The following is a 57,671-nucleotide window of genomic DNA, read 5'->3' on the forward strand; positions in this document are numbered from 1 at the left end:
CTCAACGTAGGCGTCCCGCGTCACCTTCATGCGTTGAGGACCGACGTGATGTTGTCGCTCGCCGACTTCGCCGCCTGCCGAACGCTCAGCTTGCCGGTGAGGATCTGGTCGAGCATGTTGCGGAGGATGTTGCCGTTCTCGACGTTGACCCAGTTCTTCGCGGTCGGCACGAACCAACTGCGACGGGCCGCGCGCTCGAAGACGGTGTTTCCGAGCAGGCTCGTCGTGTTGGGGATGTTGCCGATCGCGCGCAGTCCCTGCATCGATGCGTTGCTCGTGTAGGCCTTGATCCAGTCGACCGCGAGGCTCTTGTTGGCGCCCACCGGCACCGCGAGGAGCGACCCGCCGAGGAAGCCCGGCATCGGCTGGCCCTTGGTGCGGCTCGGCATCACGAACTGCCCCGTCGTCGCCTTGTACTTGTCTCCGACGCAACAGCTGAACCAGCCCGGCCCGACCATCGACGCCGCGCGACCCTGGGCGTAGACGTCGTACGGGTTGGGATGCGTCTCGTCGGTCGTCTTGCTCGCGCGCGACGCCGCGAGGAAGAAGTTCCGGTACGCCGTCAGCCCCGCGATCGACCTCGGGGAAGCGAGCGTGCCCTTCCACTTGCCGCTGACCTGCTTGGCGATCGCACCGCCGTGGTCGTAGACGAAGCCCATCGCGACGTACCAGTCGGTGCCGGCGACGTAGACGGGCGAGAACCCGCGCGTGTCGTTCCGGGCTCCGAGCTTCTTCGCCGCCACGGTGAACTCCGCGAGGCTGGTCGGGACCTTGAGCTTCGCCGCGCGGAACAGGTCGGTCCGGTAGGTGACGACCCTGGACCCGGCGTAGTACGGCACGCCGTACAGCTTCCCGCCGAAGCGGCCGGCGGCCGCGAGGCCGTCGAGCCAGGTGCTGGAGTTCGCGAACGAGCCGCGGTCGGACGTGATGTCCTGGAACGCGCCGGCCGCCATGTACTTCGTCATCTCCGTGTTGCCCATCTCGATCACGTCGGGGGCGTTCCCGCCCGCGAGCGTCGCGTCGAACTTCTGGAGATGGTTCCCCCACGTCTGGAACTGCACGTCGACGGCGACACCGGGATGGTCGCGCTGGAACTGTGTGGTGGCGGCCCGGATGATCGCCTTCCAGTTGTCCTTGTCGGCGTCCGTCTGCAGCCAGACGGTGATGCTGTTCGTCGCGGCCGTCCCGCCCGAGGCGGTCGACGCCACGACGGCGAGGGCTGCGCCGACGAGAACTGCGGCGCAGATGATTCGTGCTCTCATGGGCTTGTCCCCCAAGCGCATCGAGAGGCGGCGTCCGTCGTCAGGATGCCCCGGTGGCCGGCGGGGTGAACGACGCCCGAACCGCCTACTGGCTCATACCAATTGGCCACGGTTCGGAACACTGGCACAACGATCAAATGATGTCAAGACCACTTTGCCGACGACATCGGTTGTTTCGACCAGGATTGTCGCGTTCATGCCCTTGCGCTGCGATCGGGTTACCCGTGCGGAAGACTGGACGGTCTCGATCTGGTATTGACCACACGGGTTGCGCGTCAGCCGTGGGGTCCGTTGCGCCGGGACGGCGAGCGGCTGAGCTCGGTGACGAGCTTGTAGCGGTCGCCGCGGTAGATGGAGCGGACGTACTCCACGATCTCCCCCGCTGCCGAGCGCGTCGTGCGCTCGAAGAGGAACGCCGGTGAATGGAGCGGCACGCCGAGCGCATCGGACTCGGTTTCGTTGGTGACGGTCGGCTCGATGGTCTGGAGCCCACCCACGATGTCGATGCCGTACCTCTCGGAGAGGATCTCGTAGAACGACTGCCGCTCGAGATCCGCGGCCGACAGGTCGGGCACGAGTGACTCGCGGACATGGAGCGTCTCGATCGCCATCGTCTCGCGGTCGGCCAGCCGGAGCCTCTGGATGATCACCACGGGCTCGGAGGGCGACACGTGCAGCAGCCGCCCGAGGTGCGCCCCTGCCGGCGTGACGCGCAGATCGAGCGTCCGGCTCCCCGGCACCATCCCGCGACGCTGCATGTCCTCGGTGAACGACGTCATCGTGAGCTCCTGCGCGATCTTGGGCTCGCTGACGAATGTCCCGCTCCCGTGGCGCCTGACGAGAAGCCCCTCGCGCACGAGGTCGTCGAGGGCCGCGCGCACTGTCAGCCGGGAGACGCCGAGCTCGCTCGACAGCTGGCGCTCGGAGGGGATCGCCTCTCCCACCCCCAGCTGCTCGATCAGATCCAGGACTTTGCTGCGCGTCTCGCTCTGCTTCGTCTCGGTCCGCTTCATGCCGCTCCTGTCGGTGCTCGCCCGCACGGCGCGTTGCCCCGTGGACAGCGCTCCGCTCTGCTTCTTCGTGGTCAAGACCACTCCTCCGCCGCCGCGACGGGCAGCCGCTCGCCCATGGGCAGCTCGACCGGCTCCGCGACGAGCGCGCCGCCGTCGTCCACGTCGAAGAAGTGGAACTGCGCCGGGTCGACGGCGAGCTCGTGGCCCGAGCCCTGACGCGCTGATGTGCGGGGATCGATGCGCGCCGTGAAGAGGGTCGTCTCGTCCGGAAGCAGCGACGCGTCCTCGTGGTCGGCGTCGAGACCCACCTGTGGCCGCCTCGCGTCGACCCGGAAGAACGCGTGCGTGTCGGCGCCCAGCTCCTCGAGCACGTCGACCGTGACGGTCAGGCGCGGGAGGTGCGCTGCGGCGTGCGCGCCGTCCGCGAACGCCTCCGGGCGGATGCCGAGGACGACGGGGCCGGTCGCGCCGGGGCGCCGGCCCGGTTCGAGCGGCACCGCGTGCCCGCCGAAGCGAATCTCGTCCTTCTCCACGATCGCCTCGACGAGGTTCATCGACGGCGATCCGATGAAGGCGGCGACGAAGACGTCCCGCGGCCTCGAGTAGAGCGCCTGGGGCGTGTCCACCTGGACGATCCTCCCCTCGCGCATCACGGCCACGCGCTGCCCGAGGGTCATCGCCTCCGTCTGGTCGTGGGTCACGTAGACGGTGGTCACCCCGAGGCGCGCATGCAGCTCCGCGAGCGAGGCGCGCATCCCGACCCGGAGCTTGGCGTCGAGGTTGGAGAGCGGCTCGTCCATCAGGAAGGCTCGCGGCTCGCGGACGATTGCGCGGCCCATCGCGACGCGCTGCCGCTGACCGCCCGAGAGCTGGGCGGGCCGGCGGTCGAGGAGCTGGGTCAGCCCGAGGAGCGAGGCGACCTCCTCCACGCGCCGGCGGGCCTCGGCCTTGGGCGCCTTCCGCACCCTGAGGCCGTAGCCGAGGTTCTCCCGGACGGTCATGTGGGGGTAGAGGGCATAGCTCTGGAAGACCATCGCGATGTCGCGGTGCCGTGGGGCCAGGTCGGTGACGTCGGCCTGGTCGATGCGCACCGTGCCGACCGTGACCTCCTCCAGTCCCGCGATCATGCGCAGCAGCGTCGACTTGCCGCACCCGGACGGGCCGACGAGGACGATGAACTCCCGGTCGGCGATCGAGAGGCTCACGTCGTCGACGGCGACGAAGCCGTTTCCGTAGACCTTGGTGACGTGTTCGAGCTCGATCGTCGCCATCTATCGCTCCCCGCGCGCGGTCGCCCGAGAGTCGCAGGGAGGTAGACCACTTGGGGCCACCCTCCTCCACACTGGTCTTGACCACTCTACCACGGCGTGCATAGACTGGCACACGTGGAGACGGTTCGCAACGATCCCGGCCTCGGTGAGCTCGTGACGGAGGCCTGGGACCCCGCCCACGCCGACCTCGACCTCCGCTCGACGTCCGAGCTCGTCGCGCTCATGAACGAGGCCGACGCAACCGTGGCGGCCGCCGTCGCCCGGGCCCACGACGCGCTGGTGAGCGCGATCGACGCGATCGCCCACCGGTTCGAGGCCGGCGGCCGGATCGTCTACGTCGGAGCCGGGACGTCGGGACGGCTCGCGCTCGTCGACGCAGTCGAGTGCCAGTCGACGTTCGCGATCTCGCCTGGTCGGGTGGTCACCCTTCTTGCCGGCGGAACCGGAAGCCCGGCAGCCGCCCAGGAGCATGCCGAGGACGACGCGGAGGCGGGCGCCCGAGAGGTGCGGGAGCTCACCGTCGGCTCCGGCGACGTGGTGGTCGGGATCAGCGCGAGCGGGCGCACCCCGTACGTCATGGGCGCGCTCGAGGAGGCGGGTCGTGCGGGAGCCCTGACCGTCGCGGTCGTATGCGTGGCGGGGTCCGAGCTCGCGAGGCTCGCCGACCACGACGTGGCGGTCGTCGTCGGCGGCGAGCTCATCGCCGGATCGACGCGGCTCAAGGCCGGCACCGCCCAGAAGCTCGTCCTGAACACGATCTCGACCGTCACGATGGTCAGGGTCGGGAAGACGTTCGGCAACCTGATGGTGGACGTCGTCGCGACGAACGAGAAGCTCCGCGGTCGCGTCCGCCGGATCGTCGGGCTCGCCACCGGGGAGGCGGACGATCGCGTCGACGAGGCGCTCCGGGCCGCCGGCGGCGACGCCAAGGTCGCGATCGTCTCGCTCCTCGAGGGCATCGACGCGGACTCCGCGCGCGAGCGGCTCGCCCGCGCGCAGGGCGTCGTGCGGAAGGCGCTCGAGTCGTGAGGCTGGGAGTCGAAGCCGCGCTCGTCGAGGGCCGCCTCGTCCCCGGAGACGTCGCCGTCGACGACGGACGCGTCACCGCCGTGGGGCTGGGCGGCGCGGGTCGCGGCATCGCCGCGCCGGGGTTCATCGACCTCCAGGTCAACGGCTTCGCCGGGGTCGACTTCCTCGGCGCCGACGCGGCGGGGTACGCGACCGCCGGCGAGGCGCTGGTCGAGACTGGCGTGACCGCCTACCTGCCGACGCTGATCACCTCGGCGGAAGCAGAGCTCGTGGCGGCGCTCGAGGCCGTGCCGGACTCGGCGCCGGGCGCGCGCATCCTCGGAGCCCACCTGGAGGGGCCCTTCCTGGCTGCGACCCGTCTCGGCACGCACCGCATGGCTGCGCGTCGCGATCCCGACCCCGCCTTGATGGAGCGACTGCTCGCAGCCGGGCCCGTCACCCTCGTCACGCTCGCCCCGGAGCTGCCCGGGGCGCTCGAGCTGATCGACCTGCTGCACGCCCGCGGGATCACGGTCTCCCTGGGCCACACCGACGCGACGGCGGTCGAGGCACATGCCGCCTTCGACCGCGGCGTGCGGACGGTGACGCACGTCTTCAATGCGATGCGACCGATGCTGCACCGGGATCCCGGCGTCGTCGGGGCAGCGCTCGTGCGGCCCGAGGTCGTCGTCCAGGCGATCGTCGACGGCATCCACCTCGACCCGGACGTCGTGCGACTGCTCTGGCGGGTCGCGGCCGGACGCATGTCCCTCGTCACGGACGCGATCGCGGGCGCCGGGCTGGGCGACGGGACGTACGCGCTCGGGGAGATCGAGATCGTGGTCTCCGACGACGTCGTCCGCCGCGAGGACGGCGTGCTCGCCGGGAGCGCGCTGACGATGGTCGAGGCGGTGAGGAACCTCGTGGCGATGGGAGCGCCGCTCGAGCAGGCGCTCGAGGCCGCGAGCACGGTGCCCGCGCGCATCCTGGGGCTGCCCCAGCACGGACGACTTGCCCCCGGTGGGCCGGCGGACGTCGTCGTCCTCGACGACTCCCTCGAGGTCGTCCGCACCCTCGTCGGCGAGGAGGCCCGTGTCCCAGGCTGAGAACGGGACCGAGGCCGGAACGCGCTTCCTCTCGGAGATCCGCGAGCAGCCCGCCGCGCTCCGCCGCCTGCTCGAGCACGACGGCGAGATCGCCCGCATCGCGACGATCCTCCGGGAGCGCGACCTGCGGCTCGTGAGGATCGTCGGTCACGGCTCGTCGGACAACGCCGCCTCGTACGGGGTCTACGCATTCGGGCTCCTGCCGAGATGGACGGCGATGCGGGACTCGATCACGCTCACCGTCCACTACGGCACGCCGCTCGACATGGGCGGCTCGACGGTGATCGGCCTCTCGCAATCCGGCCGCACCCCGGACGTGGTCGAGTACGTGCGCGGTGCGAGGGCGGCCGGCGCGTTCACGATCGCGGTGACGAACGACCCCGGCTCGGAGCTCGCCGACGCGGCCGACGCCACGATTCCACTCGCGACCGAGCCCGAGCTCGCGGTCGCCGCCACGAAGACCTACGTCAACACCCTCGCCGTGCTCGCGCTTCTGGCCGGCCACGTCGCCGGCCGCGGCCCGGAGCTGGCCGCCGGGATCCGGGAGGCGGGTGAGCTCCTGGAGGACGCGCTCCCGGGCCTCGAGCGCACGACGGCGGCGCTCGCGCTGCCGTTCGCCTACACGGGCCGGATGTTCGTGATCGGGCGGGGGGTCGAGTTCGCCACCGCGCGGGAGATCGCCCTCAAGCTGCTCGAGACGTGCAGGATCGCCGCCGAGCCGCTCACCGCGACCGACCTCGCCCACGGGCCCGTCGCGGCGCTCGACCCGCTCTTCCCCGTCTGGGCGATCGCGTCGGGTGACCCCACGCTCGCTCCCGTGCAGGAGGCGGCCGCCCGCGCGCGAGAGATGGGGGCCACGCTCGTCGCGAGCGGGGTCGCAGCCGATCGGATCGAAGGCGCGGCCTACCGGGTGCCCGTACCCGCGCCGACGCCTGCGCTTCTCTCCCCCCTGCTCTCCGTGGTGCCCGGCCAGCTCTTCGCCTGGGCGCTCGCTCGGGCGCGCGGGCTCGACCCCGACGCGCCGCACGGCCTGGCGAAGGTCACGCTCGCTCGATAGCCCGCCGGCGGCTCTACACCTTCGGCCGGGCGGTTCGAGCGGCCTGCTGCGCCTTCCTGACACGGTCGAGGAACGACTCGATCGGAAAGCCTGGCCCGGGGTCCCAGTGGTCGCTCCGCCGAAACGCCTTGCTGACCTCGACGTGGCCGGTGATGCCTCTGCGGGCGGCGATCAGGTCGTCGGCGAGGAGCCACCGCACTGGGATCCGCTTGCGTCGGCAGATGTCGGCGACGAGGGTCGCGGCGCGCGCGAGCACGGCCCGCGAGTAGGCGTCCTCCCAGTCACGTGTCGTCTGACGCGCAAACCCGGCCAGCTCGACGCCGATCGAGCGCGTGTTCCCGCCGCGCGCGTGCCAGGCGATGTCCTTCTCGCGCACGCACTGGATCACGCCGTTCGCGTCGACGCAGTAGTGCGCGGAGACCCGGGACGCGGGGGTCCGAAACCAGCGCGCGCAGATCTCGGCGGCGTCCGGCCGCTCGGCGATCTCCATCGTGTGCATCACGACGACGTCGATTGCCCGCCCCCTCGCGACGGTCTTGTTCGGGCTCTCGACGAAGGGGTACGCCACGGCGCCATCCTCTCGGATCGCGGCGCCGGCGCGAGCAGGGCTCGGCCGGGGCTCACCGGCACCGGCGTGCGAGGATCCTATTCGTGGAGACGCCGTCCCGGACGCCTCGCCTGACCGCCGTTCGGCGTGAAGGCTCCCGGGTCACGGCGCTCGAGCTCTTCTTCGACCTCGTCTTCGTCCTCGCATTGACGCAGTGCACCGCGCTGATGGCCGCCGACCCCACGTGGCAGGGGCTCGCCCGCGGGCTGCTCGTGCTTGCCGTCCTCTGGTGGTCGTGGGTCGGCTACGCGTGGGTGACGAGCGTCCTCGACCCCGAGGAGGGCGCAGTGCGGATCGCGATCTTCGCCGCCATGACCGCGTTCCTCGTCGCCGCGCTCTGCGTCCCGGACGCGTTCGGGGACGACGCGTTCGCGTTCGCGTGCGCGTACGCCATCGTCCGGATCGCTCACATCTGGCTGTTCATGATGGCCAGCCGTGACGAGCCGGAGCTGAGGAGATCCGTCACGGGGCTCGCGGCGAGCACGACGACCGGCATCACGCTGCTGGCCTGCGCGTCGTTCGCGGACGGTCGGCTCCAGGGCGCAATCTGGGCCCTCGCGCTCGTCCTCGACGTGGGCGCGCCGCTCCTGTTCTGGTCGGAGGGCTGGCAGCTCGTGCCCGCCCACTTCGCCGAGCGCCACGGGCTGATCGTGATCATCGCCCTCGGCGAGTCCATCGTCGCGATCGGCGTGGGCTCGAACGCAGTCGTCGATGCGGGCGTCGTCGCAGCCGCGGCCCTTGGCTCCGCCATCGCGGCCGCCCTCTGGTGGCTCTACTTCGACGTGATCGCCTGGCTCGCCGAGCGCCGGCTCTCGGAGGCGACGCCGGGACGCGAGCAGAACGAGCTGGCGCGCGACGCCTACTCGCTGCTCCATTTCCCGATGGTCGCGGGGATCGTGCTCGCCGCTCTCGGCCTGAAGAAGACGCTCGAGCACGTTGACGACCCGCTCGCAACCGTCCCGGCCGCTGCCCTCGTCGGCGGCCTGGCCCTGTACCTCCTCGGCCACGTCGGGTTCCGCCGGCGACTCGTCGGGTCGCTCAGCATGCAGCGGCTGACCGGAGCGGTCGTGTTGCTCGCGCTCTTTCCTCTCGCGAGGGAGCTTCCCGCCGTCTGGACTCTCGCCCTCGCGCTCCTCGTGCTCGTGGCGGTGGTGGTGTACGAGGTGACGCAGTTCGCGGAGACACGCGAGCGCATCCGTCACGAGCTGGTTCACGGGCGTGCGCGCGAGTAGAGGAGCGCCTGCGAGGATGCGCGCGTGACCAGACCGATCTGGGCGCCCTGGCGCCTCGAGTACATCAGCGAGGCGGGCGCGCAGGAGGGCTGCGTCTTCTGCGCGGAGGCGCGAGGCGACCTCGGCGTCGAGAGCCTCGTCGTCGAGCGCGGCGAGCGCGCGTTCGTGCTGCTCAACAAGTTCCCGTACTCCTCGGGCCACGTGATGGTCGCCACGCTGCGACATGTCGGCGAGCTCGCCGGCCTCGAGGCCGCCGAGGCAGCGGAGATCCACGAGCTCACGACCCGGGCGATCGACGCCCTCCGGCGCGTCTACTCGCCGGATGCGTTCAACGTGGGCTGGAACCTCGGCGAGGTCGCGGGCGGCTCGATCTCCGGCCATCTGCACGAGCACGTCGTCCCGCGCTGGGCCGGGGACACGAACTTCATGCCCGTGCTGGCGGACATCAAGGTCGTGCCCGAGCACCTCCATGCGACGCGGGAGCGGCTGCGCGCGGCGTGGGGCTAGCCGAGCGTCTCGGACAAACGGGCCATCGCCGTCCAGCCTGCGGGCGTCATCGTCTGCAGGTCGTACAGGCTCCAGCCGCTGATCTTCCCGTCGTCGAGCAGGGCGTCGTTGAACGCCTTCAGCTCCTCGGCGCTCATCCGGTTCGCGACGCCACCGGCGGCATGGACGGCGATGCCGTCCCCGACCGCCGCGCGCAGCAGGCGGAGCGACCGTGAGACGTACCCGTAGGTCGCGTCGTAGCCCTTGAACCCGCCGCCCGTGTAGAGCATCGGCACGAGCGCGTCCACCTGGGCCGCGATCTGCGCCCACGGGAAGCCGGGCCACCAGCTCAGGTGCCGTTCGAAGGCACGGGGCGGGTAGGTGATCGCCGCGATCGGAGTCGTCCCGGCCTCCGCGCGCATCCGGCCGAGCAGGGCGAGCATCCGCGCGGTCCGCTGCCCCACGTTCTTGTGCCTGAGAGACTCGATGTCGAGCGCCACACCGTCGAAGCCGCCGCCCTGCGACGTCCTGAACGAGAGCATCGCCCTGGCGCGACGCAGGTCGCGCGCGTGCCTGTCGTGCCCCGGGAGATACCAGGCGACGACGCGGATGCCGCGCTCGTGCAGGGCGTCGACGATCCGCCCGAGACCGGCCGGCTCGACGACGTCCGTCGCCGAGCGGTCGTTCGCCGTCTCGATCCACACGGTCCGGACGCCGCGGGCGGCGATCCGCGACGCGGTCACGTTCGGCGTCTTGTAGAGCTTCGTGTCGTAGATGTCGATCCAGGTGCCGAGTCCCTGGAACACGTCCGCAGCCGTGCGCTGGTCGGGTGCCGCCCGCCCTTGTGTCGATCCGACACACGCGATACCGACGGTCAGCGTTGTGGCGAAGGCGGCGAGAGCGAGCAGGCGCATCGGCGGAGCGCAGCCTAAGACGCGTGTGTGAGGGTTCCGTGAGCCGCCCGTCTCGTCCTCCGCACGCGGGCCGCGCTCGGTTGGCAGAGCATCAGCTTTCCAGGGAGCATGCGGCGACAGTTTCGAGTGGTAGGTGTGTGCGCGGTCTCGAGCCGTTCTCGAGCCGTGCCCTGGCGTCATTGGGCGGGGAAGCACGAGGCGCAGAAGTGAGATGCCCTTGACGCCGAGATGCTGATCGGTGAGACGATCAGGCGATGCAGCTGCTCGAGGCGAAGCTGTCGGTGCTGATCGTCGACGATCATCCGTCGTTCAGGGCCGTCGCGCAGATGCTGCTCGAGACGGACGGGTTCTCCGTCGTCGGAACCGCGAGCGACGGCGAGTCCGGGGTCGCCGCGACGCTCCTGCTCGCCCCGGACGTGGTGCTCCTCGACGTCGAGTTGCCGGACATCGACGGGTTCGAGGTCGCCGCGCGGCTGCGCCGGGCCGGCTCGGACGCCGCAATCGTGCTCGCGTCGAGCAGGGACGGCGCGGACTTCGGCACGCTCGTGGCCGAATCCGGGGCACGCGGCTTCGTCAGCAAGGCGGAGCTCACGGGCGACGCCATCCGCGCCCTCCTCGCATGATCCTCGACGCGGCTATTCTCGGACGTCCGTGACGGATCTCGTCGTTGCCACGCCCGTCTTTCTCGACCTCACGTTCGTGGGCCTCGAGTCGCCGCCCATGCTGGGTGAGGAGCGATTCGCGGCCGAGCTCCTGCGCTCACCGGGCGGAGGAGCGATCACGGCCGTTGCGGCCGCACGTCTGGGTATGTCGGCCGCGGTCGCGGCGCCGCTCGGCGACGACGTCGCGGGTGACATCGTCCGCTCGATGCTCGCCGAGGACGGGGTCGAGTGGATCGCGACCAGGCCGTCGCCGCGGACGCCGACGACGGTGGTCATGCCGTTCGGCGGCGACCGCGCGATGGTGACCATCGATCCGGGCGCACGCGCCTCGGCCTCCGACGTGGCGGCTCGCGAGCCGCGCGCGGTCGCGGCGAGCCTCGACCAGCTCTACGTCGTCCCCAACGGCGCCACGGCATACGTCACGTGCGGCGACGACGACCTTCGTGCATACGCGGGCCGGCCGCCCGCCGGGCTCGGCGGCGCCCGCGCGCTGTTCGTCAACCAACGGGAGGCGCTCGGGTTGAGCGGCAAGGATACGGCGGCCGATGCCGCCGCGAGCCTCGCGGAGCTGGCCGAGACCGTGGTCGTCACGCTCGCCGCGGAAGGGGCAATGGCGTTCGGCAACGGCGAGGCGTTGGCGGCTCCCGGCGAAGCGGTCGCGAACCCTGCCGACACGACGGGCGCCGGCGACCTTCTCACCGCGGCCTACATCTGGGCCGATCTCCACGGTGCGGACCCCGAGGCTCGGCTTCACTGGGCCGTGCTGTACGCCGGCCTCGCCGTAACGACGCCGACGGGGGTCGGCGGCGCGGTCGACCGGGCGACGCTGCTCCGCGAGGGCGCCGCGCGGGGGCTCACGCCCCCGCCCCTGACCCGCGACTGATCGCGTCCCCGGTGGCGGGGTCGAAGAAGTGCAGCTGCCGATGGTCGACGGCGAGCTCGAGCTCCTCCCCCGGCACGACGCGACGCCTGCCGTCGATCGACGCGCAGAACCGGGCGCGGCGATCGTCGGCGAGCAGAGTTGCGTCATCGTCGGACGCGGCCTCGATCGCGGCACGCGTCGCGTCTGTCTGCACCCGCGGCGCGTCGATCGGAAAGAGCAGGTTCGTGACACCCCCGAGCTCCTCGACCAGGTCGGGACGCACACTGATCCGCGGCTCGCTCGGAGGTGCGTCCGCCGCGTGCCGGAGGTCGGTGGGGCGAATCCCGAGGATGACGTCTCGCGCCCCGTCGTCCACGGGCGACCCCGCCGGCAGCGGCAAGCTGAACCCGGCGAACTCGACGCGGCCATCGCTCACCCGGGCCTCGACCACGTTCATCGACGGCGACCCGATGAAAGCCGCGACGAAGAGGTTCGTGGGGTCGTGGAACAGCCTCTGCGGCGTGTCGCACTGCTGCAGGACGCCGTCGCGTAGCACCGCGACCCGCTGGCCGAGAGTCATCGCCTCGACCTGGTCGTGCGTGACGTACACCGTCGTCACGCCGAGCCGGTCGTGCAGGCGCGCCAACTCCGCGCGCATCGAGACCCGCAACTTCGCGTCGAGGTTGGAGAGCGGCTCGTCCATCAAGAATGCCGTCGGCTCGCGCACCATCGCCCGGCCCATGGCAACGCGCTGTCGCTGGCCACCGGACAGGAGCCCGGGACGCCGCTCCATCAGCGTCTCGAGCCCGAGGGTCGCCGCAACGCCGCGGACACGCCTCGCGCGCTCCGGCTTGGGGACGCGGCGAAGCTTGAGGCCGAAGCCCAGATTGTCCTCCACCGTCATCTGTGGGTAGAGCGCGTAGTTCTGGAACACCATCGCGATGTCGCGGTCGCGGGGGCGCAATCGCGTCACGTCGCGGTCGCCGATCACGATGCTGCCCTCCGTCACCTCCTCGAGACCGGCGATCATCCGCAGCAGCGTCGACTTCCCGCAGCCGGACGGTCCGACGAGAACCATGAACTCGCCGTCACGGATGTCGAGTGTGACGGCGTCGAGGGCAGTGACCCCGTTGGGGTAGATCTTCGTCGCCTTCTCGAGCCGGATCCCGCCCACGTCAGCCCTGGTGCTCCGTCGAGCCTGCGAGCGCCGACTGCAAACGCCTGACGTCGGGGCGTGCACCGACGAGATCCGCGGCGATCAGCACTGCGCCCGCGACGGGCTCGACGTCCGGGTAGACCGGCCGGCCCTCCGGGATGCGCGAGTGGAGGGCTGCGCGGAGTAGCGTCGACGGGTGCCGGAGAACGCCTCCGCAGAGCACGAGCGGGAACGGTGCACCGAGCAGGCCGGTGCGGGCGGCACACACGCGTGCGTAGTCGCCCATGCGGCCGGCGACCGTCTCGACGATCGTGCGCGCCACCGGATCGCCCGCCTCTGCTTCGTCGAGCACAGCGTCCGCGAAACGTCCCGGCTCCGAATCCTCCAGGCCGCCGATCCGCGTGAACGCGTGGAGGAGCTCTTCTGCGTCCGCGCAGCGCCAGCGAGCGAGCGCACGCTCGAGGAGCGACGTACGCGGGCCGAGCTCGAGCATGTGCCGCCACACGGCAGCGAGCGCCTTGGAGCCGAGCGCGAACGCGCCCGTCGAATCTGGCCAGAACCCGAGATGGAAGAGCTGCCCGTCGGCGTTGCGCGCCGTGACCGCTGCATACGTCCCGATCACCACCGCCACGCCCACCATGTCCTCGGTGCCGCAGCGCAGGCCGCCGAGCGCGTCGTTGACCACCTCGGGCTCGTCGCGCAGCCCGAGACGCCCCTGGAGCTCGCTGCGCAGGAATACGAAGTCCTCCGGCCAGTCGGCGCCCGCGAGGCTGAAGGCAGCCGCCGCGAGATCCGCCGCCGTGGCGCGCGCGCCGTCGAGCGCTGCCGTCGTCGCGCGTCCGATCTCGACGAGCGCCGGCTCCGGCCCGCCGGCGTTGTGGATGTCGCCGCATCCCCCGCTGCCGCTGCCCACGATCGTGCCGTCCGCCGCAACCACCAACGCGACGGTCTTCGTGTTGCCCCCGTCGACACCGAGCACGAGTGAGCTCACACCACGCTCCTAGACCGGCAGCAGACGGGCGGGTAGGTGGTGGCGATGCGCAGCCGCGAGCGCGTCGTAGACACGTTCCGCGACCTCCACCTGGCGGACGAGCGGGTTGGCGCTGAGGGCCCGTACACCATCGTCGCGCGTCCCACTCCAACCGGTCTCCGCGGCAAGGGCCTGATACTCCCCGAGCATCTCCACGAGCCCGCGGACGTGTCGTGGAAGCCTCTTCGCGGGAACGACGTCGATGCCCCCCCGGTGACAGCGACCGAGCACCTCGACCACGAGGTCGTCAGGGAAGCCCGGAAGCGCAGCGCCCACGTTCGGCATGTTGACCGGGTGCGTCTCGTCCTTGTCGTTGAAGATCGCGTCCATGACGTCGATCGCGAGCTCCAGCTCGTGAATGCCCCCGCGTGACAGCGACGGGTCGAGCCGAGGGTCGTCGCTCTGCGCCTGCTCCTCGTAATGGCGCCAGTAGTCCGGAGACCAGCGAAGGATGTCCTCGGCGCGCGTGGTGGGCTTCGCCCGGAGCTCCGCCAGGACATCGTCGGTGAAGTAGTAGAACTCGAAGTAGTCGGCGGGGACGGCACCCATCGCCACGGCGAGCTCGAGCTGCCGCCGCCTGCGCGGCTCGAGCGTCGGATCGTCCCGGCGTCGCTCCCACGCCTCCGCGAGCAGCGGCAGGGGGTCCTGACCGTCGTAGTCGTGCTCCACGCCCCAGCAGCCGTGGTTCAGGCCGACCATCGTGACGCGGAGGCGTGCCGGGTCGAGCCCCGCCGTTTCCGCGATCTCGCGGGCGAAGTAGATCGGCCCTTCGCACAGCGAGACGATCTTGACGGGCGAGTGATGCGTGACCGCCTCGGCGACGATGTTCACCGGGTTCGTGTAGTTGAAGATCCACGCGTCCGGGCAGATCTCCTCGATCTCGGCGCAGACGTCCTTCAGCACGTTGATCGCGCGCAGAGCCATGAAGAAGCCGCCGGCACCCTGCGTCTCCTGGCCGATCACGCCGTGATCGAGCGGGATGCGCTCGTCGAAGACCCGAGCCTCGAACCCTCCCGGGCGGAAGGAGGAGAGCACGGCATCGCAGTCGACGAGTGCTGCGCGTCGATCGGTGGTCGCCGTGACGGTGACGTCGAGGCCCCGGGCCTGCGCCATCTTCTCGGCCAGGGTTCGGATCAGCGCGAGCCGGTCCTCGTCGAGGTCGACGAGGACGACCTCCGAGCCGTCGAAGTCGGCGCCGTTCGCCATCAGCGAGGCCATGGTCCCGGCTGCCCTGGTCGAGCCCCCGCCGAGGTAGGCGAGCTTGATCCGTGCCATTCCTATGTCACTCCTTGATCGCCCCGGCGAGCATTCCGCGCACGAAATGCCGTTGAAGGAACAGATACACGAGCACGATCGGCAGGGCGACGAGCACCGCCGCCGCCGCCACCTTGGTCGGATCGCTCGCACGCGCCGCGCCGGCGAAGAAGCTGAGGCCGAGCGGCGCCGTCTGGTGCGACTCGCTGCCCGAGACGAGCACGAGCGCGAGCAGGAACTCGTTCCACGTGTACGTGAAGACGAGCACCGACATCGTCAGCACCGCCGGCATCGCCTGCGGAAGGAGAACGCGCCAGAGAACTCCGAAGCTGGTGGCGCCGTCGATCCGCGCCGCCTCGATCAACGAGCGCGGCGTCGAGCGGAAGAAGGCGCGCATCCAGAAGGTGCCGAACGCGACCGACTGCCCGATCTGGGGGAGGATCAGGGCCCAGTACGTGTTCAGCAGGTTCCAGTGGAGGAGCGGGACGTCCTGGAAGTCGTAGTACAGCGGGATCACCGTCGCCTCGTATGGGAAGATGATCCCGAGCAGGATGATCGGGAACACGATCCGGTCGCCGGCGAAGCGCATCGTGCCGAAGGCGTAGCCCGTGCCGATCGAGAGCACAGCCGAAGCCGCGGTGACGGCCGCGGCGACGATGAAGCTGGACTTGAAGCCGGTAGCGAAGTTGCCCTCCGTCCAGGCGGCCTCGAAGCTCGACAGATCGAGTCGCGTCGGCAACGCGAAGCCGGTGACCAAATCGGTCTTGCGGTGCAGCGCCAGGAACAGGATCGAGAGCACGGGGTAGACCGCGAGCAACGTGAACGTGCCGAGCACGAGGTAGGTGCCGACCCGGTCGAGGCGCCCGGCGGTCAGGTCCGCTCACTCCGGTCGCCGACCCGCAGCACGATTCCGGCCAGCACGAATATGGCCACTGCGAGCACCGTGGCGATGGCGGCTGCGTACCCGACCCGGTTGTACAGGAAGGCGTTCTGGTACATGTACATCGACGGGACGATGGTCTCCCCGCCCGGGCCTCCCGCCGTCGTGTTGTAGACGATGTCGAAGCTGCGCAGGGCGTTGATCGTCGTCAGCACGAAGGCGACGAGGATCTCGTTGCGCAACCCCGGCAGCGTCACGACGAAGAACTCGCGAACCGCCCCGGCGCCGTCGACGCGGGCGGCGTCGTAGAGCGACGTCGGGATCTTCTGCACCCCCGCGATGAAGAGCACCATGCACAGCCCGAACGTGACCCAGCTGCCGATCGCGCCGATCGACGGCAGGGCCCACGTGAAGTCACCCAGCCAGGGCCGCGCGAGCGACCCGAGCCCGACGAGCTCGAGCGCGCGATTGAGGGGCCCCTCGCTTGCGTAGATCCACGTCCAGGCCTGGGCGACGACGACGCCGGCGATCAGCTGCGGCAGGAACAGCGTCGTACGGAAGAATCGAAACCCTCGGATCGCCGTGCGGGTGAGCGCCGCAGTGAGCCCGAGGCCGATGATCACCGGCAGTACTGCGTAGTAGACGATCAGGACGGCGGAGTGCACGAACGAGTCGAGGAGGACGTCGTCCCGCAGCGCCTCGCTGTAGTTCGCGAGCCCCACCCACGTCTTCTCCGTCAGGCCGTCCCAGGAGAAGAACGAGTAGTAGACGGTGTGGAGAAGGGGGGCGAGCGTGAAGAGGACGTAGAAGAGGAGCCCGGGCAGGACGTAGAGCCAGCCGATGTTGCGTGGGTCACCGGGGGCTCGGCCGCCGCCGACACGACGGCGTCTGCGCGGCGCGCCCGCCCCTACGGGGTCCGAGCGCGCCGCGTGTGCTCGCTCTCCATCCGCCACGCGCGGTGGATCAGCGGAGTGTCTTGTCGAACTTCGCCCAGTCGTCCTGGACGGCCTTGGCCATGCCGGCCGGGGTCTGGCGGCCGGCGAGCAGGAGCTGGAACTGGTTCTGGAGCGTCGTGTACATGGACGGCGAGGCCCAGTCGGTGTAGAGCAGCAGCCCGTCGTCGTCGGCGACGAGCTTGAACGCCTTGTGGACGGACGCCAGGTACGGGTCGCCCTTGGGCGGCGTCGCGCGACGGTCGGACGGGATCTGCTGCTGCGAGAACATCAGCGTCTGGGCCCGCTTCGAGGTGATCACGTAGTTGAGCCACTCGGCGCCGAGATCCGGGTACTTCGTCTTCGCGGAGATGTGCCAGGGCCCGGAGAGGCCGCCGATCGAGGTCCAGACGCCGCTCGGCCCCGGCGGGATGGGCATCACGCCGACGTTCGCGGCCCCGAGGCCCGCCTTGATGATCGTCGAGTCCCAGTCGCCGCCGATCCAGAAGACCCCCTTGCCCTTGGCGAACTCGGTTGCCGACGCGTCGTAGCCGAGCGCGTTGTAGTCGTCGTTGAAGTACCCGGCCTTCGCCCACTGCTGGAGCTTGGCGAGCGCCCTGATCGTCCCGGGCGTGTCGTAGCGCGAGCCGGGGACGTGGTAGATCCAGTTCCGCACCGACGCGGCCTTCACGTTCGCGCCCCAGATGCCGCCGAAGAGGTGGATGAAGCCGTACCCCTCCTTGTTGCCCTCCTGGATCACCGGTTCGCCGTCGGGCAGCTTCGCGCGCAGCTGGGCGAGCAGCCGATCGAACCCCGCAAAGGTCGTGGGCATCTTGTTCGGGTTGAAGCCGAGCTGGCGGAGCTTCCTCTTGTTGTAGAACGCGGCGACGTTCTGGCCGGTCTGCGCGATGCCCCAGACGGGGCCTTTGCCGAACGACTTGCCGTCGGGCGTCCAGCGGAACATCCCCCAGGTCGACGGGGCGTAGAGTCGGTCCCACCGGTACTTCTTGATGTACTTGGTGAGCGGCAGGATCAGCTTCGCCTTCACCAGCTGCGCGTCGGTCTGGTAGCCCTGGTTCCCCTCGGTCACGTCGGGCCCGTTACCGGACGCGAGAGCGCGCGGGACCGTGCCGACGAGGCTGTTGAAGTCCTTGAAGACGAGGTTGATCTTCACGCCCGGGTGGGACTTCTCGAACTCCCTGCTCAGCTGTTGGAGCACGGGTTGGAGGCCCGGGTCCTGGTTGTCGTACGACCACATGGTCAAGGTGACGTTCTCTTGCTCGACGCCGTAGGTCGCTCCGGCGGTGACCGCGAGCAGTGTGACGGCGGCAAGGACTCCCAGCAGGCGCCTGTTCACATTCCCTCCCTCGGCTTTGGGGTCGCCGCCCGGGCGGCGGAATACGAGACTATAGAGCGATGGGAGCGGCGGACCGACACCCGCGGACCGCTCTCCGGCGTGGTGAGAGGGTGAGCGTCGCGCTCGGGATAGATGTGGGCGGGACGAAGATCGCCGCCGGCATCGTCGATCTGGGAACCGGCACCGTCCTGGAGCGGCGTCAGACGCCGACCCGCCCCGAGCGCGGGGGAGCCGCCGTCCTGGGCGACTGTGCCGACCTCGTCGGCGAGCTAGGCCACGGACGAATCCCGGTGGGTATCGGGCTGTGCGAGCTGGTCGACCTCGCCGGCCGGCCGACCAGCGCCGACACGATCGACTGGCGTGACCTCGATCCCGCTGCCGCCATCGACGCACCGAGCGTGATCATCGAGTCAGACCTGCGTGCGGCCGCGCTGGCGGAGGCGCGCTTCGGCGCGGGCGCCGGGGTCTCGTCGTTCCTCTTCGCCATCGTCGGGACGGGCGCGAGCGCCTGTCTCGTCCTCGACGGACGCCCGTACGCGGGCGGGCGCGGCGAGGCGATCGTGCTCGGTGCGCCGCCGGTCGAGCTGGTCGCGAGCGGCTCTGCGCTCACCCGGGCGGCCGGGCTCGAGCGCGCCGAGGACGTTCTCGCGGATCCGGCGCACACGGCGCTCGTCGACGCGGCCGCGAGTGCACTCGGCGGCGTGCTGGCGGTGCTCGCCAACGCGCTCGACCCCTCCCTGGTCGTCCTCGGGGGTGGCCTCGGGACCGAGCCGGTCTTCCGGGAGCGCGTCGCAAGGGCGTGCCAGTCACTGCTCGCATACCCCCGCACGCCCCCACTTCCGGTCGTCAGCTCGCGGCTGGCGCCGGACGGAGGAGTGGTCGGAGCGGCTCTCGTGGCTCTCGCAGAGGAGGGCTAGGCTACGCGTCGTGCTCGACGAGACCGGCCTCTGGCGCGATGTGACAGAGCTGCCCTCGTCTCTCGAGGCAACGTTCGAGGACGCCACCGGCGTCGCGGACGTTGCGGCTCTGCTCGGAGCGGAAGGGGTTCGGCGTGTCGTCGCAAGCGGCAACGGCGCCGCGTACTACGTTGCCGTTGCGTTGTGGCTGGCGTCGCTCGAGGGGCCTGCGGGCCCAGACGTCGTCGCGGTGCCGAGCGGCCTGCTCGCACGCGGAGGGTTCGCCTGGCGGCGGGGCGACGTCCTGCTCGCCGTCTCCTCCTCCGGCGAATTTCGTGACCTGGTCGAGGCGGTCGACACCGGCGCGCCGCGGCCGTACGCGGCGGTGACGGCCAACCCACGCTCGACGCTCGGCTTGCGGGCCGAGGCCCGCGCGCTCGTCTCCGTGCCGAACCAGCGTGCCGTCACGCACACGCAGGCATTCTGCGGCGCGGTCGTAGCAGCGCTCGGCATCTGGGCCCAGGTCACTTGTGACTCGGCCCTGGACGATGCACTCCGTCGGCTGCCGGATGAGCTAGAGCGCACCATCGCCGGCGCACGCGCGTGGGTCGACGAGCTCGGCGCGGTCGACGCCGACACGGCGATCGTCTTCGGAAGCGGACCGGCGTGGGCAGGTGCGCTCGAAGCCGCGCTGCTCCTCAAGGAGGTTTCCGGCATCCCGGCCGAAGGGGTCGAGACCCGGGAGGGCGCGACCTCCGCAATGATGTCGCTGCGTCCCGGAGCACTCGCGGTCAGCCTGCCGGCAGGCGCCGAGGATCCGCTGCTGACCGAAGCCGAGGCAATCTGCGCGGGCCAGGGGGCGAGGGTGCTCCGAGCCCCTGGCGGCGAGCACGCCGACCGCCGGCTCGCCGCGGTGTCGACTTTCCCCCCCGCGGCCGCCCTGGCCGTACGGCTGGGGATCGAACGTGGGCTCGACGTCGACCGGCCCGCCTGGACGGAGGCCTACTACCGGGTCGCGAGACGCTCTGCATGAGCCTCGGGCTCGGCGTGATCGGCTGTGGGAGCGTCTTCGCCGGGCCGTATCGAGGAATGATCGAGAGCCTGCGAGTCGCGGGTCGCGTGCACGTCGCCGCCGTCTACGACGTCGACGACGCGAAGCGGCGAGGGGCCGCGGCGCACTTCGACGTCCACCCCGACCTGCTCGGGCCCGACCAGGTCGTCGCCGCAAGCGACGTCGACGTCGTGCTCGTGCTGACGAGCATGAACGAGCACGGACCGCTTGCGAAGGCGGCGCTCGAGGCGGGCAGGCACGTGCTCGTCGAGAAGCCGATGGCGACCTCGTTGGCCGACGCAGCCGAGCTGGTCGAGTTGTCCCGGGCCTCGGAGGGCCTGCTCGTCTGTGCACCGCACATCCTTCTGAGCCCGACCTTCCGCGCCGTCCACGCCGCCGTGCGCGACGGGCAGGTCGGCGATCTCCTCACTGCCCGCGCACGCTACGGCTGGGCCGGCCCGTGGTGGGCCGAGTGGTTCTACGAACAGGGCGGCGGTTCGCTCTTCGACCTCGGCGTCTACAACATCACGAGCCTCTGCGCGCTGTTCGGGCCGGCGAAGCGCGTGACCGCGATGGTCGGGGTGGCGGTTCCCGAGCGCGACGTGAACGGCCGCCGCATCGAAGTCGAGGCCGACGACAACGCCCACGTGCTGCTCGACTTCGGCGACGCGCGCTTCGCGGTAGTCACCACGGGGTTCACGATGCAGCGCTACCGGTCACCCGCGATCGAGGTGTACGGAAGCGAAGGCACCGTCCAGCTCCTCGGCGACGACTGGGCCCCGGAGGGCTGGGAGCTCTGGCGAAATGCCGACGGGGCGTGGCGTGTCTTCCCGGAGCCGGATCCGCACTGGCAGTGGACCGAGGGGCTGCGTCATCTCGTCGACTGCGTCGAGACCGGCCGGCCGACCGTGACCTGCCCGGAGCACGCCTACCACGCGCTCGAGATCGTGCTCGCCGCGCAGGCGGCCGGCCGCGACGGCGTCGCGCGCCCGATCGCGAGCGGTTTCCCCGATCCGATCTACGGCTCCGAGCTCGTCGAGCCCGACGCCGGACGGCTCGCCCACGACCACCGCAGCCACGATGGGCTATAGGGCCTCGCCACGACCGTCCTTCGATGGCCCGACCGCGATCCGCGCCACGGACGCGGTGCGGCACACCTGGGGCGATGAGGGTGCGGGCTTCGTCGAGGACTGGATCTACGTCTCCTCCGAGCTGCTCCACGCGATCGTGTTCGGCCTCCCGCCGGGCGGCGCGTTCCGTCACTCGGAGAGCTTTCGAACGGTGTTCGCCGCCGACGAGCTGCTCCATGTGCTCCAGGGGACGCTCGTGCTCGCCAACCCGGAGACCGGTGAGGTCGTGCGCGCCGAGCGGGGCGACAGCGTCTTCTTCAGACGCGACACCTGGCACCACGGCTTCTCCTACGGCGACGACGCGCTGCGAGTGCTCGAGTTCTTCGCGCCGCCCCCGGCGACGGGTACGTCCGGCGCGTACGCGCAGACGAGGCCGTACCTCGAGGAGAGCAGCTACGCCCGCGCCGGCGTGGTCGGCAACCTCATGGGCGGAGGCCCGGCCGCGCGCTCGTTGCGTGTGGTGCGCCGCGGGGACGCCGTCTGGCAGCTCGACCGCAACGTACTCGTCGGCCTCGTCGTCAGCACCGAGCACCTGACGGTCGGAACCGTGACGGTTCCCGCCGGGCACACGAGCCTGGCAGAGACCCACGGCGGCGAGGAGCTTCTCTACGTCACGCGCGGCGAGCTCCGCGTCGAGGCAGGCGGCGTAGACGCCACTCTTTCGCCGGGCGACGCCTTCTTCGTTCCGTCCGGCACGCCGCATTGCTACGCATCGGACGACGGGAGCATCGCCGAGGGGATCTTCGGCGTGGCGCCGAGCTTCGGGCCGCCCGCGAGCTGATCGAACGAGCCGGGCCGATCACTGCGAGGTCAACTCCAGCTCGCCGGGGCAGTCCTGCCGGGTGACGCGGCCTAGAATCTGGGCATGGCGGACCCGACGAGCGGCCTGGTGAGCCATGTCGTCGTCCGCTAACGACCTCTCCGCAACCAAGCGGCAGGAGGAGCGGCTGCAGGCGCTGATCGACTCCTCGCCGCTCGCGCTCGCGGAGTTCGGCCCGGACACGCGCATACGGCTGTGGAACCCGGCGGCCGAGCGCATCTTCGGCTGGTCCCGCGAGGAGATCCTCGGCCGTGGCGGTCTCCCCATGGCGCCGCCTTGGAAGCGTGCCGAGAGCGAGGAGCTGTTCGCGAGGGTGCACGCCGGCGAGTCGTTGAACGATTACGAGACCGTGCGTCAGCGCAAGGACGGATCGCTTGTCGACGTCTCGATCGCAGCCGCCCCGATCAGAGACGGATCCGGCCAGGTTCTCGGCAACATGGTCGCCTACACCGACATCACCGAACGCAAGACACAGGAGGCGGAGGTCCATCGTCTGAACGCCGAGCTCCACGCCCGGCTCGAGGAGCTCGCCGCGTCGCGAGCTCGGATCGTCACTGCCGGTGACCTCGAGCGGCGCCGCCTCGAGCGCAATCTCCATGACGGCGCGCAGCAGCGCCTGGTGACGGTTTCGTTGTCTTTGCGGCTCGCGCTGGTGATGCTCGATTCCGACCCAGCCGCCGTGCGTGCGGCTCTCGCGGACGCCTGCGACGAGCTTGCCCTTGCGCTCGACGACCTGCGCGAGCTCGCCCGCGGCCTCCACCCGGCGGTGCTCAGCAACCGCGGCCTGCGAGCCGCCGTCGAGACGCTCACAGGCCGAGCTCCCATCCCGGTCGAGATCACGGAGATCCCGGACGGTCGGCTGCCGGAGGCCGTCGAGGCGGCAGCGTACTACCTGATCGCCGAGGCGCTGACCAACGTCGTGAAGTACGCCCAGGCATCCACAGTGCGCGTCCGGGTTGCAGCGGGCGATGCGAGCCTCGTCCTCGAGGTGTCGGACGACGGCGTCGGCGGCGCCGACCCGGCCGGCGGATCCGGCCTACGGGGTCTCGCGGATCGAGTCGAGGCGCTGGGGGGCGCGCTCCATGTCGTGAGCCGTGCCGGCGCCGGGACCTCCTTGCGGGCCGAGATTCCGATCGGGTGGGACGTCCCGCGAGCAGACGGGCCGGCTCACTGACCTTCCCTCGGCCGCGGCGATTTCGAGCATCGTCGGGCTCCGGTTCGCCGGCCCGAGCCGTAGCGTGCCCGGAAAGCGACGGGCGTCTACTGCGGCACGGGGATCGGTAGACGACAGCTACGCGTGCTCGCCCTCCGCGCGGCGAACTTCCCCTTCGGTGCCGACGGCCTCGACCTCCCACTCCGCCCCGAACGCATGCAGGCGGCGAATGCAGATGCGGCCGATCTCGTCGGGCACGCGCGGGTCGAGCCGAACCTCGCCGTCGCGGGCCTCGAGACCGAGCATCGCCTGTATGAAGACGAAGGGGGCCGCGGTGGCCCACGCCTGGGGGCTGCAGGCTGTGGGGTACGGGACGGGAAAGCGGCTGACCCAGCGCTCGAAGCCGGCGAACGCCTCAGGAAGCCGGTAGCCCGTGAAGGCGGCCGCCTCCAGCTGCGCCAGTGCGATCCGGTTCGCCTCGTCGCGGAAGCCTCCGCGCGCGAGCCCGAGTACGACGATTGCGTTGTCGTGCGGCCAGATCGTGCCGGTGTGGTAGCCGATCGGGTTGTAGCCACGATCGTCGGTCGACAGCGTGCGGACGCCCCAGCCCGAGAACATCTCGTCCGACATGAGCTGACCGGCGACGAGGCCTGCGCGTTCCCTGGGGACGATCCCGGACCAGAGCAGGTGCCCGATGTTCGAGGTCATGGAATCGATGGGGCGCTTGTCGCCGTCGAGGCCGACGACGTAGTAGCCGCCGCGGTCCTCGGACCAGAAGTCGCTGTTGAAGCGGTCGTACAGCTGTCCGGCCTCACGCTCGAGCCGCTCGGCGAGGCTGACGTCGCCGCGTAGCCGCCGCGCAAGCTCGGCGACGCGCAGTTTCGCGTCGTAGACGTAGCCCTGGATCTCGGCGGTCGCGATCGGCAGGTGCGGGATCGTCCCGTCGGCGAACTGGACGCCGTCCCACGAGTCCTTCCAGCACTGGTTGCCGAGGCCCTCTCGCGACCGTGTCTGGTACTCGACGTAGCCGTCGCCGTCACGATCGCCGTAACGGTCGATCCAGGCGAGCGCGGCGACGACCTTGTCCCATCGCTCCAGAACGAACGTGTCTTGGCCGGTGAATCGCCAGTACTCCGAGAGGAGGATCAACCACAGCGGCGTCGCGTCGGCGGTGCCGTAGTAGGGGCTGTGCGGCATCTCGCCCAGCCGCGTCAGCTCGCCGCTGCGGACCTCGTGCAGGATCTTGCCGGGCTCTTCGTCCCTGAAGTCGTCGATCTGCATGCCCTGTAGGGCGCCAAGCAGGTGAAGCGCCCCGCGGGCGAGCCCGGGGCCGACCCAGAGCGTCTGCAGCGACGTGATCAACGTGTCCCGGCCGAAGAGCGTCATGAACCACGGGAGCCCGGCGGCCGGGAGGACGTAGCTCTCGCCGAGGAGGTCGCCGGTGATGCGCAGCGCTGCGAGGTCGACGACCGACTGCTGGAAGACGCTGGTGAGCAATGCGCTCTTCGCTTCGAAGCGTGGAATGCGCTCGAGCCAGCCGCTCAACGGCCCCTCGACGGGCTGCTGCCGCCCGCCGAACCCCTCGGCCACGGGTTCGAACGTAACGTTGTTCACCCGCACGCCGACCTTGACCAGCGTCAGGAGCAAGCAGCGCGGCGGCAGCTCGAGCGCCCAGACGGCGTCCGTCCCGTCGACGCGAGGCTGCGCCGCAGCGACAACCTGCTCGGTGGCCGCCTCGACGACCTCGCTGCGCTCGATCCGGATCGTCGTCTCCGCGAGGAACCCGGGCACCTGGTACCGGAAGCGCAGCGATTGTCGGCCGGCACCGGCGGCGACGATGCTGCCACTGCGGTCGCGGACGCCGCTCTTGATCTCGAAGAGATCGGCGAAGTCCGCACCGCAGAGGAGCCGCAACTCGCAGCTGACCGACTCGGACGAGGTGTTCAAGACCGCGATCTGCTCGAGGGCGCCGCCGCCCAAGAGCCGCAGGCGACGGACGGCGACGCTGTGGGCACGGAGGCGGGGTGTGTCGGGATTCGTCAGGAAGAAGGCCGCCGAGTCGTAGTCGACCTGCCCCGACTTGAGCAGCGAGAGAGGCCGTCCATCGAGCTGGAGCTCCCATCGGCTCACGAAGCGCGTGTCCTCGTGCACGAGACCTCCGACCGTTCCCGGCGCCACGTCGCCCCGCGAGTCCGAGAACATGAACGTCCGCCCCTCCAGGACCGCGATCGCGTCGGGGCCGAGGTCGATGGGGTGCGGCCGCTCGTCCTTCCCCGTCGGGGGCGGCCGGGGCTGCGGATACGGATCGCGCGGCGTCGGGCGCCGTGCGACCGCCGCTGTCTCTTCGCCGACGCCCCTATTCGCGCTCATCACGGGTAAGGCTAGAACGTTCGGGTCAACCTCTCGGATCTCCGGCCACCACTGCGGCGTGCGAGCCCGTCTTTCATACCGCTCGCGGCACTGCGTCTCGAGGTGCTTCTGTCTCTCTCGAAATGCCACGCTCCCGAACGCTGGCAGGACTGCGACAGAGCGCCGTGCCTGTTACCGTCGCGAGCGCGACGAACGGGTAGAACCAAGCTACGTACAGCGCCGCCCAGTGCGTGAGGAGCAACTCGAACGCAACCAACAGCGCGCCTGTCAGAGCCGCGAGCTGAAGTGGCGTCTTGCGCCGCGGCACGACCGCTACCGTCATCGCGGCGACCACCAGCAACAGCTGTAGCACCCGCTGGAGCCACTTCAGGTCCGGCAGACCCTCCGCGTGGTAGTCGCCCCAGTCCCAGAGCGAGAACGGCGAGCTTCGGTCGGCCTGGATCTGAAAGCTTCGCTCGTAGAAGACGCGGAACTCGTGCAGCGGATCGCCGCCGAGGAACAGTGCCCAGAACGAGACGAGCGTCGCGGCGACGAACGCCAAGGAGAAGACGAGGCTCTTCCGCCACGCCGCCCGTGGATAGGTCAGCCAGAGGGGAACGACCACGAGCGCGGCAAGCTTCGTCCATCCCGCGAGTGCAACGAAGGTTCCGCGACCCACGTCGGAGCTCGCGGCCCAGAAACCCCATACGAGGAGCGCGGGCATGATCGCGTCGTTCGTGTTCGACATGGACGGGTACTGCGTCAACGGGTTCACCGCCCATGCGAGAGCGAGCGTCAGCGCAAGGGGCGTCCGTCCGAACCGGAACCCGATTGCGGCGAGCCCAAGGATCGCCAGCACGTCGAACAGGAGTGTCGTGAAGTGAACCGCAGGGAGGGCGTCCCACTTCCCGCTCCATCCGAACAGCCAGAGGCCCGGAAGGTACGCGTGATAGTTGACGGGACCGTACGTGTCGCCGAGTGCGTTCGCCGTCTCACAGCGGCCGTTCTCCTGGATCCAGTCGCCGATATCGCCCTCGGGATCCGGTTCCGCGCAGGGCTTGCCGGTGTCCCGGCGCGGGAAATTGCCGTACGGCGTCTCGCCGTTGGCGAGCCGGTCGGCGCCGATCACACCGGCGTACCCGACGTCGAGGACAAACGACCGCTCGTGGTTGAGCCCGATGCGGAACCCGACGGCGAACACCAGAATCCCGGCGAGCACCCAGACCGGTAGGAAGGTGCCGCCGGGAGAGATCCTCCCAGTGAAGCCGATCCAGGCACAGCGCACCATGAGGTAGGTGAGCGTCACCGACGCTGCGATCGTGCTCGCGAACACCCGCCCGTCGTTGAAGAGCCAGAGGTAGATGGAAAACGAGAGGATCGCCAGCACGTCGAGGTTTCGCACGCTCAGCGGTCGTCTGAGATTGGCGAGGCAGAGGAAGAACACGGCGCAGAACGACAGCCAGACGAGCGGGCGATTGATCGACTCCCCGAGCCTGATGCCACGCGCCAGCGGCCAGGCGACCTCGGGCCCCACGAGTGCCTCGATCACGAAGCCGGACGGGTCGACCTTGCCGCCGGCGATTTGGCCGGCCTCGCCGTAGTGCACCGAGACGTCCCAGCGGTTGAGCTGCTTCTTGAACTCTGCCCTCGCGACAGCCGCTCCCCGCGGGTAGCGCTCGAGCCACCTGACCACGCTGGGATTCCCGAGGAACAGCTTCGTGGCCTGCTGCTCTGTGCGGATCCGGGGCTCGGGCGCGTCGGCAGCGCGCGCCGTGCCCGGACATGAGAGCGCGGTGACGACGAGCACCGCGCAGGTCAACAGTCCAGTCGAAAAGGAGAGGCCCCGCCCGAGCGGGACCTCGCGCGGACGGGGCACTCGCGCGATTCGCTCGACGTCAAGCATCAAACCACCGCTGGCTCGCCGCGTCAGGACGTCGGCGACGTGGTCTTCCGATCAGTGGTCGCCGGCGTCGTGGATGTCTTCGGATCCGTCGAGGTCGTGGTGGTTGTCGTGGTCGTGATGCCCGGAGTCGTCGTCCACTCGACGTGCGAGATCTCGTTGCAGCCCGATCCCGAGCCGATGCGTTCGATCCTGACCGTGGCAGTGCCGAGACCCTCCACCGTGTAACACGGTCCGTCCAACTCGTCCTCCGTGTACGAGAAGCATCCCTGGTCGAGCTGGTTTTCCGACCTGGCCTTGATAGCCAGCGCGGTGATCACCTGGCCCGTCCCGGCAATGACTGTCACCAAGTCGCCGGGATCATCCGCGGTCTTGTCGGTAGCCCTGGGAAGGCAGCTTTCTTGGCCGCCACCGCCACCCGGACCGGCCAGACCCGGCCCTGCGACCACCGAGCCGGCCAGATATCCGAGCGCCAGCAGGACGGGCAGCGCGGCGAACTTCAGCCATCTCGTCAAATGCCCCTCCCCTCTCGATCCGATAGCCCAGTGCCCTCGCCGGCAACAAGCATCGCGATCCCCCCAGCAAACGGGCCGTCTCGCCTGACCGCGCTCCAGTCACCAGGCTAGTGCGTCGCTGAACCTCGGTCAATGACGCGGCTCGAGCCGAGACCCCGAGCTGCAACGGTGGACAGACAGGCCCGAACGCTGTACAACATCCGACAGAAGGGGAAGGCATTGGCCACGGGGGTGGGGAACGGCGGATGGCGCCGCAGGCGCCCGTTCCGCTTCACCAGGAGGGGTATTTCATGATTGCACGACGATCGATGATCGCGCTCGGATTCGCGGCGCCGCTCGCTGCGGCCCTCGTCGCGGCGCTGACGCTGGCATCGCCGGCCAGCCCCGTCACGGGCCTGAAGTACCCCGATCTGGGAATGGCTCGACTGACCGACCTCCAGATCGACAAGCCGAGCGACGGGCGGACGCTGCTCCGCTTCTCGGCGACGATCGTCAACGTCGGCGAAGGCCCGTTCGAGCTGTTCGCCACGCGCTCATCGGGCTCCAGCTTCTCGGTCGTCCAGCGGGTGTACGGAAGCGACGGCAGCGTGTCGAACGCGACCCCCGGTGTCCAGCTCAGCTGGGGTGGCGACGGACACAACCACTTCCACGTCAACAACCTCGAGACCTACGAGCTGCTGCGGCTCGACAACGGCGTGAAGGTCGGGACGGGAGCGAAGGCGGGCTTCTGCTTCTACGACACGACCTTCTACCGGACGTTGCCCGGCTCACCCTTGAGCTCGGTCTACCACCCCGGTACGGCGTGCGCACACGACAACCCCAACGCCACGGAGGTGACGTTGGGCGTCTCCGTAGGGTGGGGTGACACGTACGGCTTCTGGTTGCCGGGTCAGTGGATCGACGTCACGAATCTCAGCGACGGCAAGTACCGGCTCCGGGCGACGGCCGATCCCGACGGTTGGTTCACGGAGTTGAACGACACGAACAACTCGACCTGGGTCGATATCGCGTTGACGACTCATCGCAAGCACGGAACGCGGATTCGCGTGATTGCGTACGGCCCGAACGCCTAGCCCAGCTGATCCGAAGCAAAGGTTCCGATCACTCGACGACGCTGTCGACGTGACCGCTCCGGTCGACGGAGGTTGAGGGTGAGAGCGAGCAATCCGCTGATCACCCGGCGCAGAGGGCCCGCTTCCGGGTGGGGCCTCTGCCCGGAAGGGCTCGCTCGAGCCGGCGGCACTCGGCCTAGGCACGAGCGGGGAGGAGGGGAAGGGGTCCGTCCCGGGTGTTGCCCCCGAAGGCGGGTTGCGCCCGCAGGAACACCACGAAGAGCAGCACGAGCATCGCCGCCCGCCCCCACACCCCCAACACGAGTGCCTGGTATGGCAGCCCGTAGTCAGGCGCCGGCGTGCCGAGCGCGTAGTACCAGCGGAACAGGCCGACGTACGTGAGCAGGTCGAAGGCCATGTAGGCGGCCCACCAGCCCCACCGCAGCCTCAGCAGGCAGAAGAAGGGCAGCAGCCACAGCGTGTACTGCGGGCTGTGCGCCTTGTTGGTCACCATGAACAGGGTCAGTACGGCGGCGGCGACCTGCACGAACGGGTAGACGCCCTCCCGGGAGGCCCGCAGCCAGCCGTACCCGCAGGCCGCCGCTGCCCCGAGCAACAGGAGCAGGGGCACCACCGTGTTGAGGGTGTCGGTCGGCACCGGCTCTTCGAACCCCCAGTACCAGACCGAGTTGCTCGTGATGTCGGCCGCACGGTGCTGCTGGAAGGCGTAGGGGGCCCACCACCCCTCGGGCGATGCCACGAGGAACGCCCCGTTGACGAGCACGGACGCGCCCACGAAGGTCGCGACCGCGCGCACCAGGCCACGTCGGTGGCCTCGGTGCAGGAGGTCGAGCGCTAGCGGCGCCAGCAGGAGCAGAGGCCAGAACTTCAACCAGGCGCCCACCGCGAGCAGGCCGCCCGCCAGCGCCCACCGCTCCCGCCACCAGGCGTGGCACGCTCCGACGGTGGCGCAGACGACGAGCAGGTCCCAGTTGTGGAAGGAGTACCAGACGAGCGGAGGGGCGAGCGCGTACAGCAGCGCGCGCCACCGCACCATCCCCGCGAGCAGCAAGGCCGTGAGGAAGCTGAAGGGCGCGAGCAGCAGCGCCGTGAGCCGCAGGTAGCCGGCGTCCGAGGCGACGAAGAGCGCCGGGAACCACGCGAACAGCCCGGTCAGCACGGGGTACTCGAGCGTCCCCCCGACCAAGTCGACGGTGGTCGAGCCGTCCGGGTTGGTGACGGTGACGAACTCGCCGTTGACGTACGGGAACCGGTGCTCGGCCAGGCCGCGGTTCGAGTAGAGGACCTGGATGTCGTTGCTGCACAGCGCCTTGTCGCGCTGCTGAGCGTAGTTCTCCGCGCACTGGTTCTTCAACGCGAAGCCGAGCAGCGTCAGGACGGCTACCGCGCCGAGCACGCCGGCGAGCAGACGACGGGCGGCCCAGAGCACGAGCGGCACGCTATCCGTTCGACAGCGCGCCTCCGCCGTACGCGACCGTCGGGAGAAAGAGCGCGACGATCCAGGCTTCGTGGTCGTAGGTGCGTTCGAGGAGCTCGGCGGACTCGAGGCCGACCTGCCAGCCGCGCCCGCCGACAGCCGTTCTTGCAGCGACTGTTCAACGCTTTCCCAGCGAGCGCGAGTCGCCGAGGCAACGGTGGGAGTCCGCTACGGCGAGCACTGCTGCTGCTGTTCCGGTGAGCTCGGCAAGAGCTGCGTCGCCTGCATGTGCAACGACCCGACGTGATCGACGAACCCCGACCGCCGTCTGCTGCCCACCCTGCGCAAGCTCGGCTACCGACCGGACCTCGCAGCCAACTACGTATGCGCCTGGGAGCCACTGCCCAGCCAAACGCCAGAAGCCTCGACCGAACTGTAAGCAGCCACTGTCTGCACGCGCCGGCGAAAGGCGCGGGCACCACACCGACCCTCGCAACGCTCGAGCGGGGGAGTAAGAGGCTCGAGCAAAGCCGAGACCACCACAGACGGGCGCGACGCACCGCGCCTTCCCCGAAGTGTCCCACTCGACGGACACAGCAAGCTGTCCCCCGTTCGGGGGAAAGTCTCGCGAGCGGAAGTTTGCCGCCCGCGAGCGTCTTTCCAGGTGAGGCTGGGGATTGGCGGTGGCCGGCGGTGACGGCCCACCGCCTCCGGCCTCGCTCGAGTCGCCCAGCTCGTACGGAGTGCTCGCGGCATGGAGTCTCCGCCGGACACGCCGAAGGATCGCGAATCGTTCGCGTGCGGCGCGCTCGATCCGTGTCGACGCGTCTCTGCGGTGAGCCCGTCTTGAGGAGCCATGCGAGCGTATCCGGGGATCATCGGCACCTACGGGGAGGGCGCGGCCTGAAGAGGCCCGCGGCTCTGCCGGAGGTGTCCTCGTGCCCGACGGGCTACATCAGGGACGGGGTGCACACGTCGCGCGCTGGACGGGGGCGCGGCCGGGCGGCGCACCCTCCTCCGCGCCCCCGCTGTCCAGGCCCTCGCCCGGCGCCGTGCGGTGCAAGCACCCCAGGACGGGGAGCTCCCTGCGCGACGACCTGCCTGGACAAGAGGACTCCGAAGGAGTACAAAGGAGCGATCAGCCTCCACTGGGGAGTGTGGGCGAGTAATTGGGGGAGGGGATATATGCGGAAGCTCTTGGCTGTGGGGACCGTAGCCATCACGGCGGTTACCGTTGCGCTCATGGTTGCGGCGACGGCGTTCGGAACGCACGTCGCTCCGACACTGGTGTCCGGAAATCCGTCGTGTCCCGCCGGCACGACCACACTCAAGGTCGAGCCGGTTGCGGACGGGACGTTCTCGGACGGGACGCTCACGGTGACGATCGATGTTCGCGACACCGCTGGCGGCCAGGTGTTCGACTGGACGTCGAACATCGGGGTCGATGCGGTGATCGCGAAAGGCGGGCCAAACGGCAACGTCTACACCTACAACCCGGAGGCCACGGGTGACACCGGCCTGCACGCGCCGACCGGCCCGAGCGGCAAGTTCGCCGGACTGAGCCACATCTCGTTCTGCTACGACGCCGATCAACCTCCGCCGACTACGACGATTCCGCCGTCCACGACGACGGATCCGAAGACGACAACGACGGATCCGAAGACCACGACGACGGTTCCGAAGTAGTCGACGGGAACGGCGAAGGGCACACGGGATTGCCCGGTTGTACGGAATCGAGTACGAGTGAGACGCAGCACGTAAGGGCCCTGCAAGGGGCCCTTACGTCTCGCAGTGATTCGGACGACGACCACCCGCCCCCCAAACGCCCAGAAGGTACTCGAATCGCGACCGCCGCGAGCTTGCACCGGAGCCGCAGCGTGGGAGTCCGCGGGGCCGCCTATCCACCGAGGCCTGTCGCACGGCAACCACGCCGTCCAGCGGGGCACTATTACGAGCACCCACGCGCTGCGCCGTCGCCGGGCGGGTCGATGGCGTAACTCGTCACCTTCTCGAGCGGGATCTCGCCCGGCCCGTTGAACGCTGGTTGGTCGAAGTCGCAGGCCACGAACTCGTCGAGAGCACAGGGCCGAGGAAGAATCGACCGCCGCGCGCTCGGGAGACCTCGTCGTCATACGCTGCAGGGGTCGATCCAGGGGTGAACCCTGGGTGCCGCACCGAAGTCGCCGTTCAGCTGCGAGCAGACACCTCGAAACGGCTACAGTAAACGCCTCGCGGGCGTAGCTCAGTTGGTAGAGCATCAGCTTCCCAAGCTGAGGGTCGTGGGTTCGAGCCCCATCGCCCGCTTACGCAGCTAGACGAGGCCGTGGCGGATGCGCCAGCGGTGCTCGGAGGTCAGCACGCCCCGTAGATCCGCGAACGCCTCGGGAGCATCGTCGAGGACGTCGAGGATCGCGAGCCGGTCGGCGATGCGGAGCCCGACGAGCTCGTCGCCCCACTTCAGCGCGTACGTGAGCCGATCGGCGGTCTCGTCGTACCCGGCGCGCTGCAGCAGGCCGGCGAGCTCGAGTATGAGCTCGTCCGCGACTTCGAATCCTGCAAGCTCGATCACCCCACTCTGAGCTTACGAATGGCCGGCCGATGCTCAAGGCTGTGGACGTCCGCCCCTGCGAAGCGGCACGCCACCGTTCGCGCTCAGCGGTAGTCGGGGTTCGCGAAGTCGAGGCGGCAGCCGGCTTCCCACAGCGAGCGCCGGTGCCGTGCGCCGGGACGCCTCCCGCGTCCTCAAGCAGGCGCGCGAGGTGGAGCAGATCGCCGTGCTCGCGCATGTCCGGGTAGACGCCCGGGGCGAGGTCGTGGTCGACGGCGCGGAACTGGTCGACGGTGACGCCGTTCTTCTCCATGATCGCGACGGAGACGTCGATCAGCCCCTGCGTGTGTGCTGCCTCCGGTCGGGGTGGCAGAGGCGGGTACAACGTTCGACGGCGCTCCGTGCGCTTCCCGGACCGCCCTAGGCGATCCGGAGCGAGAAGACGCGCGTGCGCACGGCGCCCGTGCGATCGACGACCCGGAACCGGAGCTTGAACTTCCCGCTCCGGGACGGAAGGCCCACGATGCGCCCGTCGGCGGTGAGGTGGAGCCCGGCGGCGAGCGTGCCGCCGATGCGGGCCCACCGGTACGGAGCGGTTCCTCCCGTCGCGCGCAAGCGCGCGGAGTAGACGCGGCCGCGGTGACCGCCGGGCAGCGCGCGCGACTCGATCGTCAGCAGCCTTCGCGACGGGTCGGGCGCTCGCTTCGGCGCGACACCGAGCTGGACCAGCGTGTCGTTGATCAAGGCGGCCATGCCGTTCGCACCTGCCGGTGTGAGGTGGATCCCGTCGGGCTGGACCCAGTCCGGCTTGGACCGGGCGGCGGCATTCCAGTCGAGGACGGCCATCTCGGGGTGCTTGCGAGCCGCCGCGACGATCGCCTCGTTCATGCTCAGGTAGCTCTGCCGCTCGGCGCGGAGTGTCGCCCAGAGGACGCGCTCCACTCCGGCCTTGCGGAACGTGGCGAGCGCGGCCTCGATGGTCTCCGCGTAGGTCGACTCGTAGTCGTTGTAGCCGACGATGACCACGACGACGGGCCCGAGCTCTCGTCCGAGCTCGGTCGCCCGCTCGATCACGTTGGACGGCCTCACGCCGTCGTATGGGCAGCTCGTCTCACCGACCCGCCGGCAGGCGGCCACCTCGAGCCGTAGGTCGATCCCTCGCGCGAGGAGCTTCTTCGCGTCCGGGTCGTACGCCATCGCCGTGGCCGCGGAGTCGCCGAAGACGGTGACGCGCGTTCCGGCCGCAGATGCCCAGTCCGCCGTTACGGCGAGCGCCAGGATCCCGAGCACGAAGGTCGCGACGAACGCTGCCGAGCGAGCGGCCATCCGAGCGAGCCTAGCGGGCCGAAACGGCCAGAGGGCCGCTCCACGGCCCTCTGAACGCAACCCTCACGAAACGCGTGTCAGGCCGGAACCGCCTGCTCCAGATCCGCGCTCCAGTCGCCCGCCACGGCGCGCGCGTTCATCCGCGCGCGGTGCAGGAATGCCTCCTGCCCTGCCTCGACGTTGGCCGGGTCGCCCTTCCATGCCTGGAGCGCCGAGGCCTGCAACGCCCGGCCGTACGAGAAGGAGAGGGGCCAAGGACCGCCGATCCGGTTGATCGCGTCGAGGTTCGTCGTCGCCTCGACCTCGGACTGGCCGCCGGAGAGGAACACGATGCCCGGCACCATCGCGGGCACATGCCGGAGAAAGCAGTCGAGCGTGAGCTCGGCGATCTGCGACGAGGAAGCCTGGGTCGGGCATCCCTTGCCGGAGATCACCATGTTCGGCTTGAGCAGCATGCCCTCGAGTGCGACGCCCTGCCGGTCCAGCTCGTCGAAGACGGCGCGGAGCGTCCGCGAGGTCACCTCCAGGCAGCGCTCGACCGTGTTGTCGGCGTCCATCAGCACCTCGGGCTCGACGATCGGGACGATTCCGGCCTCCTGCGAGAGGGCGGCATAGCGGGCCAGGGCGTGCGCGTTCACGTGGATGCAGGCATCCGACGGGATCCCGTCCCCGATCGTGATCACGGCGCGCCACTTGCTGAAACGCGCCCCGAGCGCATGGTACTCCTCGAAGCGTGCCCGGAGGCCGTCCAGGCCCTCCGTCACCTTCTCGCCTGGGTGGCCGGCGAGCTCGTGGGCACCCGTGTCGACCTTGATCCCGGGCACGACCCCCTTCGCGGCAAGCAGCTCGGGGAACTGCGTGCCGTCGTCCGAGGCCTGGCGGAGCGTCTCGTCGTAGAGGATCACGCCGCCGACGTAGTCCTCGAACCCCGGCGTCGTGAAGAGAAGGTTCCGATACGCCCGGCGGTTCTCCTCGGTCGACTCGACCTCGATCGAGTCGAATCGCTTCTTGATCGTCCCCGTCGACTCGTCCGCCGCGAGGATGCCCTTGTGGTCTGCGACGATCGAGCGGGCGATCGCGTTCAGCTCCTGCGCCGCCATCAACGGCCTCCTTCCGTTCGCAATCTCCTGAGCTTTCCCGATGGGTGGTGGGCCGCGATCCGCCTCACCGTGCCCGACCGCGAGCGCATCACGATCGACTCCGTCTCGATCCCCTCGGGGCCGACACGGACGCCGCGGAGGAGCGAGCCGCCCGTGACCCCGGTTGCGGCAACGAAGACGTCGTCGCCCTGCACGAGATCGTCATGGGTGAGCACCTTCTCGACATCGAAGCCGGCTTCCACGAGAGCCGCGCGCTCGGCGTCGTCGCGGGGCCAGAGGCGGCCCTGCAGAGCCCCGCCGTGGCACTTGATCGCCGCCGCCGAGATCACCCCTTCAGGCGTGCCGCCGATGCCCATCAGCATGTCGATGCCGGTGCCGGGCTGGGCGGCGGCGATCGCCGGCGCGACGTCCCCGTCCCGGATCAGGTTCACGCGGGCGCCCGCCTCGCGCAACTCGGCGATCAGCCCCTCGTGGCGGTCGCGCTCGAGCACGACGACCGTGACCTCGTTCACCTCCATGCCCTTCGCCTCCGCGACCCTCGCCACGTTCTCGGTCGGTGAGGCGTCGATGTCGATTGCGTCCGCGGCGTCGGGCCCGACGGCGATCTTGTCCATGTAGACGGCAGCGCCGGGGAAGAACATCGAGCCCCGCTCGGCGAGCGCGATCACCGAGATCGCTCCAGAGATGCCGAGCGCCGTCAGCCGCGTGCCTTCGAGTGGGTCGACGGCGACGTCGACCTCCGGCCCGGAGCCGTCACCGACCTCTTCGCCGTTGAAGAGCATCGGCGCCTCGTCCTTCTCGCCCTCACCGATCACGACGACGCCACGCATCGAGACCGAGTTGACCATGAAGCGCATCAGGTCGACCGCGGCCTGGTCGGCGGCGTTCTTGTCGCCACGGCCGATCCAGCGCGAGGCGCCCATTGCCGCCGCCTCCGTGACCCGGACGATCTCGAGCGCGAGGTTCCGGTCGGGCGGCGTCCGGGCGGGATCAGCGCTCATTCCATGGTCGATCCTACCCCGGCCGGGGCCTCCGCGACCGGTGTCCCTGCCGGCTCCACGACGACCACCACGAGGCCGGCTGCGATGACGAGCGCACCACCGGCGAGCGTCGCCGCACCCGGCCGCTGCTCGAGGATCGCCCACGCGAGCAGCACGCCTGCAACGGGCTCCAGGAACGTCAGCACTCCTGCCGACTGAGCCGTGACACGCCGCAGCAGGGTCGCGTAGACGAGGGTCGAGACGCCGGTGAAGACCACCCCGAGGGCGAGCGCCACGGCCCACTCGTCACCGCCCGAGGGAACGATGCGATCCGCGAGGAACAGCACCGGCGCGACGGCGACTGTCCCGACGAGGCAGTCCCAGAACGCGACCGTGAGGGGCGGCGTCGCCGACGCGAGCAGCCGCTTGGAGAGGATCACGAGCGCGGCGTAGGTCACCGCCGACCCGAGCCCGGCAGCGACCGCGGCCAGAGACGGCGAGTCTCCGGCCCCACCCTGGTCGAACGCGATCGCGGCGATGCCGGCCGCGCCGACGAGGCACGCGCCGAGAACGACGGGGCTCAGCCGCTCCGACAGGACGAGCGGGGCGAGGAGCGCGATCACGAGCGGCGCCGCGTAGAAGGTCAGCACGGCCAGGGCAACCGAGCCGTGCTCGACCGCCTCGAAGAAGAGGAGCCAGTGCGCGCCCTGCGCGACGCCGATCAGAGCCAGGGCACGAAGCCTGCCCCGGGGCGCCAGGAGGTCGACGCGACGCACGAGCACGGCGATCGCGGCGAGCGTGCCCGCCGCGAGCGCCAGGCGCCAGAAGGCGAGTGCCTCGGCTCCGAGCTCGACCGACGCCGCGAGGACAGCGACGAATCCCCAGGAGGCGGCAAGGCCCCCGAGTGCGAGGTTCCAGCGCATCGCGCGATCCTACGAGCGGCCGGTCGGCGCGTTCGGTGTCAGACACCGAATCCTGTCGAGGCCAACCTGTGTCGATTTCGTGCCGATTCGTCCACAGGCCGACGGCCCAGTCACACCCCGGGAACCTGACCTTGGCTCGAGCGGTCGGCGCGCTCGCCGTTCGCGCCGACCGGCTCGACCCCGCATGGGCCCTAGCCCGGGACGTTGTGGAGCGATTGGCACGAACTCGGAGCAGTTAGCTCTTGACAGGATTCGGTGTCTGACACCGTTCCCACCTACCGCGACGCCTCGCGGGCGTGACCGCCCTGCCTCCGCACCGTCGCCGCGTCACCCCCTCGTGCCGCGGCGAGATCCCGCTACATCCGCTCGGGCGCGTCGACGCCGATCAGCTCGAGGCAGACCGCGACCACGGCCTGGGTGGCCGCGCAGAGCGCGAGCCGGAAAGCCTCGGCGTCGGAGCCGAGCACCCGGTGGTGGTGGTAGAAGCGGTGGAAGTCGTCGGCGACGCGGATCGCATAGGCCGAGATCGCATGGGGCGCGCGGCGCGCGGTTGCCTCGCGGACGACCTCGGGCAGCTCCAGCAGCCGCTTCACGAGCTCCCGCTCCTCGGTGGCGAGGGGAATCGTCGGCTGCGAGTCCGGCTCGATGCCCTCGGCGTTCCGCATGATCCCCGCGATCCGCGCGTGCGCGTACTGGACGTAGTACACGGGGTTCTTCTGGCTCCGCTCGGCGGCGAGGTCGACGTCTATCTCGATCGTCTGGTCGTGACCGCGCGAGAGCAGGTACCAGCGCGCAGCGTCGGTGCCGATCTCGTCGACGAAGTCGTCGAGGAAGACGACCTCCCCGCTCCGCTTCGACATCTTCGCCGCCTCGCCGCCGCGCGTGAGATGGACGAGCTGGTAAATGAGCACCTCGACCGCCTCGCGCGGGTGGCCCAGCATCTCGGCGAGCGCCCGGAGACGGGCGACGTAGCCGTGGTGGTCCGCCCCCAGGACGTACATCAGGCGGTCGAAGCCCTTGGCGAACTTGCGCCTCATATAGGCGGCGTCGGCCGCGAAGTAGGTCGGTGTGCCGTCGGAGCGGATCACGACCCGGTCGCGGTCGTCGCCGTGGGCGCTCGTCCTCGCCCAGACCGCACCCTCCGCCTCGTACGTGTCGATCGCCGCGAGTGCATCGGGGATCTCCGCCTCGACGACGCTCTGCCGCTCGAACGTGTCGAAGTGGATCCGGAACCGCTCGAGCGATGCTTCGATCTGCTCGAGCATCCGCGGGACGGGGTCGCCCTCCCCGCGGGCGAGCTCCGCGACGTAGTCCCCCTGGTAGCCGTCCTCGGGAGGATCCTCCCCGCGGCGGATCGCCTCGACGGACTCCCGGAAACGCTCCATCTGCGTGCCGGCGTCGTTGTAGTAGTACTCGCGCTGGACGCCGTGGCCCGCGAACTCGAGGAGACGCGCGACCGCATCGCCGTAAGCGCCGTTCCGCGCCGCTGCGACGGTGATCGGCCCCGTCGGGTTGGCGGACACGCACTCGACCTGGATCTGCTCCCGGGGCCCGGCGGTTCCGGAGCCGAACCTGCGACCGCCCGCCAGCACGCTCGCCAGTCCCCTTCCCAGCCACGCGTCGTCCACGGTGAGGTTCAGGAACCCGGGGCCCGCGACGTCGACGCCGGCGATCCCGTCGAGCTCCACGAGGCGCTCTGCGAGCTCGCCCGCGACCTCGCGCGGCGGCCGGCGCCGTTGCCCCGCGAGCCGGAGCGCGATCGTCGTCGCATAGTCGCCATGGCTCGCGTCGGCGGGTCGCTCGAGCTCGGAGGCGGCCTCGGCGAGGTCTGCGACCGCCGCGGTCAGCGAGCGGATCGGGTCGATGTCCTTCACCTCGCAATCGTACGGTCGCCGACCGGCGGCGTCCGCGCCACGCGACGGGCGGCCTGGAGCGGAGGACTACTCGACCGGGGCGGCGACCGCAGGAGCGCGTGTCGTCGTCGCGGTGCGCGCGGTGATGCCGTCACGGGCGAGGACGGTCGCGACTTCCTCGCGGGCCTTGTAGATCCGCCATTTGACGGTCGCGAGCGTGATCTCGAGCGCGTCGGCGATCTCGGTGTACGAGAGCCCGACGACGTCGCGCAGCAGAAGAGCCATCTTCAGGTCGACGGTGAGGCCCTCGACCGCCCGCCACACGGCGTCGATCGTCTCCGTGCGCTCGAACGGCTGGTCGACGACCTCGAGCGGCGGAATGTCGTCCAGGGCGACCACGGCGCGCGGGCGTCGCTCGAGCGCGCGAAGCTCGTCGAGCACGCGGTTCTTCGTGACCTGGAACAGCCAGGTCGTGAACCGCGAGCGGTCTGAGAAGCCGGGCAAGCCCTGGTAGACGCGCAGGAAGACCTCCTGGGTGAGGTCTTCGGCGAGGCTACGGTCGCCGACGAGGCGCAACACGTAGTTGTAGACGGGCTGCTCGTAGGCCCTGACGATGAGGTTGAACGCCCGCTCGTCTCCCCGCTGGGCCTTTCGAAGCACACCGTGATCGGGCTGCGTCAGGGCCAATGCGCCGCGAGCATACAGTCGAGAACCTGAATTTCACGAACAATTTACGAGTCGGTGAAGTGTCACCGATTCCGTGCGGAATGACGCGGCCTACCGCTCGACGAGGCTCGCTCCCGTCATCTGCACCGGTTGCTCCAGTTCGAGGAGATCGAGGACGGTCGGCGCCAGGTCCGACAGCTCCCCCCCGCTCCGCAGTGCGACGTCGGGCCTCGTCAGGACGAGCGGGACCGGATTCGTCGTGTGGGCGGTGTGCGGGCTGACTCCGTCGTCCTCGAGGAGCTTCTCGGCATTGCCGTGATCGGCGGTCACGAGGCAGACGCCGCCGGCGCGATGCGTCGCCTCGACGACCTCCCCCAGGCAGCCGTCGACGGTCTCCACCGCCTGCACGACCGCGGGGATCGCCCCCGTGTGCCCGACCATGTCCGGGTTCGCGAAGTTGACGACGCAGAAGGCATAGCCGTCACGGAGGGCCTCGGCGACGCGTGCGGCGACCTCGGGAGCGGACATCTCCGGCTTCAGGTCGTAGCTCGCGACGTCGCGCGGGGAGGGGATCAGGATCCGCTCCTCACCGGCACACGGCTCCTCGACCCCGCCGTCGAAGAAGTAGGTCACGTGGGCGTACTTCTCCGTCTCGGCAGCATGGAGCTGCCTCAGGCCGGCGCGGCTCAGGACCTCCGCGAGGGTGTCCTCGACCTTCTGCTCGTCGAACGCGACCGGGCACGGAAAGTCGTCGCGGTAGCGCGTCATCGTGACCACGTCGGTGTTTGCCTCGAGCAGGCGCTGCGTCAGCTGGCGGACACGGTCGGGGCGGAAGTTGAAGACGATCGCGGCGTCCCGGGCCGGGTCGAGGCGCGACCCGCCGCGGAGCACGATCGGCTCGACGAACTCGTCCGTCACGCCGCGCTCGTAGCTCGCCCGCACCGCTGCCACCGGGTCGTCGGCCTGCTCGCCCGTGCCCTCGACGATCGCATCGAGGGCCCTGGCCGTCCGCTCCCAGCGCTGGTCGCGGTCCATCGCGTAGTAGCGCCCGACAACGGTCGCGATACGTTCGGGGGGCAGGGTTGCGAGGTCGACCACGGCCGCGTGAGGGGAGACGTCTCGCCCGTCCGTGAACGCGTGCACCCAGGTCTGCTCCCCGAGACCCTCCCGGCGGCCGAGCTCGAGCAACGCGCGTAGGTGATCGATGTGCGAGTGGACGCCGCCGGTCGAGACGAGCCCGAGGAGGTGCACCGCGCCCGCGCGCTCCCTCGCCCGCCGGAAGGCACCCACCAGGGCCGTGTTCGAAAGCAGCGACCCGTCCTCGACGGCGCGGCTCACCCGGACGAGGTCCTGGTACAGGATCCGACCGGAGCCGATCGTCAGGTGACCCACCTCGGAGTTGCCCATCTGCCCCTCCGGCAGGCCGACCGCGGGGCCCGATGCCACGAGCTGGGTGGTCGGGTACCGCTGCGACAGGTCGTCGAAGACGGGCGTCCGTGCCTGCTCCACCGCGTTTCCCGGGCCGGGGGGCGCGATGCCCCAGCCGTCGAGGATCACGAGTGTGACGAGCGGCGCCCGGCCGGTGCTCACGCCGCCGCCGCGCGGCAGATGGCGGCGAACGAGGCAGGCTCGAGCGACGCGCCTCCGACCAGCGCTCCGTCGACGCCCGGCTGTGCCATCAGCTCGGCGGCGTTCTCCGGCTTCACGGAGCCGCCGTAGAGCACCCGTGTGTCGTGGAGCCCCTTGATCAGCTCGTGGGCCTCCCGAGCGAGCTCCGGGGTCGCAGTCCTCCCCGTTCCGATTGCCCAGACCGGCTCGTAGGCGATCACGAGCCGTTCGTGAGACGGGATCGCCGCGACCTGCCGCTGCAGGACTGCCTCGGTCTCCTTCGCCCCGCGCTCTGCCTCGGTCTCACCGACGCAGGCGATCACGGCAAGTCCGGCCTCGAGCGCCGCCTCGCAGCGCAGGCGAACGGTCTCGTCGGTCTCGCCGAAGTACTGACGGCGCTCCGAGTGCCCGACGATCGCGCCCTCCACCCCCAGCTCGACCAGCATCGCGGCCGAGACCTCGCCGGTGAACGCGCCTTCCGCCGCCCAGTGGACGCTCTGGGCGTAGACCGGGATCCCGCGCCCGACGGCGGCGAGAAGCGATGTGAACGGCGGGCAGACGACGATCTCGACGCCGCCCGGCGGTTCGAACGCCTGGAAGAACGCGACGGTCTCCCGCGTTCCCTTGAACATCTTCCAGTTGCCCGCGACGAGCACGAGGGCTGATCCTATTCTCAGAGTCCCATGCGCACCGATGAGATCCACTACGCGCGAAGCGGCGAGTACCACATCGCCTACATGGTCGAGGGCGACGGGTCGGGTGGAGTCGACGTGCTTCGCGTCGGGGCGTACGCCTACAGCCTCGCCCTGCGGAGGCCCAAGCCTCTTCTGAAGATGTCGGAGCGATACGCCTCGCTCGGTCGGGCGATCAGCTTCGACGGGCGGGGCATGGGTCTCTCGGATCGTCTCCGCGACCGTCGGCTGCCGCCCATCGAGGAGCGCATGGACGACCTGCGCGCGGTGCTGGACGACGCGGGCGCTCGGCGCGTGCTCCTGTCCGCCGGCTCCGACGGCGGACCTCTCTCGTGCCTCTTCGCCGCCACCTACCCCGAGCGAACCCTCGGCCTGGTCCTGATGAACACGGCGCCCCGGATCGCGTGGGCGCCCGACTATCCGTGGGGGCTCCGGCGCGAGGAGTTCGAGCGCGAGGTCGATCGGATGCAAGCGGGCTGGGGCACGCGGGCGTACGCGGAGGAGCACGCCCCGTGGCCGATGGACGGCATGACCAGGGAGGAGACGGTCGACTGGTGGCTCGAGTGGATGCAGCTCTCGGCGGCCCCCGGAGACGCCGTGGCGCTGTGGCGGATGTTCTACGACTCGGATGTTCGCAACGTCCTCGGGGCGATCCGCGTGCCGACGCTCGTGCTCAGCCGCGGCGCCGCCATGGAAGAGGAGGCGAAGGCATTCGCGGCACTCATCCCCGGTGCCCGCCAGGAGACGATGCCGGGCACCGCGCCGACCGTCATGCAGGAGCGACCCGATGTGTACATGGACGCCATCGAGCGCTTCGCGCGGGCGTTGCGGGACGAGGAGGCCGAGCTCGACAGCGTGCTCGCAACCGTCCTCTTCACCGACATCGTCGGGTCGACCGCGCGCCAGGCGGAGCTCGGCGACCGCCGCTGGGCGGACCTCGTGCGCGAGCACCACGCCGTCGTGCGCGGGTGCCTCGCTCGCTACCGGGGCCGCGAGCTCGACACGGCCGGAGACGGGTTCTTCGCGGCCTTCGACGGCCCGGCGCGCGGGATCCGCTGCGCGCAGGCGATCGTGACCGAGGTGAGCAGGCTCGGCATCGAGGTCCGCGCCGGGCTGCACACGGGCGAGTGCAGAACGGTCGACGAGAAGATCGGCGGGCTGGCCGTCTCGATCGGCGCGCGCGTCAGCTCTCTGGCCGGGCCGTCCGAGGTGCTCGTCTCGCAGACCGTGCGAGATCTCGTCGCGGGCGCGGGCCTCGAGCTCGCCGAGCGGGGCGAGCACGACCTCAAGGGGGTACCGGGGGCGTGGCGGGTCTACGCCGTCGTCTGAGCTCTAGGCGGTCGGGATCGCCGCGACGCCCGGGAGCTCCGTGCCCTCGAGCAGCTCGAGCGACGCGCCGCCGCCCGTCGAGACCCACGAGACATCGTCGTCGAGCCCCAGCGCCGAGATCGCGCGCACGGAGTCGCCGCCGCCGACGACCGTGTACCCCTCGACGGCCGCGACGGCCTCCGCGACGGCCTTCGTGCCCGCCGCGAACCGCTCCCACTCGAAGACGCCCATCGGGCCGTTCCAGAAGACCGTCTTCGCGGCCCGGATCAGCTCGCCGAACCGCTCTCGCGCTTCTGGGCCGATGTCCAGGCCCAGCCAGCCCTCCGGCAGGGCGTCGTACGGTGCGACGCGGCTCTCCGCCTCCTCGTCGAACGAGGCGGCCGCAACGACGTCGCTCGGCAGCTCGACGGAAAACGGCAGCTTCGCACCGTCGCGCAGCTCCTCGGCCATCTTCCCGCCCACGATCACGGTGTCCGCACGGCCGCCGAGGTTCTCGAGCACGCCGAGCTTGTCCTCGACCTTCGCCCCGCCCGCGACGAGCACGAACGGCCGCTCGATGTCCCCCAGCAGCCGTCCCAGGTGCTCCAGCTCCGCGAGCAGGAGCAGCCCGGCATAGGCGGGCAGGATGCGTGCCACGGCCTCGGTGGAGGCGTGGGCCCGGTGGGCCGAGCCGAAGGCGTCGTTGACGTAGAGGTCCATCCCCTCGGCCAGCGTGCGCGCCGTCCCCGGGTCGTTCTCCGTCTCGCCCGGGAGGAAACGCGTGTTCTCGAGCACGCGCAGCCGCGCGTCGGGAACGAGCTCCGCGAGGCGCTCGGCAACGGGCGCCATGGCGAAGGCGGGATCCGGGCCTTTCGGCCGACCGAGGTGCGAGCAGACCGCGACGTCGGCCGCCTCCCGCTCGAGCAGCAGCTCCAGCGTCGGCACGGCCGCCCGGATCCGCGTGTCGTCCGCGACTCGCCCGTCCTCGAGCGGGACGTTCAGGTCCGCCCGGACGAGGACGCGCCTGCCGGCGACGTCCGCGGTCTCGACCGAGCGGGGCAGCCTCATGCGTCCACCACGGGGAACGACGGCCTCCGCTCGTCCGGGCGCAACGACGCTACGGCAGCAGCCGCCCGACGAGATCGACGAGCCGGCACGAGTACCCCCACTCGTTGTCGTACCAGCCGAACACCTTGACCGTGGAGCCGTGGCTCATCGTCAGCGGGCTGTCGAAGATGCACGAGTTCGGGTTCCCGCCGATGTCCGTCGACACGATCGGATCCTCGGAGTACTCGAGGTAGCGCGCGAGCGGGCCGTCCGAGGCTGCAGCGGCGTACGCCTGGTTCACCTCCTCGATCGTCACCTCACGGCCGAGCGTCACCACGAGGTCGGTGAGCGAGCAGGTCGGGACGGGCGCCCGGACGGAGATGCCGTCGACCTTGCCCTGAAGGTGCGGCAACACGAGCCCGATCGCCTTGGCGGCACCGGTGGACGTCGGGATCAGGTTGATCGCGGCGGCCCTGGCGCGACGGAGGTCCTTGTGCGGGAGGTCGAGGATGTTCTGGTCGTTGGTGTACGCGTGGATCGTGGTCATGAATCCGGACTCGATCCCGGCGAGGTCGTCGATCACCTTCGCGAGCGGCGCCACGCAGTTCGTCGTACAGCTTGCGTTGGAGACGATGTGATGCTGCTCGGGGTCGTAGGCGTCGTCGTTCACGCCGAGCACGACCGTGAAGTCCGGCTCCTTGGCCGGCGCCGAGATGATCACCTTCTTGGCCCCGGCATCGAGGTGCTTCTGCGCTCCCTCGCGGTCGGTGAAGAAGCCGGTCGACTCGAGCACGACCTCGACTCCCAGGTCGCTCCACGGGAGACCCGCGGGGTCGCGCTCGGAGAACATCTGCATGGTCTCCCCACCGGCCTCGATGACGCCGTCACCGAGCTCGACGTCGCCCGCGAACGGGCCCAGGACGGAGTCGTACTTCAGGAGGTGGGCCATCGTCTTCGCGTCGCCGAGGTCGTTGAGCGCGACGATCTCGATGTCCGCGCCCAGCTGCTGCTGCGCGCGGAAGAAGTTCCGGCCGATCCTGCCGAAGCCGTTGATGCCGACCCGGGTTGCCATGCGGTCTCGCCTCCGTCGTCCGGGGATGGGAACGAGACCGAGTCTAGTGAGGGCGGCCGGCCGCGAGCGGGGTACCTCCGCCCGTCGCCTGGAGCGGTGGGCTGAGGGAGGAGCTCCGAGGAAGTCCCCTCCCCCACGTGCGCGCTCCGGAACCAGGCGGTGGATGGGGTCTGGATCCCCCGCCCGGGAGCGCGGGCCCACCGGTGGAGTATGGGGTCCCGGCCGCGGGTCCTCAACCCGGTGCCGCTCGCGCGGCCCGTTCCTGCTCGGCGAGCTCGACGAGCCGGGCCAGCCGTCCTGCCATCGCCGCCTTCGTCAGCGGTGGGTCGGCCTTCGCTGCGAGCTCGCGCAGCGACAGTGAGGGGTGGCGCAGCCGCAGCCCCGCCGCCGCCTGGAGAGACGGCGCCAGAGCCTCGAGCGCTCCGTCGGAGAGCAGCGAGTGCGCCGCCTCCAGCTGCGCGCGGGCGGAGCGGCTCTGACGAACGAGATTCGCATGGTCCGCGTTCGCGAGCCTGTTCGCCTCGGCCCGCAGCCCTGCGACGAGCGCACGCTCCTCGAGCGTCAACACGATCTCGGTCGCGCCCGCCACGGCGAGGTAGGCCTCGATCCCATCCCAGCTCTTCGCGTACGCGGCGGAATGGGACTCGCGGTCGATCACGCGCATCCGAACGCCCGCAGCAGAGGCCACGCTGCGGATGAACGCGGCGCCGCCGTGCAGCGGCGTCCGAACCTCCAGATGCGGCGAGCGCGGCCCGCTCAGCGACCCCGCGCCGAGGAAGGCGCCCCTGAGGTACGCGGAGCGGCAGCACGGCCGCGCCACGACGCGCCCGGGAGGCCGGTCGAGTGGAAGGCCGTCGCGGCCGAGGACGCCGCCGTCGGTCAGGACCTCGATCGCGTGCGACGATCCGTCGACCAACAACTGCGTGCGTGCACCGCGGTCGAAGGCGTGGCGACGATAGGTGCGGATCTCGGAGTCGACCCGAAGCCTCCTGAGGATCGCGAAGGCACGCCGTGCGACCGCCGACTCCGCGACGTCGAGATGGAAAGACAGCTTCCCTCGCCCGAGCAGGTGGACCGCACCGGCGGTGTGGAACAGCGCCGAGATCTCCGCCAGCCGGTCGCAGCGGCGCTCGGGGACGATCGCCGCGAGCTCGGCGCGCGCGTCCGACGCGAGCGAGACGCTGCTCACAGGAGCGTTCCCTCGAGAGCGAGAAGGCGTCGTTTCAGGGGCTGGCCGGAGGCGCCGTAGCCGCCGAGCACGAAGGGCTCGTCCCGGCCCGCAGCGACCACGCGGTGGCACGGGACGACGAGCGAGAGGCGGTTCCGGGCGCAGAAGCTCCCGGCGGCCCTCGCGGCCCGCGGCCGACCCGCCAGGGCGGCGAGACCGCCGTACGTGACGACTTCGCCCCACCCGACGGAGCGCACCGCCGCGAGCAGCTCGCGCTGGAACGGGCTCAGCTCGTGGTCGTCGACGGCGACGTCGTCGTATCTCACCGGCATGCCCCCGAGGTGCGCCGCGATCCGCCGGCACAGTTCCGGCACGAACCCGTCACCCCTCCGTGACGGATCGGCGGCTAGCGTGACCTCAGGGGTGCTCGCTCCCCCTGGGGGCCCCGCCGGGCGAGGGGAGAGCCGCCGCTGCCTCGTCGGCAGCGCGTGCGCGACCAGGACGTCGTCGTGCACCGTGATCTCGCCGACGCCCCAGCCCTCCACCGCATAGCGGTGCCGCGTCACGTCCATTCCCCACCGACTCTACAATCGCCCCGATGAGCGCCCCCGGGATCTTCCGGCCGCCGGCCGCGGTCAACGAGCCCATCCGTGGGTACGAGCCGGGCTCGCCCGAGCGGGCGGAGCTCCAGAAGCGGCTCGCAGAGATGTCCGGCGAGCGCGTCTCGATCCCGCTCGTGATCGGCGGCGAGCGGGTGGAGACGGGCACGACCTTCGAGGCCGTGATGCCGCACGATCGCGACCACGTGCTCGCGGACGTGGCGAAGGGCGACGCCTCGCACGTCGAACGCGCGATCACGGCGGCCCGTGACGCTCACGCCGAGTGGTCGTCGACCCCCTGGCACGAGCGGTGCGCAGTGTTCCTCCGCGCCGCCGAGCTGCTCGCAGGCCCATGGCGCTCGACCCTGAACGCCGCGACGATGCTCAACCAGTCGAAGACCGCGCACCAGGCCGAGATCGACGCGGCCTGCGAGACGATCGACTTCCTCCGCTTCAACGTCGAGTTCCTCGTCCGCGTCTACGAGGAGCAGCCTCATTCGTCGGCGGGTGTCTGGAACCGGATGGAGTACCGGCCGCTCGAGGGGTTCGTGCTCGCCATCAGCCCGTTCAACTTCACGGCGATCGGCGCGAACCTGACGACGTCACCGGCGCTGATGGGGAACACCGTCCTGTGGAAGCCTGCCTCGACGCAGGCGCTGTCGGCCTGGTACACGCTGCGGCTGCTGGAGGAGGCGGGCCTGCCACCGGGGGTGATCAACCTCGTCTTCGGGCCGGGCGCCGAGCTCGGGGACGCGGCCGTGCGCAGCCCCGAGCTCGCGGGGGTGCACTTCACCGGCTCGACCGGTGTCTTCCAGTCGATCTGGCGCACGATCGGGAGCGACATCGACCGCTACCGGAACTACCCCCGCATCGTCGGGGAGACCGGCGGGAAGGACTTCATCCTCGCCCACCCCTCGGCCGACCCGGACGCCGTTGCAACGGCGATCGTCCGCGGCTCGTTCGAGTACCAGGGGCAGAAGTGCTCGGCGTCGTCGCGGCTCTACCTGCCCTCGAACCTCTGGGGCGAGATCCGCGAGAGCCTCGAGCGGGAGGTTCCCTCCATCGCGATGGGCGACGTCCGGGACTTCACGAACTTCATGGGCGCCGTCATCGACCGGTCGGCGTTCGAGACGCAGGCGAACGCAATCGAGGAGGCCAGGAAGGCAGGCGCCGACATCGTCGTGGGCGGAGGGGTCGACGACAGCGAGGGCTGGTTCGTCGAGCCGACCGTGATCAAGACGGACGACCCCGGCTTCCGGCTCATGCAGGACGAACTGTTCGGGCCGGTCGTGACCGCGTACGTCTACGACGAGAAGAAGTGGGACGACACGCTCGACCTCGTGGACGGGACGGGGTCGTACGCGCTGACCGGCGCGGTGTTCGCAAACGACAGGGCTGCGATCGGACAGGCGCACGATGCGCTGCGCTACGCGGCCGGGAACTTCTACGTGAACGACAAGCCGACGGGAGCGGTTGTCGGCCAGCAGCCGTTCGGCGGCGCCCGCGCGTCCGGCACGAACGACAAGGCCGGCTCGATGTGGAACCTGATCCGCTGGGTCAGCCCCCGCACGATCAAGGAGACGCTCGTCCCGCCGACGGACTACCGCTACCCCTTCCTCCGGCCCGACGCGTAAGCGCCCCGCCCCGCGGCGGGCGCGCCGATCGGTGTCGGACACCGGTTCCTGTCAAGGGGAGCCTGTGCCGATACGGTGCCGATCGCTCCACAGGCCCGAGCCCGCAGCGGAGCGTCGAATCGCGCGATTCCGGACGCCCCGTAGGAGGTGCAGGCGGCGCTCCCTTGCCGTTGTGAGGCCCGTGGACGACCAGTCGGTGTCAGACACCGTTTCCCGTCAAGGGAAAAGCGCGCCGGTCCCGTCCCGATCGCTCCACAGCCGCCTGCGAGCGACGCGAGTACCTTGAGCGCGTGATCGACGAGATCCGGACTGCGAGCGAGAGCTTCTGGGAGTTCCTCGCGGAGATCGCGATCCTCCCGCTCCTCGCCGCGATCGGCTGCCATCTCCTGAAGCTCTGCTGCACGAGCCGTGCGTGGCGGAACGTCCTCGCGGCCGCGTACCCGGACACGCGCGTGCCCTGGCGCCCGATCCTCGCCGCCTACGTCTCGGGCGTCGGCGTCAACGCGATCCTCCCCGCACGCGGCGGCGACGTCGTGAGGGTCTTCCTCGCCCATCGTGCGATCCCCGGCAGCTCGTACACGACGGTCATCTCGTCGACGGTCGTCCTCACGTTCGTCGACATGGCGCTCGCGCTCGTCGTGTTCGTGTGGGCGCTGACGCAGGGCGTGCTGCCGTCGCTGGATGCCCTCTCGGCGCTGCCGGCCTTCGACTACTCGTGGGTCTTCGAGGACGGCGTCATCCATCCCGGCGCGGTGATCGCTCTCGTGGCGATCGTGGCCGGCGGCGCGTGGCTCCTTCACCATTTCTGGAACCGTCTCCGGGCCCGCGTCGCCCAGGCGTTCGCGGTCTTCCAGCCGCCGGCGCGCTACGCGAGGACGGTCGTGCTCTGGCAGCTCGCCGACTGGGGGCTCCGGCTGGCGACGATCTGGTTCTTCCTCGGCGCCTTCGGCATCCACCAGAGCATCGGCAACGTGCTGCTCGTCCAGGCGACGATGAGCCTCGCGACCCTCGTCCCGGCGACGCCCGGTGGCATCGGCACCGAGCAGGCGTTGCTCGTCTACGCCTTCCGCGACGTCGGCGTGGCGCGCTCGACGCTCCTCGCCTTCAGCGTCGGGATGAAGCTGACCCTGACCGTCGTGAACGTGATCGTCGGCTTCACTGCGATCTTCCTCACGCTCGGGACGGTGAGGTTCAAGAGCGTCGTGGGGCCGCCCGCCGATCCGGATGCCCCTCCGCCCTCCTAGCGTCGCGTGCGGTCAGGCGGTCCCGGCGGCGGGGAGCCACTCGAGCTCGCGCAACCACGTGGAGCTCCCGCTCACTCGCCATCGGGTGGGAGTCGAGGACGACCCGCCAGGCGCGCGGCGCAGGTCAGGCATCCGCACGCCGAGGGACGGCCTGCAGCTCTACATGTACGCCTGCGCGCGGGCGGCGTAGGCAGGTCTCGACAGGGCTCGCACCTCGTCGCGCAGCGCCGCCTTCACGCGCGCCCTGCCTTGTGCAACTGGGCGTAGACCGCGCGCGCGGTCTTCGCGGGCAGGCCCGCGACGCCCTCCAGCTCCTCCTGCGAGGCGGCGAGGAACGACTCCGCCGACCCGAAGTGGTTCAGGATCGCCCGCCGACGGGCCGGCCCGATGCCCTCGAGGTCGTCGAAGATCGACTCGAAGGCGCGGGTGTCGCGCCGGCGCCGGTGGTACCCGAGCGCGAAGCGGTGAGCTTCGTCCCGAGCACGCTGGAGAAGCTGCAAACCGGGGTCGTGACGCTCGAGCCTGATCGGCGCCGAGCGGCCGGGGACGAAGACCTCCTCCTCGCGTTTCGCAAGCGCCACGACGGCGACGCGCGGCAGGTCGAAGGTGGCGTGCATCGCCTCGAGCGCGGCTGCGAGCTGGCCCTTGCCGCCGTCGATCACGACGAGGTTCGGGACGGTCGCGAAGCTCTCGTCGTAGCGGTCGGGCACGGCCGCGTCCCGCAGGCGCGCGAAGCGGCGCGAGACGACCTGCGCCATCGCGGCGAAGTCGTCCTGCACCTCGAGACCGCGCACCGCGAACGTGCGGTAGTGCGCGGTGCGGGGCTGCGCGTCCACGAACACCGCCATCGAGGCGACGATCTCGCGACCCTGGATGTTCGAGACGTCGAAGCACTCGATCCGCACGGGAAGGCTCTCGAGGTTGAGCGACTCGCGAAGCTGCTCGAGCGCCTCGACGCGCCGCCGGCGCTTCTGCTCCGCCGCCGAGGCATCGTGCTCGAGCGCGAGGCGCGCGTTCTCCTCGGCGAGCGCTGCCAGGCGCCGCTTCTCGCCCCGCTGCGGCGAGCGGACGTCGACCCGGGCTCCGCGCAGGTCGCCCAGGAACGCGGACAGCGCCTCGGTGTCCTCGATGTCCGGCGGAACGACGACCTGCGGCGGGATCGCCGGCGCGCCGCCGTAGTGCTCCACGCAGAACGACTCGAGGATCGTCGCCCGGTCCTGGCCCGCCACGTTCTCGAGGTGGAACGCGAAGCGGTCGACCAGCTTCCCGTCCCGCAGCGGGAACAGCTGCACCGCGGCCCGGTCTCCCTCCACGGCGAGGCCGATCACGTCGATCGTCCCCACCGCGCGCTTGTCGGCGGCCTGGCGCTGCGCGAGGCTCTCGATCGCGTGGAGCCGGTTGCGGTAGCGCGCGGCCTCCTCGAAGCGCTCCTCCGCAGCCGCCGCGCGCATCCGCCGCTCCAGCGCTTGCCGGATCGGCCGCGTCTCGCCGGAGAGGAACTCGATCACGCCGTCGATGATCGCGCCGTAGTCCTGCTCCGAGATCGCCCCGATGCACGGCGCCGTGCACCGCTCGATGTGGAAGTCGAGGCACGGGATCCCCGAGTGCCGCCCCGGCTTCGGCCCCTCGCACGGCCGGAACTGGAACACACGGTTGAGCACGTCCAGCGTCTCGCGCACCTTCTTCGCGTTCGCGTACGGGCCGAAGTAGACGGTTCCCCGGCGGTGCCGCTCGCGGGTGAACATCACCCGGGGGTAGGGATCCGAGACGGTGACCGCGATGTACGGGAAGGACTTGTCGTCGCGGAGCCTGACGTTGAACGGAGGGCGGTGCCGCTTGACGAGGTTCTGCTCGAGGTGCAGCGCCTCTGCCTCGCTCTGGGTGACGATCACCTCGACCCGGCCCACGCGCCGGACAAGCTGGTCGATGCCCGCGCGCGCGTCGCCGCCGCGGTTGAAGTAGCTGCGCACGCGGGCCCGGAGCGACTTCGCCTTGCCGACGTAGAGGATCTCGTCGCGCTCGTCGCGAAAGAGGTACACGCCCGGGCCCGTCGGCAGCCGAGCAAGCTGGCCCCGAACGGAATCTTCACGCACGCGAGCTAGCGTACCCCCACCTTGCGGCGCCGCCTCATCACGCTTCTGGGCCCGACGATCGCCTTCTTGGCGCTGGCTCTGCCTGCGCACGGGGCGGGGCCGAAGATGACGCTGGGGGCCGCCGAGGATGCCGTCCGGGCCCCCGACCTCGTCACCGCGAGGACGACGATGACCCAGCTGCGGCTCGCGGGCTTCACCTCGGTCCGGGTGACGTCCAACTGGCTTCCGGGTCTCGTGGCGCCGACGAGCAACGAGCTGACGGTGCTCCGGAACATCGAGGCGGCAGCACGCCTCTCCGGCGTGAAGGTGTACGTCTCCGTCTACCACCCGGGCTCCCGCACGACGCCGCTCGAGCCGACAGCCCAGGCGCAGTTCGCCCGATATGCGGCGGCGCTGGCCGAGAGCATCCCCACCTTCGACGACATCATCGTCGGCAACGAGCCGAACCTGAACCGATTCTGGCTGCCGCAGTTCGGCCTGGACGGGGCCAACGCGTCGGCGCCTGCGTACCTCTCGCTGCTCGCGCGCACCTACGACGCCCTCAAGGCTGTCGACCCCGGCCTGCGCGTCTGGGGCGGCGCTCTCGCCCCGCGCGGGGGCGATCGACCCGGCGGCGCGAGACCGACGTCGTCCCCCACCGCGTTCATCCAGACGATGGGCGCGGCGTACCGTGCGAGCGGGCGCACGACGCCCGTGATGGACGGGTTCGCGATCCACCCGTATCCCGACAACTCGTCGCAGAGCCCGGACTTCCCCCACCCCCGCTCCACGTCGATCGGGCTCGCGGACTACGACAAGCTCGTCGCGCTCCTGGGAGCCGCCTTCGACGGGACGGCGCAAGCAGGCTCGACGTTGCCGATCCTCTACGACGAGTTCGGGATCGAGTCGGCCGTCCCGGCGGGAAAGCGGAGCCTCTACTCGGGGAACGAGCCTGCGACGACGAAGCCGGTGGACGAGTCGAAGCAAGCGGCGGCGTACGATCTCGGCCTCCGGCTCGCGTTCTGCCAGCCGAACGTGGCGGGCATGCTCCTCTTCCATTCGCACGACGAGAAGGCGCTGCTCAGCTGGCAGTCGGGGGTGTACTACGCGGACGGTTCGCCGAAGGCGAGCCTCTCCGCGGTGCGCGACTCCCTCGACCGGACACGCGGCGGATCGATCGCGCGGTGCGACGGGCTCGGGCTCGACGTCGCCCTGAAGAACGTGCGTTTCCCGGGGCGGGCGGAGTTCCTGGGCGGCAAGCGCGACGTCCGCTTCCGCTGCACGCTCGACTGCGCCTGGGAGGTCGTCGCGACGCGGACGACGACGGGCGCGACCGCCGCACGCGTCCGCGGCTACGGGCGCTGGGGGCGCGCAATCGTCGCCTCGCTCCGCAACCGCAAGCTCGGCCGCGCCCCCGTGCGCCTCACCCTGACCGTCACGCATCCGGTGAATCCGGGGCTCTCGGCCACGCGCGAGAGCGCCGTGCTGCGCCCCGCCTGAGCCGGCTGCCCGCCCGACACTCCCTGTCCCGTTCAGCCGTGGCTCCGTGCCTGGCACCGGGCCAGGTCCGCTTCGGCCATCTCGCCTCGAATCGATGTCGGCGCACGTAGGATCTCGGTGATGGCGGACGGGTACGAGCGCATCGAGGGCGTCGAGGTCGGGCAGTACGTCGGCTACCGGTTCTTCCGGGTGGATCCGGCGTGGCGGCGGCTCCCGATCGACGAGCGCGGCGCCGGCAAGGAGGCGTTCGCCGACGTGATCGAGGAGTTTGCGGGACGGATGGAGGGCCTCCGCGTCTACTCCACGACCGGCGTCCGCCCGGAGGCCGATTTCTTCCTCTGGTCGATCACCCAGCGCTACGACGACCTGCTGGAGCTCGGCGCTGCGCTCAACGGCACGCCGCTCGCCGCGTGGCTGACGACGCCGTACTCGTACCTCGGCACGACGAAGCCGTCGGTCTACACGGACAAGAAGCGCGTCCGCCAGGGCCGTGTGGCGCCGCGGAACGCGCCCTACCTGGTCGTGTACCCCTTCGTGAAGCGCCGCCCCTGGTACTTCCTCACCTTCGAGGAGCGCGCCGCCGCGATGCGGGAGCACGCCGAGGTCGGCGGCAAGTTCGTCACGGTCACGAACCACACGACGTACTCCTTCGGGATCGACGACCAGGAGTTCATCCCCGCGTTCGAGACCGAGGAGCCGGCCGACTTCATGCATCTGATGATGACCCTGCGAGAGACCGAGGCGTCGAGGTGGACGGAGCGAGACACTCCGATCTTCGTCGGGAAGCTCGTGGACGTGCGCACGGCCCTCGACGCTCTCGACGGCGCCGTGACGGAGCTCCCCAGCGCGGAGAGCCTCTACACGGCCCCCGACGGCACGCGCTACCCCGCTCCGGCGCCCTAGGCACAGCGGCAGGCTCGGCCCCGGCAGAGCCCACCCGATCCTCAGCCGAAACGGTGCTCGCGGCGCCAGACACGGACGATCGCCCAGGCGCAGCAGGCGATTACGGCGAAGAAGGCGATCGCGTCGGCGCCCGTCGGCCCGAGACCGATCAGCGCCCCGATCGCGAGCACGGCGAGCACGACCGCGCCGTAGAACGTCCTGCGCGAGAGCTCGCTCCAGGTCTCGATGTCCGAGCGCCGCTCGCGCCAGAGCAGGAAGAGGAAGAACGCGATCGCCAGGAAGAACGCGATCCGCATCAGAGCGCCGGCGGTGACGACCGCGTTCTCCAGCGACAGCAGGACGATTCCCAGCGAGACGAGCGCGATCAGCGCCAGGCCGCGGGCGAAGCGGTTCTCCCAGAGACGCCTCACGAGCTGCCCGTCATGTAGGCGCGGATCGCGAGCGCGCCCGCGACTCCGGTCGTCCCCGAGAACCAGAGCAGACGGCGAGGCCCCGACTCGGGAGCGTAGAACCAGGGAACGAGCGCCGCCCCGAGGGCCATCGCGCCGTAGGCGTAGTGGAGCTCGTCGCCGGCGCGGCGGTCGTCGGCGAGCAGCAGCAGGCCGACCGCGACCTGGGCGACGAGCAACGTCTGCGCCAGCGAGAGCAGGTGCGTGGCGATCATTCCGGCGCCGCGGCGCCGCCAGTAGAGGAGGCCGCCCGTGAAGGCCGCGGCTGCGCAGACCGCGATCACCGCCGCACCGAGCCACGGATGGAGCCCAGCCACGCGGCGAGCGTAGCGGAGCGGCCTCGCGGGCGAACGGGGCCGGCCTCGGTGCCCCCGTGAGCAACGATGTTGGAGGTCGCTTAGGCTCACACGCCTCGAACCCCCCGAGACTGGAGGCGCGTGATGGCGGATGAGGCGGCAGGCACGGGCGGTGAGCCGAGGAAGCGAGAGCACACGCTCAAGGGCAAGGGCAAGCCGATCGACGAGGTATGGGAGGAGCTCCTCCGCGACGTGATGGAGCAGGGCGCGAGGCAGGTTCAGGCGCAGGCGCTCACCGAGTACCCGACTCCGCAGGACGACGTGGTCGTGCGCATACCGATCCGGGTCTCCGTGAAGTTCCCGCGCAAGCTCGAGGCATCCGCCGCGGACGGCGAAGCCGAGTGCGCGTGCATCGTCACCGAGGAGGTCTGCATCTGTTACGGCACGTGCCCCGACTTCCCGGAGTGCTGCGACGAAGGGCCAATCCTGACGCAGGGCTAGTCGATACCCTCGAGCCCCTTCGCGCCCGCCCCGCGATCCGGCCCGTCTGGGTCGGCTCTACGGCCGACGAGTCCGGCGTAGGCGATGTGGCCGAAGAACGTTCCCGCTTCCACTCGCCGTCGGGCTTCGGCTTTCAGCGCTGCCGCGGTGTCGTCGCCGATCTCGCCCCTCGTGCACAGCAGGTCTGCGCCGCGGTCGACGACGCTGAGCATGTACCCGCCGCCTGCGATCTCGGCGAAGCCATAGCTCCGGAAGGCGGTCAGCTCGAAGCCACACCGCTCGATCAAGGCGGGCAGGCGCCGGACCAGCCAGCGGTCGGTGACCGAGCTCGCCATCATCGCGTCGACGCACGCCTGGACGGGGTCGTGGTCGCCGAGCGCGACGGTCGTCGTCGCGTAGTCGCCGTCGAAGGCGGCAAGCCGGCCCCCGGGAACGAGAACGCGAAAGGCTTCTGCGACGGCGCGTCCGGGCGCCGGGACGTGGCTGAGCGTCGAGTCGAACACGACCACGTCGAACGATCCGTCCTCGAACGGCAGCGAGCGGGCGTCGGCCACCTCGAAGCGGACGTCGTCGATGTCCGCGGCCAGCGCCCTCGCTTTCTCGAGTAGCGACTCCGCGGTATCCACACCGACCACCGAGCCAACGCCCGGTTGACCTGCGAGCCTGCGTGTGAGAACGCCCGTCCCGCACCCGACCTCGAGCACATGCGCATCGGCGGGGAACTCGACGTCGCCGAGGAACGTCTCCCGCATCGCCTGCTGTTGCACATCGGCACCACGCGTCTCGAGCACCTCCGCAAGGCGCTGCTGGGTGCCGGCGTCGAGAGCGGCGACGTTGGCCCAGACATCGGACACGGCGTGCCCAGGATGACAGTTCCGGCTCGGGGAAGCAGCGACGGAGATGCCACTGCGGAAGCCTTCGATGCCCGACGGCCGCCGAGGCGGGCGCGCTCGGTGACCGACCGGATACGCTCGGTTGCTCGCGTGGAGACACGAACGATCGCCGTCGCGATCTCCGGCCGTAGGCGCGGACGACCCGACGGCCCGACGACGGAGGTGTGGCTTGCCAGTCGACGAGGGACGCCCAGCACCCGACTTCACCCTCAACTCCGATTCGGGCGAGTCGGTCACGTTGTCGGCCCTGAAGGGCTCGCCGGTGATCCTGTACTTCTATCCCAAGGACGACACGCCCGGCTGCACGGCGCAGGCATGCGGGATCCGGGACGCCTGGAGGGAGTTCGAGGCCGCCGGGGCGGTCGTGCTCGGCGTCAGCCCTGACGACGAGGGGTCGCATGCGAAGTTCAAGGAGAAGTACGACCTCCCCTTCGCGCTGCTCGCCGACACCGATCACAGGGTGGCCGACGAGTACGGCGTCTGGGGGGAGAAGTCCTACGCGGGCAAGACCTACATGGGCGTCGACCGCTCGACCTTCGTGATCGGCGCGGACGGGAACGTGGCGAAGGTCTTCCGCCAGGTGAAGCCGGCCGAGCATGCCGACCTGGTGCTCGAAGCGTTGGCTCAGGAGGCCGGGGCCTGACCGCCCTTCCCGCGCTCGCGCGCGGCGCTGCTCGCTGGTGGTACACGATCCGTTGCGCCGGCATCTGCTGGGCTCGCCGGTGCTGCGCTCGAGCGTGAGCCGATGAGGGCGCGGCTACACTGATCGTCCACGCGGATGTGGCGGAATTGGTAGACGCGCACGGTTCAGGTCCGTGTGCCCGTAAGGGCGTGGAGGTTCAAGTCCTCTCATCCGCATAGCGCAGGCGTGCAGCCGACAACGGTCGACCGCCGGC

Annotated in this window: 53 protein-coding genes, 2 tRNA genes and 1 pseudogene; 23 read left to right on the top strand and 33 right to left on the bottom strand. The window is 70.4% G+C overall.

Translation table 11 applies throughout. From position 1 onward, the window contains the following. Positions 1-26: 26 nt before the first annotated feature. The 3 genes from VFO26_RS13950 to VFO26_RS13960 form a co-directional block, all read right to left on the bottom strand. Positions 27-1,262: an extracellular solute-binding protein gene (locus tag VFO26_RS13950; RefSeq protein WP_325115642.1), complete on the bottom strand. Its 1,236-nt coding sequence runs from the start codon at positions 1,260-1,262 to the stop codon at positions 27-29. A gap of 275 nt (positions 1,263-1,537) precedes the next feature. Then, positions 1,538-2,350, bottom strand: coding sequence for a GntR family transcriptional regulator (locus VFO26_RS13955; RefSeq protein ID WP_325115643.1), 813 nt, complete (start codon positions 2,348-2,350; stop codon positions 1,538-1,540). Beyond that, positions 2,347-3,546 (bottom strand): sn-glycerol-3-phosphate ABC transporter ATP-binding protein UgpC, encoded by a 1,200-nt coding sequence (locus tag VFO26_RS13960; RefSeq protein WP_325115644.1) that lies wholly within the window; start codon positions 3,544-3,546, stop codon positions 2,347-2,349. Before VFO26_RS13960 ends, VFO26_RS13955 begins: the two co-directional genes overlap by 4 nt. Positions 3,547-3,660: 114 nt before the next feature. On the opposite strand from VFO26_RS13960, the gene murQ reads away from it, so the two are divergent. From murQ to VFO26_RS13975, 3 genes are read left to right on the top strand one after another with little or no spacing between them, the layout of a single operon-like run. Further along, positions 3,661-4,575, top strand: coding sequence for an N-acetylmuramic acid 6-phosphate etherase (gene murQ, locus VFO26_RS13965; RefSeq protein WP_325115645.1), 915 nt, complete (start codon positions 3,661-3,663; stop codon positions 4,573-4,575). Then, positions 4,572-5,660, top strand: coding sequence for an N-acetylglucosamine-6-phosphate deacetylase (nagA, locus tag VFO26_RS13970; protein ID WP_325115646.1), 1,089 nt, complete (start codon positions 4,572-4,574; stop codon positions 5,658-5,660). The genes murQ and nagA overlap by 4 nt, the downstream gene beginning before the upstream one ends. Further along, positions 5,647-6,717, top strand: coding sequence for an SIS domain-containing protein (locus VFO26_RS13975; RefSeq protein ID WP_325115647.1), 1,071 nt, complete (start codon positions 5,647-5,649; stop codon positions 6,715-6,717). Before nagA ends, VFO26_RS13975 begins: the two co-directional genes overlap by 14 nt. Before the next feature lie 13 nt (positions 6,718-6,730). Here VFO26_RS13975 and VFO26_RS13980 read toward each other — a convergent pair whose 3' ends face one another. Next, entirely contained in the window at positions 6,731-7,285 is a 555-nt protein-coding gene (locus tag VFO26_RS13980; protein WP_325115648.1) for a peptidoglycan recognition family protein, read from the bottom strand. 83 nt (positions 7,286-7,368) lie between these two features. Between VFO26_RS13980 and VFO26_RS13985 the strand changes: the two genes are divergently transcribed. Next, positions 7,369-8,556 (top strand): low temperature requirement protein A, encoded by a 1,188-nt coding sequence (locus VFO26_RS13985; RefSeq protein ID WP_325115649.1) that lies wholly within the window; start codon positions 7,369-7,371, stop codon positions 8,554-8,556. A gap of 24 nt (positions 8,557-8,580) precedes the next feature. Continuing rightward, positions 8,581-9,063 carry an HIT domain-containing protein gene (locus VFO26_RS13990; RefSeq protein ID WP_325115650.1) on the top strand — a complete coding sequence of 161 codons (483 nt, stop codon included), beginning with the start codon at positions 8,581-8,583 and terminating at the stop codon, positions 9,061-9,063. On the opposite strand, the gene VFO26_RS13995 is transcribed toward VFO26_RS13990, so the two are convergent. After that, positions 9,060-9,956 (bottom strand): hypothetical protein, encoded by an 897-nt coding sequence (locus VFO26_RS13995; RefSeq protein WP_325115651.1) that lies wholly within the window; start codon positions 9,954-9,956, stop codon positions 9,060-9,062. The genes VFO26_RS13990 and VFO26_RS13995 overlap by 4 nt on opposite strands. Positions 9,957-10,210: 254 nt before the next feature. Here VFO26_RS13995 and VFO26_RS14000 point away from each other — a divergent pair, with 254 nt between their 5' ends. Both VFO26_RS14000 and VFO26_RS14005 read left to right on the top strand, forming a co-directional pair. Continuing rightward, positions 10,211-10,579, top strand: a complete 369-nt coding sequence (locus VFO26_RS14000) for a response regulator transcription factor (protein WP_325115652.1) — start codon at positions 10,211-10,213, stop codon at positions 10,577-10,579. 28 nt (positions 10,580-10,607) lie between these two features. Beyond that, positions 10,608-11,501 (top strand): PfkB family carbohydrate kinase, encoded by an 894-nt coding sequence (locus tag VFO26_RS14005; protein ID WP_325115653.1) that lies wholly within the window; start codon positions 10,608-10,610, stop codon positions 11,499-11,501. Here the strand turns inward: VFO26_RS14005 and VFO26_RS14010 are convergent. The 6 genes from VFO26_RS14010 to VFO26_RS14035 are packed head-to-tail and all read right to left on the bottom strand — an operon-like array spanning position 11,473 to position 18,089. Beyond that, the gene (locus VFO26_RS14010) at positions 11,473-12,654 is read right to left on the bottom strand and encodes a sn-glycerol-3-phosphate ABC transporter ATP-binding protein UgpC (RefSeq protein ID WP_325115654.1); all 1,182 of its coding nucleotides are present in this window, start codon (positions 12,652-12,654) and stop codon (positions 11,473-11,475) included. The two genes, VFO26_RS14005 and VFO26_RS14010, sit on opposite strands and share 29 nt — an antisense overlap. Position 12,655: 1 nt before the next feature. Further along, positions 12,656-13,627, bottom strand: coding sequence for an N-acetylglucosamine kinase (locus tag VFO26_RS14015; RefSeq protein ID WP_325115655.1), 972 nt, complete (start codon positions 13,625-13,627; stop codon positions 12,656-12,658). A 9-nt stretch (positions 13,628-13,636) separates the two neighbouring features. Further along, positions 13,637-14,941, bottom strand: coding sequence for a hypothetical protein (locus VFO26_RS14020; RefSeq protein ID WP_325115656.1), 1,305 nt, complete (start codon positions 14,939-14,941; stop codon positions 13,637-13,639). A 7-nt stretch (positions 14,942-14,948) separates the two neighbouring features. Next, positions 14,949-15,755 carry a carbohydrate ABC transporter permease gene (locus tag VFO26_RS14025; RefSeq protein WP_325115657.1) on the bottom strand — a complete coding sequence of 269 codons (807 nt, stop codon included), beginning with the start codon at positions 15,753-15,755 and terminating at the stop codon, positions 14,949-14,951. A gap of 35 nt (positions 15,756-15,790) precedes the next feature. After that, entirely contained in the window at positions 15,791-16,753 is a 963-nt protein-coding gene (locus VFO26_RS14030; RefSeq protein ID WP_325115658.1) for a sugar ABC transporter permease, read from the bottom strand. 10 nt (positions 16,754-16,763) lie between these two features. Next, positions 16,764-18,089 carry an ABC transporter substrate-binding protein gene (locus tag VFO26_RS14035; RefSeq protein WP_325115659.1) on the bottom strand — a complete coding sequence of 442 codons (1,326 nt, stop codon included), beginning with the start codon at positions 18,087-18,089 and terminating at the stop codon, positions 16,764-16,766. A gap of 110 nt (positions 18,090-18,199) precedes the next feature. On the opposite strand from VFO26_RS14035, the gene VFO26_RS14040 reads away from it, so the two are divergent. The 5 genes from VFO26_RS14040 (at position 18,200) to VFO26_RS14060 (ending at position 23,160) form a co-directional block, all read left to right on the top strand. Beyond that, a complete protein-coding gene (locus tag VFO26_RS14040) occupies positions 18,200-19,006 on the top strand; it encodes an ROK family protein (protein WP_325115661.1) in 807 nt (268 codons plus the stop codon). A 10-nt stretch (positions 19,007-19,016) separates the two neighbouring features. Beyond that, entirely contained in the window at positions 19,017-20,018 is a 1,002-nt protein-coding gene (locus tag VFO26_RS14045; RefSeq protein ID WP_325115662.1) for a hypothetical protein, read from the top strand. After that, positions 20,015-21,127, top strand: coding sequence for a Gfo/Idh/MocA family oxidoreductase (locus VFO26_RS14050; protein ID WP_325115663.1), 1,113 nt, complete (start codon positions 20,015-20,017; stop codon positions 21,125-21,127). The genes VFO26_RS14045 and VFO26_RS14050 overlap by 4 nt, the downstream gene beginning before the upstream one ends. After that, positions 21,117-21,947 (top strand): cupin domain-containing protein, encoded by an 831-nt coding sequence (locus VFO26_RS14055; protein ID WP_325115664.1) that lies wholly within the window; start codon positions 21,117-21,119, stop codon positions 21,945-21,947. The genes VFO26_RS14050 and VFO26_RS14055 overlap by 11 nt, the downstream gene beginning before the upstream one ends. Positions 21,948-22,062: 115 nt before the next feature. Next, positions 22,063-23,160 (top strand): PAS domain S-box protein, encoded by a 1,098-nt coding sequence (locus VFO26_RS14060; protein WP_325115665.1) that lies wholly within the window; start codon positions 22,063-22,065, stop codon positions 23,158-23,160. Positions 23,161-23,277: 117 nt separating this feature from the next. Here VFO26_RS14060 and VFO26_RS14065 read toward each other — a convergent pair whose 3' ends face one another. The 3 genes from VFO26_RS14065 to VFO26_RS14075 all read right to left on the bottom strand — a co-directional run bounded on the left by VFO26_RS14065 (position 23,278) and on the right by VFO26_RS14075 (position 27,903). Next, a complete protein-coding gene (locus VFO26_RS14065; protein ID WP_325115666.1) occupies positions 23,278-25,509 on the bottom strand; it encodes a glycogen debranching N-terminal domain-containing protein in 2,232 nt (743 codons plus the stop codon). A gap of 73 nt (positions 25,510-25,582) precedes the next feature. Beyond that, a complete protein-coding gene (locus VFO26_RS14070) occupies positions 25,583-27,307 on the bottom strand; it encodes a hypothetical protein (RefSeq protein ID WP_325115667.1) in 1,725 nt (574 codons plus the stop codon). 107 nt (positions 27,308-27,414) lie between these two features. Next, positions 27,415-27,903 carry a hypothetical protein gene (locus VFO26_RS14075; protein ID WP_325115668.1) on the bottom strand — a complete coding sequence of 163 codons (489 nt, stop codon included), beginning with the start codon at positions 27,901-27,903 and terminating at the stop codon, positions 27,415-27,417. A gap of 290 nt (positions 27,904-28,193) precedes the next feature. On the opposite strand from VFO26_RS14075, the gene VFO26_RS14080 reads away from it, so the two are divergent. Next, positions 28,194-28,976, top strand: a complete 783-nt coding sequence (locus VFO26_RS14080; RefSeq protein ID WP_325115669.1) for a lysyl oxidase family protein — start codon at positions 28,194-28,196, stop codon at positions 28,974-28,976. A gap of 175 nt (positions 28,977-29,151) precedes the next feature. Here VFO26_RS14080 and VFO26_RS14085 read toward each other — a convergent pair whose 3' ends face one another. Further along, positions 29,152-30,405, bottom strand: coding sequence for a glycosyltransferase 87 family protein (locus VFO26_RS14085; protein WP_325115670.1), 1,254 nt, complete (start codon positions 30,403-30,405; stop codon positions 29,152-29,154). 1,143 nt (positions 30,406-31,548) lie between these two features. On the opposite strand from VFO26_RS14085, the gene VFO26_RS14090 reads away from it, so the two are divergent. Beyond that, positions 31,549-32,079 carry a hypothetical protein gene (locus VFO26_RS14090; protein ID WP_325115671.1) on the top strand — a complete coding sequence of 177 codons (531 nt, stop codon included), beginning with the start codon at positions 31,549-31,551 and terminating at the stop codon, positions 32,077-32,079. A gap of 545 nt (positions 32,080-32,624) precedes the next feature. Beyond that, positions 32,625-32,697: transfer RNA gene (locus VFO26_RS14095), tRNA-Gly, on the top strand. A gap of 7 nt (positions 32,698-32,704) precedes the next feature. Here the strand turns inward: VFO26_RS14095 and VFO26_RS14100 are convergent. The 10 genes and pseudogenes from VFO26_RS14100 to tpiA all read right to left on the bottom strand — a co-directional run bounded on the left by VFO26_RS14100 (position 32,705) and on the right by tpiA (position 42,053). Next, positions 32,705-32,962: a hypothetical protein gene (locus VFO26_RS14100; RefSeq protein ID WP_325115672.1), complete on the bottom strand. Its 258-nt coding sequence runs from the start codon at positions 32,960-32,962 to the stop codon at positions 32,705-32,707. Positions 32,963-33,045: 83 nt separating this feature from the next. Continuing rightward, positions 33,046-33,326, bottom strand: a pseudogene (locus VFO26_RS17940) (hypothetical protein). Positions 33,327-33,361: 35 nt separating this feature from the next. After that, on the bottom strand, positions 33,362-34,267 hold the full coding sequence (locus VFO26_RS14105; RefSeq protein ID WP_325115673.1) for a putative Ig domain-containing protein: 906 nt from the start codon (positions 34,265-34,267) through the stop codon (positions 33,362-33,364). 77 nt (positions 34,268-34,344) lie between these two features. Next, on the bottom strand, positions 34,345-35,367 hold the full coding sequence (locus VFO26_RS14110) for a class I fructose-bisphosphate aldolase (protein WP_325115674.1): 1,023 nt from the start codon (positions 35,365-35,367) through the stop codon (positions 34,345-34,347). Beyond that, positions 35,367-36,368 carry a class II fructose-bisphosphatase gene (gene glpX, locus VFO26_RS14115; protein ID WP_325115675.1) on the bottom strand — a complete coding sequence of 334 codons (1,002 nt, stop codon included), beginning with the start codon at positions 36,366-36,368 and terminating at the stop codon, positions 35,367-35,369. Before glpX ends, VFO26_RS14110 begins: the two co-directional genes overlap by 1 nt. After that, positions 36,365-37,270, bottom strand: a complete 906-nt coding sequence (locus VFO26_RS14120) for a DMT family transporter (protein ID WP_325115676.1) — start codon at positions 37,268-37,270, stop codon at positions 36,365-36,367. Before VFO26_RS14120 ends, glpX begins: the two co-directional genes overlap by 4 nt. Before the next feature lie 356 nt (positions 37,271-37,626). Then, the gene (locus VFO26_RS14125) at positions 37,627-39,144 is read right to left on the bottom strand and encodes an arginine--tRNA ligase (protein WP_325115677.1); all 1,518 of its coding nucleotides are present in this window, start codon (positions 39,142-39,144) and stop codon (positions 37,627-37,629) included. 66 nt (positions 39,145-39,210) lie between these two features. Beyond that, the gene (locus VFO26_RS14130) at positions 39,211-39,810 is read right to left on the bottom strand and encodes an RNA polymerase sigma factor (RefSeq protein ID WP_325115678.1); all 600 of its coding nucleotides are present in this window, start codon (positions 39,808-39,810) and stop codon (positions 39,211-39,213) included. Between the two features lie 90 nt (positions 39,811-39,900). Next, positions 39,901-41,379, bottom strand: coding sequence for a 2,3-bisphosphoglycerate-independent phosphoglycerate mutase (gpmI, locus tag VFO26_RS14135; RefSeq protein WP_325115679.1), 1,479 nt, complete (start codon positions 41,377-41,379; stop codon positions 39,901-39,903). Then, on the bottom strand, positions 41,376-42,053 hold the full coding sequence (gene tpiA / locus VFO26_RS14140) for a triose-phosphate isomerase (RefSeq protein ID WP_325115680.1): 678 nt from the start codon (positions 42,051-42,053) through the stop codon (positions 41,376-41,378). The genes gpmI and tpiA overlap by 4 nt, the downstream gene beginning before the upstream one ends. Before the next feature lie 27 nt (positions 42,054-42,080). On the opposite strand from tpiA, the gene VFO26_RS14145 reads away from it, so the two are divergent. Further along, entirely contained in the window at positions 42,081-43,418 is a 1,338-nt protein-coding gene (locus VFO26_RS14145; protein ID WP_325115681.1) for an adenylate/guanylate cyclase domain-containing protein, read from the top strand. Between the two features lie 3 nt (positions 43,419-43,421). Here VFO26_RS14145 and VFO26_RS14150 read toward each other — a convergent pair whose 3' ends face one another. The 4 genes from VFO26_RS14150 to VFO26_RS14165 form a co-directional block, all read right to left on the bottom strand. Further along, a complete protein-coding gene (locus tag VFO26_RS14150) occupies positions 43,422-44,465 on the bottom strand; it encodes a phosphoglycerate kinase (RefSeq protein ID WP_325115683.1) in 1,044 nt (347 codons plus the stop codon). 49 nt (positions 44,466-44,514) lie between these two features. Continuing rightward, positions 44,515-45,516: a type I glyceraldehyde-3-phosphate dehydrogenase gene (gap, locus tag VFO26_RS14155; protein WP_325115684.1), complete on the bottom strand. Its 1,002-nt coding sequence runs from the start codon at positions 45,514-45,516 to the stop codon at positions 44,515-44,517. A gap of 232 nt (positions 45,517-45,748) precedes the next feature. Continuing rightward, positions 45,749-46,705, bottom strand: coding sequence for a DNA-binding protein WhiA (whiA, locus tag VFO26_RS14160; protein ID WP_325115685.1), 957 nt, complete (start codon positions 46,703-46,705; stop codon positions 45,749-45,751). After that, entirely contained in the window at positions 46,702-47,256 is a 555-nt protein-coding gene (locus tag VFO26_RS14165; RefSeq protein ID WP_325115686.1) for a methylated-DNA--[protein]-cysteine S-methyltransferase, read from the bottom strand. Before VFO26_RS14165 ends, whiA begins: the two co-directional genes overlap by 4 nt. A 26-nt stretch (positions 47,257-47,282) precedes the next feature. Between VFO26_RS14165 and pruA the strand changes: the two genes are divergently transcribed. Further along, the gene (gene pruA, locus VFO26_RS14170; protein WP_325115687.1) at positions 47,283-48,917 is read left to right on the top strand and encodes an L-glutamate gamma-semialdehyde dehydrogenase; all 1,635 of its coding nucleotides are present in this window, start codon (positions 47,283-47,285) and stop codon (positions 48,915-48,917) included. Positions 48,918-49,207: 290 nt separating this feature from the next. Next, the gene (locus VFO26_RS14175; protein WP_325115688.1) at positions 49,208-50,161 is read left to right on the top strand and encodes a lysylphosphatidylglycerol synthase transmembrane domain-containing protein; all 954 of its coding nucleotides are present in this window, start codon (positions 49,208-49,210) and stop codon (positions 50,159-50,161) included. Positions 50,162-50,394: 233 nt separating this feature from the next. On the opposite strand, the gene uvrC is transcribed toward VFO26_RS14175, so the two are convergent. Continuing rightward, positions 50,395-52,254: an excinuclease ABC subunit UvrC gene (gene uvrC / locus VFO26_RS14180; RefSeq protein WP_325115689.1), complete on the bottom strand. Its 1,860-nt coding sequence runs from the start codon at positions 52,252-52,254 to the stop codon at positions 50,395-50,397. A gap of 21 nt (positions 52,255-52,275) precedes the next feature. On the opposite strand from uvrC, the gene VFO26_RS14185 reads away from it, so the two are divergent. Both VFO26_RS14185 and VFO26_RS14190 read left to right on the top strand, forming a co-directional pair. Continuing rightward, positions 52,276-53,733, top strand: coding sequence for a hypothetical protein (locus VFO26_RS14185; protein ID WP_325115690.1), 1,458 nt, complete (start codon positions 52,276-52,278; stop codon positions 53,731-53,733). A gap of 120 nt (positions 53,734-53,853) precedes the next feature. Then, a complete protein-coding gene (locus VFO26_RS14190) occupies positions 53,854-54,636 on the top strand; it encodes a chlorite dismutase family protein (protein WP_325115691.1) in 783 nt (260 codons plus the stop codon). 41 nt (positions 54,637-54,677) lie between these two features. Here the strand turns inward: VFO26_RS14190 and VFO26_RS14195 are convergent, their stop codons facing one another. Both VFO26_RS14195 and VFO26_RS14200 read right to left on the bottom strand, forming a co-directional pair. Continuing rightward, complete coding sequence (locus VFO26_RS14195; RefSeq protein ID WP_325115692.1) at positions 54,678-55,046, bottom strand: hypothetical protein; 369 nt, start codon at positions 55,044-55,046, stop codon at positions 54,678-54,680. Beyond that, on the bottom strand, positions 55,043-55,402 hold the full coding sequence (locus VFO26_RS14200) for a hypothetical protein (protein ID WP_325115693.1): 360 nt from the start codon (positions 55,400-55,402) through the stop codon (positions 55,043-55,045). Before VFO26_RS14200 ends, VFO26_RS14195 begins: the two co-directional genes overlap by 4 nt. 120 nt (positions 55,403-55,522) lie before the next feature. Here VFO26_RS14200 and VFO26_RS14205 point away from each other — a divergent pair, with 120 nt between their 5' ends. Then, entirely contained in the window at positions 55,523-55,882 is a 360-nt protein-coding gene (locus VFO26_RS14205; RefSeq protein ID WP_325115694.1) for a hypothetical protein, read from the top strand. Here the strand turns inward: VFO26_RS14205 and VFO26_RS14210 are convergent. Next, positions 55,879-56,736, bottom strand: coding sequence for a methyltransferase domain-containing protein (locus VFO26_RS14210; RefSeq protein WP_325115695.1), 858 nt, complete (start codon positions 56,734-56,736; stop codon positions 55,879-55,881). The genes VFO26_RS14205 and VFO26_RS14210 overlap by 4 nt on opposite strands. Positions 56,737-56,944: 208 nt before the next feature. Here VFO26_RS14210 and bcp point away from each other — a divergent pair, with 208 nt between their 5' ends. Then, positions 56,945-57,418, top strand: a complete 474-nt coding sequence (gene bcp / locus VFO26_RS14215) for a thioredoxin-dependent thiol peroxidase (protein WP_325115696.1) — start codon at positions 56,945-56,947, stop codon at positions 57,416-57,418. A gap of 131 nt (positions 57,419-57,549) precedes the next feature. Continuing rightward, positions 57,550-57,633, top strand: a tRNA-Leu gene (locus VFO26_RS14220). Positions 57,634-57,671: the final 38 nt, after the last annotated feature.

Origin of the sequence: Gaiella sp. (assembly GCF_035710885.1) — a bacterium.
Taxonomy (GTDB): domain Bacteria; phylum Actinomycetota; class Thermoleophilia; order Gaiellales; family Gaiellaceae; genus Gaiella.

Excerpts from the sequence above, each read along its gene's own strand:
- VFO26_RS13995 (WP_325115651.1), bottom strand. The coding sequence starts at position 9,956 with ATGCGCCTGCTCGCTCTCGCCGCCTTCGCCACAACGCTGACCGTCGGT.
- glpX (WP_325115675.1), bottom strand. The coding sequence starts at position 36,368 with ATGAGCGCTGATCCCGCCCGGACGCCGCCCGACCGGAACCTCGCGCTC.
- VFO26_RS14020 (WP_325115656.1), bottom strand. The coding sequence starts at position 14,941 with ATGGCACGGATCAAGCTCGCCTACCTCGGCGGGGGCTCGACCAGGGCA.
- VFO26_RS14120 (WP_325115676.1), bottom strand. The coding sequence starts at position 37,270 with ATGCGCTGGAACCTCGCACTCGGGGGCCTTGCCGCCTCCTGGGGATTC.
- VFO26_RS14150 (WP_325115683.1), bottom strand. The coding sequence starts at position 44,465 with ATGAGGCTGCCCCGCTCGGTCGAGACCGCGGACGTCGCCGGCAGGCGC.
- VFO26_RS13960 (WP_325115644.1), bottom strand. The coding sequence starts at position 3,546 with ATGGCGACGATCGAGCTCGAACACGTCACCAAGGTCTACGGAAACGGC.
- VFO26_RS14145 (WP_325115681.1), top strand. The coding sequence starts at position 42,081 with ATGCGCACCGATGAGATCCACTACGCGCGAAGCGGCGAGTACCACATC.
- gap (WP_325115684.1), bottom strand. The coding sequence starts at position 45,516 with ATGGCAACCCGGGTCGGCATCAACGGCTTCGGCAGGATCGGCCGGAAC.
- VFO26_RS14055 (WP_325115664.1), top strand. The coding sequence starts at position 21,117 with ATGGGCTATAGGGCCTCGCCACGACCGTCCTTCGATGGCCCGACCGCG.
- pruA (WP_325115687.1), top strand. The coding sequence starts at position 47,283 with ATGAGCGCCCCCGGGATCTTCCGGCCGCCGGCCGCGGTCAACGAGCCC.
- VFO26_RS14000 (WP_325115652.1), top strand. The coding sequence starts at position 10,211 with ATGCAGCTGCTCGAGGCGAAGCTGTCGGTGCTGATCGTCGACGATCAT.
- VFO26_RS14190 (WP_325115691.1), top strand. The coding sequence starts at position 53,854 with ATGGCGGACGGGTACGAGCGCATCGAGGGCGTCGAGGTCGGGCAGTAC.
- VFO26_RS14110 (WP_325115674.1), bottom strand. The coding sequence starts at position 35,367 with ATGGCGGCGCAGGAGCTGAACGCGATCGCCCGCTCGATCGTCGCAGAC.
- VFO26_RS14060 (WP_325115665.1), top strand. The coding sequence starts at position 22,063 with ATGTCGTCGTCCGCTAACGACCTCTCCGCAACCAAGCGGCAGGAGGAG.
- VFO26_RS14050 (WP_325115663.1), top strand. The coding sequence starts at position 20,015 with ATGAGCCTCGGGCTCGGCGTGATCGGCTGTGGGAGCGTCTTCGCCGGG.
- VFO26_RS14080 (WP_325115669.1), top strand. The coding sequence starts at position 28,194 with ATGATTGCACGACGATCGATGATCGCGCTCGGATTCGCGGCGCCGCTC.
- VFO26_RS13950 (WP_325115642.1), bottom strand. The coding sequence starts at position 1,262 with ATGAGAGCACGAATCATCTGCGCCGCAGTTCTCGTCGGCGCAGCCCTC.
- VFO26_RS14105 (WP_325115673.1), bottom strand. The coding sequence starts at position 34,267 with ATGGCCGCTCGCTCGGCAGCGTTCGTCGCGACCTTCGTGCTCGGGATC.
- VFO26_RS14065 (WP_325115666.1), bottom strand. The coding sequence starts at position 25,509 with ATGAGCGCGAATAGGGGCGTCGGCGAAGAGACAGCGGCGGTCGCACGG.
- VFO26_RS14165 (WP_325115686.1), bottom strand. The coding sequence starts at position 47,256 with ATGGACGTGACGCGGCACCGCTATGCGGTGGAGGGCTGGGGCGTCGGC.